Source organism: Nonomuraea pusilla, assembly GCF_900109355.1.
GTDB classification, from domain to species: Bacteria; Actinomycetota; Actinomycetes; order Streptosporangiales; family Streptosporangiaceae; genus Nonomuraea; species Nonomuraea pusilla.
Window position 1 is genome coordinate 226,985 of the sequence record NZ_FOBF01000012.1, and the last position, 45,805, is coordinate 272,789.

43 protein-coding genes and 2 pseudogenes (1 of these 45 only partly in view) are annotated in these 45,805 nt (G+C 73.6%); 21 read left to right on the top strand and 24 right to left on the bottom strand.

Features of this window, described 5'->3' with window-relative positions; genetic code table 11:
• Window positions 1-1,288, top strand: partial view of a spermine/spermidine synthase domain-containing protein gene (locus tag BMX74_RS24980; RefSeq protein ID WP_091103127.1) — the 3' portion only. It extends 749 nt beyond the left edge of the window; 1,288 of the gene's 2,037 nt are visible here — the last part of the coding sequence; the start codon falls outside the window, past its left edge; it ends in the stop codon at window positions 1,286-1,288.
• 55 nt (window positions 1,289-1,343) lie between these two features.
• Here the strand turns inward: BMX74_RS24980 and BMX74_RS24985 are convergent, their stop codons facing one another.
• Together BMX74_RS24985 and BMX74_RS45800 are read right to left on the bottom strand one after the other, a co-directional pair.
• On the bottom strand, window positions 1,344-3,038 hold the full coding sequence (locus tag BMX74_RS24985; RefSeq protein ID WP_256257254.1) for an LCP family protein: 1,695 nt from the start codon (window positions 3,036-3,038) through the stop codon (window positions 1,344-1,346).
• A 131-nt stretch (window positions 3,039-3,169) separates the two neighbouring features.
• Window positions 3,170-4,225, bottom strand: coding sequence for a neutral zinc metallopeptidase (locus BMX74_RS45800; protein ID WP_055502736.1), 1,056 nt, complete (start codon window positions 4,223-4,225; stop codon window positions 3,170-3,172).
• A 606-nt stretch (window positions 4,226-4,831) separates the two neighbouring features.
• Here BMX74_RS45800 and BMX74_RS45810 point away from each other — a divergent pair.
• A complete protein-coding gene (locus tag BMX74_RS45810; protein ID WP_176573322.1) occupies window positions 4,832-4,978 on the top strand; it encodes a hypothetical protein in 147 nt (48 codons plus the stop codon).
• A gap of 268 nt (window positions 4,979-5,246) precedes the next feature.
• Complete coding sequence (locus tag BMX74_RS24995; protein WP_055502735.1) at window positions 5,247-6,116, top strand: LysR family transcriptional regulator; 870 nt, start codon at window positions 5,247-5,249, stop codon at window positions 6,114-6,116.
• A gap of 181 nt (window positions 6,117-6,297) precedes the next feature.
• Here BMX74_RS24995 and BMX74_RS25000 read toward each other — a convergent pair whose 3' ends face one another.
• Both BMX74_RS25000 and BMX74_RS25005 read right to left on the bottom strand, forming a co-directional pair.
• A complete protein-coding gene (locus BMX74_RS25000) occupies window positions 6,298-7,644 on the bottom strand; it encodes a sensor histidine kinase (protein ID WP_091103128.1) in 1,347 nt (448 codons plus the stop codon).
• Window positions 7,637-8,311 (bottom strand): response regulator transcription factor, encoded by a 675-nt coding sequence (locus tag BMX74_RS25005; RefSeq protein WP_055502733.1) that lies wholly within the window; start codon window positions 8,309-8,311, stop codon window positions 7,637-7,639. Before BMX74_RS25005 ends, BMX74_RS25000 begins: the two co-directional genes overlap by 8 nt.
• A gap of 237 nt (window positions 8,312-8,548) precedes the next feature.
• Between BMX74_RS25005 and BMX74_RS25010 the strand changes: the two genes are divergently transcribed.
• The 3 genes from BMX74_RS25010 to BMX74_RS25020 are packed head-to-tail and all read left to right on the top strand — an operon-like array spanning window position 8,549 to window position 11,767.
• The gene (locus BMX74_RS25010) at window positions 8,549-9,718 is read left to right on the top strand and encodes a LolA family protein (protein WP_091103130.1); all 1,170 of its coding nucleotides are present in this window, start codon (window positions 8,549-8,551) and stop codon (window positions 9,716-9,718) included.
• The gene (locus BMX74_RS25015) at window positions 9,715-10,755 is read left to right on the top strand and encodes an ABC transporter ATP-binding protein (protein ID WP_091103131.1); all 1,041 of its coding nucleotides are present in this window, start codon (window positions 9,715-9,717) and stop codon (window positions 10,753-10,755) included. The genes BMX74_RS25010 and BMX74_RS25015 overlap by 4 nt, the downstream gene beginning before the upstream one ends.
• Window positions 10,742-11,767 (top strand): ABC transporter permease, encoded by a 1,026-nt coding sequence (locus BMX74_RS25020; RefSeq protein WP_091103133.1) that lies wholly within the window; start codon window positions 10,742-10,744, stop codon window positions 11,765-11,767. The genes BMX74_RS25015 and BMX74_RS25020 overlap by 14 nt, the downstream gene beginning before the upstream one ends.
• 49 nt (window positions 11,768-11,816) lie before the next feature.
• On the opposite strand, the gene BMX74_RS25025 is transcribed toward BMX74_RS25020, so the two are convergent.
• Both BMX74_RS25025 and BMX74_RS25030 read right to left on the bottom strand, forming a co-directional pair.
• Window positions 11,817-12,578, bottom strand: a complete 762-nt coding sequence (locus BMX74_RS25025) for a YcnI family copper-binding membrane protein (RefSeq protein WP_091103135.1) — start codon at window positions 12,576-12,578, stop codon at window positions 11,817-11,819.
• A gap of 46 nt (window positions 12,579-12,624) precedes the next feature.
• Window positions 12,625-13,293 carry a hypothetical protein gene (locus tag BMX74_RS25030; protein WP_091103136.1) on the bottom strand — a complete coding sequence of 223 codons (669 nt, stop codon included), beginning with the start codon at window positions 13,291-13,293 and terminating at the stop codon, window positions 12,625-12,627.
• Window positions 13,294-13,434: 141 nt separating this feature from the next.
• On the opposite strand from BMX74_RS25030, the gene BMX74_RS25035 reads away from it, so the two are divergent.
• Window positions 13,435-13,908 (top strand): hypothetical protein, encoded by a 474-nt coding sequence (locus tag BMX74_RS25035; protein ID WP_256257255.1) that lies wholly within the window; start codon window positions 13,435-13,437, stop codon window positions 13,906-13,908.
• Here BMX74_RS25035 and BMX74_RS25040 read toward each other — a convergent pair.
• The 3 genes from BMX74_RS25040 to BMX74_RS25050 are packed head-to-tail and all read right to left on the bottom strand — an operon-like array spanning window position 13,902 to window position 16,331.
• Complete coding sequence (locus BMX74_RS25040) at window positions 13,902-14,705, bottom strand: ABC transporter ATP-binding protein (RefSeq protein ID WP_055502728.1); 804 nt, start codon at window positions 14,703-14,705, stop codon at window positions 13,902-13,904. The two genes, BMX74_RS25035 and BMX74_RS25040, sit on opposite strands and share 7 nt — an antisense overlap.
• Window positions 14,702-15,496, bottom strand: a complete 795-nt coding sequence (locus BMX74_RS25045; RefSeq protein ID WP_055502727.1) for an ABC transporter permease — start codon at window positions 15,494-15,496, stop codon at window positions 14,702-14,704. The genes BMX74_RS25040 and BMX74_RS25045 overlap by 4 nt, the downstream gene beginning before the upstream one ends.
• Window positions 15,489-16,331 (bottom strand): ABC transporter permease, encoded by an 843-nt coding sequence (locus BMX74_RS25050; protein WP_091103138.1) that lies wholly within the window; start codon window positions 16,329-16,331, stop codon window positions 15,489-15,491. The genes BMX74_RS25045 and BMX74_RS25050 overlap by 8 nt, the downstream gene beginning before the upstream one ends.
• A 190-nt stretch (window positions 16,332-16,521) precedes the next feature.
• Here BMX74_RS25050 and BMX74_RS25055 point away from each other — a divergent pair, with 190 nt between their 5' ends.
• Both BMX74_RS25055 and BMX74_RS25060 read left to right on the top strand, forming a co-directional pair.
• Window positions 16,522-17,502: an alpha/beta hydrolase gene (locus BMX74_RS25055; protein ID WP_091103139.1), complete on the top strand. Its 981-nt coding sequence runs from the start codon at window positions 16,522-16,524 to the stop codon at window positions 17,500-17,502.
• Between the two features lie 106 nt (window positions 17,503-17,608).
• Window positions 17,609-18,442, top strand: a complete 834-nt coding sequence (locus BMX74_RS25060; RefSeq protein WP_091103141.1) for a siderophore-interacting protein — start codon at window positions 17,609-17,611, stop codon at window positions 18,440-18,442.
• A 183-nt stretch (window positions 18,443-18,625) separates the two neighbouring features.
• Here BMX74_RS25060 and aceA read toward each other — a convergent pair whose 3' ends face one another.
• Window positions 18,626-19,906: an isocitrate lyase gene (gene aceA, locus BMX74_RS25065; RefSeq protein WP_055502723.1), complete on the bottom strand. Its 1,281-nt coding sequence runs from the start codon at window positions 19,904-19,906 to the stop codon at window positions 18,626-18,628.
• Between the two features lie 309 nt (window positions 19,907-20,215).
• On the opposite strand from aceA, the gene BMX74_RS25070 reads away from it, so the two are divergent.
• The gene (locus tag BMX74_RS25070; RefSeq protein ID WP_091103143.1) at window positions 20,216-21,655 is read left to right on the top strand and encodes a helix-turn-helix transcriptional regulator; all 1,440 of its coding nucleotides are present in this window, start codon (window positions 20,216-20,218) and stop codon (window positions 21,653-21,655) included.
• A 65-nt stretch (window positions 21,656-21,720) separates the two neighbouring features.
• Window positions 21,721-22,716 carry a glucosyl-3-phosphoglycerate synthase gene (locus BMX74_RS25075; RefSeq protein WP_055502721.1) on the top strand — a complete coding sequence of 332 codons (996 nt, stop codon included), beginning with the start codon at window positions 21,721-21,723 and terminating at the stop codon, window positions 22,714-22,716.
• 30 nt (window positions 22,717-22,746) lie between these two features.
• Here the strand turns inward: BMX74_RS25075 and BMX74_RS25080 are convergent, their stop codons facing one another.
• A complete protein-coding gene (locus tag BMX74_RS25080; protein ID WP_177227501.1) occupies window positions 22,747-23,319 on the bottom strand; it encodes a TetR/AcrR family transcriptional regulator in 573 nt (190 codons plus the stop codon).
• Window positions 23,320-23,408: 89 nt separating this feature from the next.
• Between BMX74_RS25080 and BMX74_RS25085 the strand changes: the two genes are divergently transcribed.
• The gene (locus tag BMX74_RS25085; protein WP_091103146.1) at window positions 23,409-24,638 is read left to right on the top strand and encodes an MFS transporter; all 1,230 of its coding nucleotides are present in this window, start codon (window positions 23,409-23,411) and stop codon (window positions 24,636-24,638) included.
• Between the two features lie 256 nt (window positions 24,639-24,894).
• Here BMX74_RS25085 and BMX74_RS25090 read toward each other — a convergent pair whose 3' ends face one another.
• Window positions 24,895-25,548: a VC0807 family protein gene (locus BMX74_RS25090; RefSeq protein ID WP_091103148.1), complete on the bottom strand. Its 654-nt coding sequence runs from the start codon at window positions 25,546-25,548 to the stop codon at window positions 24,895-24,897.
• 101 nt (window positions 25,549-25,649) lie between these two features.
• On the opposite strand from BMX74_RS25090, the gene BMX74_RS25095 reads away from it, so the two are divergent.
• From BMX74_RS25095 to BMX74_RS25105, 3 genes are all read left to right on the top strand, one after another.
• Window positions 25,650-26,495, top strand: coding sequence for a hypothetical protein (locus BMX74_RS25095; protein WP_055502718.1), 846 nt, complete (start codon window positions 25,650-25,652; stop codon window positions 26,493-26,495).
• Window positions 26,496-26,560: 65 nt separating this feature from the next.
• Complete coding sequence (locus BMX74_RS25100; RefSeq protein WP_055502717.1) at window positions 26,561-27,034, top strand: SAM-dependent methyltransferase; 474 nt, start codon at window positions 26,561-26,563, stop codon at window positions 27,032-27,034.
• Between the two features lie 47 nt (window positions 27,035-27,081).
• A complete protein-coding gene (locus BMX74_RS25105) occupies window positions 27,082-28,038 on the top strand; it encodes an ADP-ribosylglycohydrolase family protein (RefSeq protein WP_218154032.1) in 957 nt (318 codons plus the stop codon).
• Window positions 28,039-28,056: 18 nt separating this feature from the next.
• On the opposite strand, the gene BMX74_RS25110 is transcribed toward BMX74_RS25105, so the two are convergent.
• Genes BMX74_RS25110 through BMX74_RS25125 form a run of 4 tightly spaced genes read right to left on the bottom strand, consistent with a single transcriptional unit; the run spans window position 28,057 to window position 31,112 of the window.
• Window positions 28,057-28,410, bottom strand: a complete 354-nt coding sequence (locus BMX74_RS25110; protein WP_055502715.1) for a DUF1622 domain-containing protein — start codon at window positions 28,408-28,410, stop codon at window positions 28,057-28,059.
• Window positions 28,411-28,470: 60 nt separating this feature from the next.
• Window positions 28,471-29,553: a glycosyltransferase family 9 protein gene (locus BMX74_RS25115; protein ID WP_091103151.1), complete on the bottom strand. Its 1,083-nt coding sequence runs from the start codon at window positions 29,551-29,553 to the stop codon at window positions 28,471-28,473.
• A gap of 9 nt (window positions 29,554-29,562) precedes the next feature.
• Window positions 29,563-30,327, bottom strand: coding sequence for a glycosyltransferase family 9 protein (locus BMX74_RS45815; protein WP_143078759.1), 765 nt, complete (start codon window positions 30,325-30,327; stop codon window positions 29,563-29,565).
• Window positions 30,222-31,112, bottom strand: a complete 891-nt coding sequence (locus BMX74_RS25125) for a glycosyltransferase family 2 protein (protein WP_091103154.1) — start codon at window positions 31,110-31,112, stop codon at window positions 30,222-30,224. The genes BMX74_RS45815 and BMX74_RS25125 overlap by 106 nt, the downstream gene beginning before the upstream one ends.
• 412 nt (window positions 31,113-31,524) lie before the next feature.
• Between BMX74_RS25125 and BMX74_RS46510 the strand changes: the two are divergent.
• Window positions 31,525-32,648, top strand: a pseudogene (locus tag BMX74_RS46510) (N,N-dimethylformamidase beta subunit family domain-containing protein).
• Here BMX74_RS46510 and BMX74_RS25135 read toward each other — a convergent pair.
• Window positions 32,645-34,357: a carbamoyltransferase family protein gene (locus tag BMX74_RS25135; protein WP_091103155.1), complete on the bottom strand. Its 1,713-nt coding sequence runs from the start codon at window positions 34,355-34,357 to the stop codon at window positions 32,645-32,647. The pseudogene BMX74_RS46510 and the gene BMX74_RS25135 sit on opposite strands and share 4 nt — an antisense overlap.
• A gap of 311 nt (window positions 34,358-34,668) precedes the next feature.
• Here BMX74_RS25135 and BMX74_RS44315 point away from each other — a divergent pair, with 311 nt between their 5' ends.
• Window positions 34,669-35,631 carry a hypothetical protein gene (locus tag BMX74_RS44315; protein ID WP_177227503.1) on the top strand — a complete coding sequence of 321 codons (963 nt, stop codon included), beginning with the start codon at window positions 34,669-34,671 and terminating at the stop codon, window positions 35,629-35,631.
• Between the two features lie 234 nt (window positions 35,632-35,865).
• Here BMX74_RS44315 and BMX74_RS25145 read toward each other — a convergent pair whose 3' ends face one another.
• The 6 genes from BMX74_RS25145 to BMX74_RS25170 all read right to left on the bottom strand — a co-directional run bounded on the left by BMX74_RS25145 (window position 35,866) and on the right by BMX74_RS25170 (window position 41,426).
• Entirely contained in the window at window positions 35,866-36,228 is a 363-nt protein-coding gene (locus tag BMX74_RS25145; RefSeq protein WP_143078757.1) for a hypothetical protein, read from the bottom strand.
• A gap of 111 nt (window positions 36,229-36,339) precedes the next feature.
• On the bottom strand, window positions 36,340-36,909 hold the full coding sequence (locus BMX74_RS25150; protein ID WP_055502708.1) for a hypothetical protein: 570 nt from the start codon (window positions 36,907-36,909) through the stop codon (window positions 36,340-36,342).
• Window positions 36,906-37,487: an RNA polymerase sigma factor gene (locus BMX74_RS25155; RefSeq protein ID WP_091103158.1), complete on the bottom strand. Its 582-nt coding sequence runs from the start codon at window positions 37,485-37,487 to the stop codon at window positions 36,906-36,908. Before BMX74_RS25155 ends, BMX74_RS25150 begins: the two co-directional genes overlap by 4 nt.
• Before the next feature lie 521 nt (window positions 37,488-38,008).
• The gene (locus BMX74_RS25160; RefSeq protein WP_091103160.1) at window positions 38,009-38,695 is read right to left on the bottom strand and encodes a hypothetical protein; all 687 of its coding nucleotides are present in this window, start codon (window positions 38,693-38,695) and stop codon (window positions 38,009-38,011) included.
• Between the two features lie 64 nt (window positions 38,696-38,759).
• The gene (locus BMX74_RS25165) at window positions 38,760-40,064 is read right to left on the bottom strand and encodes an FAD-binding oxidoreductase (RefSeq protein ID WP_091103162.1); all 1,305 of its coding nucleotides are present in this window, start codon (window positions 40,062-40,064) and stop codon (window positions 38,760-38,762) included.
• 405 nt (window positions 40,065-40,469) lie between these two features.
• Window positions 40,470-41,426, bottom strand: a complete 957-nt coding sequence (locus tag BMX74_RS25170) for a cation diffusion facilitator family transporter (protein ID WP_091103163.1) — start codon at window positions 41,424-41,426, stop codon at window positions 40,470-40,472.
• A gap of 51 nt (window positions 41,427-41,477) precedes the next feature.
• On the opposite strand from BMX74_RS25170, the pseudogene BMX74_RS46690 reads away from it, so the two are divergent.
• A pseudogene (locus tag BMX74_RS46690) lies at window positions 41,478-41,540 on the top strand (hypothetical protein); the annotation flags it as partial.
• 300 nt (window positions 41,541-41,840) lie between these two features.
• The gene (locus BMX74_RS44325; protein WP_236714663.1) at window positions 41,841-42,932 is read left to right on the top strand and encodes a PP2C family protein-serine/threonine phosphatase; all 1,092 of its coding nucleotides are present in this window, start codon (window positions 41,841-41,843) and stop codon (window positions 42,930-42,932) included.
• A gap of 32 nt (window positions 42,933-42,964) precedes the next feature.
• On the opposite strand, the gene rraA is transcribed toward BMX74_RS44325, so the two are convergent.
• Window positions 42,965-43,447 (bottom strand): ribonuclease E activity regulator RraA, encoded by a 483-nt coding sequence (gene rraA / locus BMX74_RS25180; RefSeq protein ID WP_091103165.1) that lies wholly within the window; start codon window positions 43,445-43,447, stop codon window positions 42,965-42,967.
• A gap of 506 nt (window positions 43,448-43,953) precedes the next feature.
• On the opposite strand from rraA, the gene BMX74_RS25185 reads away from it, so the two are divergent.
• Together BMX74_RS25185 and BMX74_RS25190 are read left to right on the top strand one after the other, a co-directional pair.
• Complete coding sequence (locus tag BMX74_RS25185; RefSeq protein WP_091103167.1) at window positions 43,954-44,853, top strand: LLM class flavin-dependent oxidoreductase; 900 nt, start codon at window positions 43,954-43,956, stop codon at window positions 44,851-44,853.
• 133 nt (window positions 44,854-44,986) lie between these two features.
• Window positions 44,987-45,805, top strand: an 819-nt coding sequence (locus BMX74_RS25190) for an alpha/beta hydrolase family protein (protein ID WP_420538141.1), incomplete at its 3' end; no start/stop codon positions are given.

Consider the following 45,805-nt stretch of genomic DNA (forward strand, 5'->3'; position numbering starts at 1 on the left):
CAACGGCATCCCGCACCAGCAGGCCGTGCCCGCCCACGTCCGCCTGCAGTGGGAGGGCCAGTACGGCCTGCCGTACGAGCGCACCACCAGGCCGCCGAAGGACGTCCTCATCGTCGGCGCGGGCAGCGGCACCGACGTGGCCATCGCCCTGTCCAAGGGCGCCGCGCACGTCGACGCCGTCGAGATCGACCCGAAACTGCGCGAGCTGGGCGCCTCGCTCCACCCCGACAGGCCCTACGCCGACCCGCGCGTCACCACCCACATCACCGACGGCCGCGCCTTCCTGGAGCGCACGGACAAGACCTACGACCTGATCCTGTTCGCGCTGCCCGACTCGCTCACGCTCGTGTCGGGCGCCAGCTCGCTGCGGCTGGAGAGCTACCTGTTCACCGAGGAGGCCATGCGGGCCGCCCGCGCGCACCTCAACCCCGGCGGCACGTTCTCGATGTACAACTACTACCGCGAGAGCTGGCTGGTGGACCGCCTGGCCGCCACCATGGAGCGGGCCTTTGGCCACCGGCCCTGCGTCGACGTCGTCAGCACCGCCGGGCAGCAGGCGGTCATCACCGCGGGGGTCACCGCCGAGGCGCAGCGCTGCGCCTCCGCCTGGCCGGGCGCCGCGCCCGGCACCCCCGAGCCCACCGGCGACGACCGGCCCTTCCTCTACCTGAAGGACCACACGATCCCGCCGATCTACGTCGTCACGCTCGGCCTGATCCTCGTCGTCAGCCTGCTCGCCGTGCGCGTCGTCGCCGGGCCGTACCGGCGGATGCGCCCGTACGCCGACCTGTTCCTGCTGGGCGTGGCGTTCCTGCTGCTGGAGACCAAGAGCGTCACCGGGTTCGCCCTGCTGTTCGGCACCACCTGGGTGGTCAACGCGGTCGTCTTCGCCGGCGTCCTCGTCGCGGTGCTCGCCGCCGTCGAGGTGACCCGCCGCTTCCGCGTCCCGCCGCTGCCCGTCATGTACGGCGTCCTGCTCGCCGGCCTGGCGCTCGCCTGGCTCGTGCCGAACACGTGGCTGCTGTCGCTGCCACTGCCGCTGCGTGCCGTCGCCGCCGTGACCGTGGCCTTCCTGCCGATCTTCGCGGCGAACGTGGTGTTCGCCAAGCGGTTCGCGGAGACGGCCGACGCCACGACGTCGTTCGGGGCGAACCTGCTCGGCGCCATGGTGGGCGGCTGCCTCGAGTACCTCGCCCTGGTGATCGGCTACAAGGGGCTGCTCGTCGTGGCCGCCGTGCTCTACGTCGGCGCGTTCCTGCTGCTGCCCCGCAGGGCCGTCGCCGCCTGAGCACCGGTCACGGCGTCCAGGCGGCGACCGCCCGGAGTCCGGGCGGTCACAGGCCTCACAGGCCGCACAGCTCCGACAGGGACTTGGCGGCGGCCCGCTGCGTGTTGCGCGTCGGCGTCTGCGTCGGCGTCGCGGCACGGGTCCTGGTCGGCGTGGCCGAGGGGCCGCCGGCGGTGGTGCCGGGGGAGGCCGTCACGCCGGCCGCCTGCGCCCTGCGGGCCGGGCGGCCGGAGTCCTCGATCGCCTTCTTCGTGTAGCGGCGGATCTTCATCCAGTCCGGACGGCCCGAGTAGAACTCCGGCGGCACGAACTGCAGGCTGGTGATCTTGGCGTCCTTGACCTTGACGGCCAGCTCCACCAGCGGCTGCACCAGGTGCTGCGGGATGTTCGTCTGGGCCATGCGCTTGGCCGCACCGGCGATCTTGGTGAAGTTCGTCAGGATCACGGCGGGGGTGGCCTGCTGGGCGAACGCGCCGATGACGCAGCGCTGGCGCGCCATCCGGGAGAAGTCGTCGCTGTCGACGCGGGAGCGGCCGTACCACAGGGCCTCCTCGCCCGACAGCTTGCGGTAGCCCGCCTTGATCGTGCCCGCGGTGCCGAAGTGGCCGCCCCACTTGACGTCCCGTTCCACCCGGATCTTCAGGCCGCCGATGGCGTCCACCAGGTCGGCGAAGCCGTACATGTTCATCAGGGCGTAGTAGTCGATCTTGAGGTCGAGCGTGTAGCCGATGGCGTCCATGAGCGCCCGCGCGCCCTTGTTCCTGCCGCCCATGAGCTGCGGGTTGTCGTTGGCGTACTGCCAGACCTCGTTGAGCAGGCCGCCGTTCGGCAGCTCCGCCATGAAGCCGTTCGGGAACTGCTTGCGCAGCGGCGAGGAGGGCGGGAAGTGCACGTGCTGGAGGTTGCGCGGCAGGCTGAACAGGACGGTGTCGCCGGTCCTGACGTCCACGCTGGCCACGTTCATGCTGTCGGTCCGCACGCCCGTGCGGTTGCCCGCCGCGTCGCCGCCGATGAGCAGGAAGTTCACCCGGGTCTTGCCGTTCCACGGGTCCTCGGGGTTCTTCACCGGCTCGTTCGGGGTGTCCGGGTCGGGGGCGGACGGGAAGATGGTGTGGATGGTGTCGCGCAGCGTGAGGACCGTGTTGGCGGCCACCGCGAACGGCGACATGACGGCCACGCACAGCACGCCGACGGCGACGCCCGACAGGATCTGGCCCATCTGGTTCAGCCGCCGGGGGTTGAGCACCACGTACGACAGCACCACGATCGCGAACCAGGCCAGCCCGAGCGCCGACAGGCCGACGATCGCCGCCACCATCATGTTGTCGGCCGCGAACGTGGGGGCCAGCTGCTGCACGCCGTTGACCAGCACGTACGCCAGCGCGGCGAGCAGCAGCACGGCGTACACGGCGAACAGGACGAGCCCCGTACGGCGGCGCCCGGCCCGCAGGTGTGCGGCGCCGGGCGCGATGACGGACAGCGCGGTCCAGCCGAGGATCCCGGCCGGGGAGAGCGGCTTGGCGAAGCGGGGCCCGGAGGAGCGGGGCCCGGAGGAGCGGGGCCCGGAGGAGCGGGGCCCGGAGGAGCGGGGCCCGGAGGAGCGGGGCCCCGAGGAGCGGGACGCGGAGGAGTCCGGCGCGGTGGGGCCGGAGGCGTCCGACGGCGAGGGGCCGGACGCCGGTCGCGGACGGCGGGGCGAGCGCCGTTTCTGCTCTCCAGGCACGGCGTCAACCCCGTCGCGCTTGCTCACACCGGCTCCTTCACACGCCTACCAGGCAAAACCGTGAGGTCTGCCCCCCGTTGGGCACAAGATTGGCAGGATTCTAGTCCCCATATATGGACATCAGAGACAACTCCCCAACTTGCGATGAACAGAACTTGTCAGGAGGTCGTCGAAGACGGCGCCAGCCAGGTGTTGCACTGGAAGGTCTTGTTCTTGTCCCAGCCCTGGCGGAACCACAGGTTGTTGTTCCTCGGCGTGCCGTGGTCGCGCGGATAGCCCGGGTAGTCGCCCACCTGCCCGTAGAACCAGAACAGCCGCGCCCGGTCCGACGTGCCCACCGGGTACGACCCCGCCACCGACCGCATCCACATGCCGCCGAAACAGGTGGCCTGCAGCTCCAGCTTCCGGCTCAGCGCCAGCTTGGCGTTGCTGCTCGACGTCGCCAGCGTGCCGTTCCACCAGGAGTCCATCAGGCCCGTGATGTTCTGGATGTGGTGACCGTACTCGTGGGCCATCATGCTGATGATGCCGCCGTGCCAGGAGATGATCTCGCCGTAGCCGCGGGCGTTGCCGTTGCCCCGGGCCATCGCCGAGGTGGAGGCGTAGATCGTGTTGTTGCGCGGGCAGTAGTACGGCACCATGCTGCCCGCCGACGGGTAGTCGCCGCACGCGCCGCGGCCCCGCCGCGAGGCGATCGCGTAGCTCGGCGGGCTGAACGCGATGCCCTGCTTGCGCAGGATCGGCCCCCACGCGCGGTCCATGCACTTGCCCGTCTTCAGGATCAGCGCCTTGAGCTGGCTGTGGTTGAAGATGTTCGCGCTGCCGGCCGGGCAGTTCAGCCTGGGCAGGCCGCCCGCGCGGTACATCGTGTTGTTCTTCAGGCTGGTGTTCAGCGTGACCTGGGCCGGCGGGTCCACCGTGGTGTCCTGCGTCGGCTTCTGGGTGGGGGTGTCCGTCTCCTCCTGGGTCGGCTGCTGCGTCGGCCGCCTCGTCGGCTTGCGGGTCGGGACCGGCTCCTGGCTGTGGCTGTCGTACGGCGAGTACGTGGGGACGGCGACCGGCGTCGTCGTGTCCTGGCCCGCCGAGCTCTTGAAGACCGCCGCGCCGATGACGATCAGCACGAAGAGCGCCGCGACGCCGCCGAAGACCGCGCCGAGCACGCCCGCCACCCGCCCGCCCGACCGGCGGCGCGGCGGCTGCGGCCACTGCGGCATGGGGGGAGGCGGCGGCGGGGGCGGTGGGGGCGCCTGCCGGTGCTGGCCGCCGTGGGGCTGCGGGTACTGCGCCCCCTGCTGGTACGCCCCGCCCTGGGGATGCGGCGGCTGCGGGTAGGCCGGCTGCGGCCGGCCCTGGGGGAGGGTGGGGTGAGGCGGATGGGGCCGGCCCTGATGGAGGGAGGGCTGGGGCGGGTACGGCTGGCCCTGGGGCTGCGGCGGGTACGGCTGTCCCGGCTGGGGAGGGTACGGCGGGTGTCCCTGCGGGGGAGCCTGCGGGCCCGGCTGCGCGGGGTGGTGGCCGCCCTGCGACGGCAGGCCAGGATGCGGCCCGCCCTGCGAAGGCCCGCCCGGATGGGGGCCGCCCGGCGAGGGCTGGGGCGGGTAGGGCTGGGGCGGGTAGGGCCCAGGCGAAGGCTGCGGCGGGTACGGCGCGCCCGGGGAGGGCTGGGCGGAGTAGGGGCCGCCTTGGGAGGGCGGAGTGGAGTAGGGGCCGCCTTGGGAGGGCGGAGTGGAGTAGGGGCCGCCCGGGGAGGGCTGGGCGGAGTAGGGGCCGCCCTGGGAGGGCGGAGCGGAGTAGGGGCCGCCCTGGGAGGGTTGCTGCGGATGGGGGACGGCGGCCTGGCCGGGGTGGGGCTGGTACCCGCCCTGGAGGCCCTGCGCCGCGTTCGGGTCGCCGTGGGGAGGCTGGTGCGGCTGCCCGTCCTGAGGGTCGTGCTGCCGGTCGCCGTAGCCGGGCGGCGGCCAGGGTAACGAGGGGGGCCTCTGCGGCTGTCCGGGTCCTTGCGGCGGCGGAGGATAATGCCCGTTCCCTGTCACCGTGTTGCCCCCTCTACCCCGTTGTCCGCGATGCCATGGTTTGCCAGGCGACTTGACGGACCTTTGCCAAATTCGGGGCAAAAGCATACTGACGTATCACCCGTCACGGATGTAGCAGTGCTCGGTCACAGTCCGAAATCATTCGAGGTGATCTCGGTTATGTCCCGGACCGCGCGGGGGCCCGTGTCCTAGCTTCTTTGGCATGAATCTCCAGCAGCTCCGCTACGTGGTCGCGACTGCGGAGCACCGCACCATGACCGACGCGGCCAGGTCGCTCTACATCGCGCAGCCCGCGCTGTCCCGCGCGATCCGCGATCTCGAACGCGAGCTCGGCATGACGCTGTTCGCCCGATCCGGCCGCGGCGTGGTCGTCACCGCGCAGGGCCGCCGGGTGGTCAAACTGGCGCGGGAGGCACTCGAGGCCGTCCACGAGATCGAGGGCCTCGCCACCCACGGCGCCGCCGCGGAGGCCGAACTGCGCATCGCCTCCACGCCCACCCTGGAACCCGGCCTCGCCGCGCGGCTGCTGCCCGCGTACACGGCCGAGCATCCCGGGGTGCGCGTGCACATCGTCCGCTGCGACGGCCGCGACGGCGTCGTCAGCGCCATCAGGGACCAGCGGGCCGATCTCGGGCTCACCGACCTGCCCGTCCCCCCTGACCTCGTCACCCATCCGCTCGAACGCCAGGAGATCGTCCTGATCTCCCCGCCCGGGCTCGACCTGCCCAGCCCCGTGCCCATGGCGCGGCTGCACGGCATGCGCCTGGCGCTGCCCCCGAGGGGCACCGCGCGGCGCAGGGAGCTCGACGCGATGTTGGGCAAGTACGGCGTCACGCCGGCGGTCGCGCTCGAGACCGACGAGCGCCACGGCTGGCTCCAGGCCGCACGCTCCGGGCAGGCGTCGCTGCTGTGGTACCGCGGCATGGCCGAGCAGGCCGTACGCGCGGGCCTCGTCGTCCGGTCGCTGGACCCCGCGGTGCGTCGCGTCATCGCCGTCGTCCACGCCCGCCGCCGGCTCACCGGCATCGCCCAGGACTTCCTGAGCGCCATCGAGAGGGGGAGGGCCGCCTGACCTGACCGACGTACGGAACGCTCCACACCCGAGCCCCGCCCGGGACACCCCGGGCCCGCCTCCTCGAAGAACGCACCCGAGGTCCGCGACCCCAGCGGACGCCCGGCAGGACCCCGTGATCCCCCCACAGGCGACCGGCACGGCCCCCCGCCCAATCGGGCGGGCAGCACGGCCCGCCGCCTCAGCGGGCGACCGGCAGGCGCACCACCGCGCGCAGGCCGGGCACGGCGTCCTCCAGACACACCGTCCCCCCGTGCGCGCGCACGGTCTCGCGCACGATGGCCAGGCCGAGGCCGGCCCCGCCCTCATCCCTGCTGCGGCCCGAGTCGAGCCTGGTGAACCGGTTGAACACCCGCTCGCGGTCCTGCTCCGGGATGCCGGGGCCGTCGTCCGTCACCGTGAGGACGCCGTCGGCGGTCAACGCCACCTCCACCTTCGACGACGTGTGACGCGCCGCGTTGTCCATCAGGTTCGTCAGGACCCGGCTGAGGTCCAGCGCGTCGCCCCGCACCACCACCGGCTCGCACGCGGTGAGCCGCGCCTCGGCGTACCTGTCGGTCACCTGGCGCACCACCTCGTCGAGCTGCACCGGCTCGCGCCTGGCCGGGACCCCTCCGCGCTCGTCCAGCCTGGCGAGCGCGAGCAGGTCCTCGGCCAGGCGCGACAGCCGCATGGTGTCCTCCAGGACGCCCTCCGCGGTCTCGCTCCAGTCCTGGCCCTCGGGATGGCCGAGGGCCACCTCCAGTTGCAGGCGGATGCTGGCCAGCGGGCTGCGCAGCTCGTGCGCGGCGTCGGAGACGAGCGCCCGCTGGCGCTGCTCGGCCTCCTCCAGCCTGGCCAGCATGCCGTTCAGCGTGGTGGCCAGCGCGTGCACCTCGTCGTGCGACTGCGGCACCGGCAGGCGGCGCGACCTGGCCGTGTGCGTGATCTCCGCCGCGCCCGTGCGCAGCGCGGTGATCGGCCGCAGCGTACGCCCGATCATGATCCAGCTCGCCACCGCGAGCAGCACGATGAGCACCGGCGTCCCGGTGAACAGCACCCGCCCGGCGACGGCCAGGCTCGTCTGGATCTCGCCGACCGGGCGGGCCGCCACCACCGTCTGGCCGCGGTCGGCCCGCAGCACCATCACCCGCAGCGGCCCGGGGATCGCGTACGGCCGCCCGTCGAGGAACGTCGCCCGGCCCTGCGCGAGCACCCGCTCCCTCGCCCGGGCGTCCAGCAGCGGCACCAGGCGGTCCGTGCCGTACGTGACGTGCGTGATGCGGCCGGAGGCGTCGATCACCTGCACGATCGTGCCGTCGTGGGTGCTGATCGGGCTGGTCAGCGTCCCGGCGTCGGCCTGCACGCGCACCGTCTGAGCCTGTTGCCTCGTGGTGTCGTCCACCGTGTCGATCAGGGCCCGGTCGAGGACGTTGAGCAGCACCGACGCCGACAGCGCGAGCGCCAGCGCGAGCACCGCCGCCGCGGCCACCGTCAGGCGGAAACGCAGCCCCTGCCGCCGCCACCACCCGAGTGGTGACTCAGCCACCGTCGCCCGCCAGCCGGTAGCCGGCGCCGCGCACGGTCTGCAGCGCGTTCCTCCCGAACGGCCCGTCGATCTTGCGGCGTAGGTAGCCGACGTACACCTCGACCACGTTCGGGTCGGTGTCGAAGGTGTCCCAGACGTGCTCCAGGATCTCCGACTTCGACACCACCTCGTCCCGCCGCCGCATCAGGAACTCCAGCAGCGCGAACTCCCTCGGCGTCAGCTCGACCTGCCGCCCGGCCCGCTCGACCCTGCGCCGCGCCGGGTCCAGCGACAGGTCGCCGGCCACCAGCACCGGCGGCCGCCGCCCGGCGTCGCGCCGCAGCAGCGCCCGCAACCTGGCCACCAGCACCACGTAGGAGAACGGCTTGGTCAGGTAGTCGTCGGCGCCCAGGTCGAGCCCGTCGGCCATGTCGTACTCGCCGTCCTTGGCCGACAGCATGAGGATCGGCACCCAGTTCTCCTCGGCGCGCAACTGCTTGCAGACGTTGTAGCCCGACAGCCTCGGCAGCATGATGTCGAGCACCACGACGTCGTAGTCGCCCTGCCTGGCGGCGTGCAGGCCCTGCTCGCCGTCGTGGGCGAGGTCCACGGCGAACCCCTCGGCCTGCAGCCCCCGCTGGAGCGCGGCCGCCATGCGCCGCTCGTCCTCGACGACAAGCACTCTCATGTGGCGATTCTCCCTTCCCCGGGCTGAGACGACGCTGAGAAGCCTGAGAGCCGTCTCAGCCGTCTCGGCCTTCCGCCGGGCCCGCCCCAGCATGCCGGACCGGCCCTCGACGTGCGAGACCAGCCCTCCCCGCCCGCGCTCGCGCCCGTCTCGCTGAGAGAGGTCTCAGACAGTCTCAGGTCCGCCTAAGGAAGCATCACGCAGGCTCGGGACATCGACATACCGTTAAGGAGTGAGATGCGTAGAGGCACGTTCGTGAGGTGGGGAGTGCCGATCGCGGCGGCGGCCGTGATCGGGGGCGCGATCGGGGCCGGCCCCGTGATCGCCGCCGTGAGCGGCGACCCCGTCCTGCCGGAGCGTTCGGCCCAGCAGTTGCTGGCCGACGCCGTCGCCGCCAGCGGCAAGTCAGGCGGGATCTCCCCCATGTCGGGCACCGTGCAGCAGACCGCGTCGCTGGGGCTGCCCGCGCTGCCCCAGGCCGCCGGGGGCTCCCCGATGAGCCTGCTGTCCGGTTCGCACGAGGTGAAGGTCTGGTACGGGGGCGCCGACAAGGTCCGCGTCGCCATGCCGACCCAGCTCAGCGAGACCAACCTGATCGTGAACGGCGACCAGGCGTGGTACTGGGACAGCTCCGCCAACACCGCCACCAAGATCACGGTGAAGGCGGGCGAGGGCTGGCGGAAGGCCCCGGCCACGCCCCGGCCCACCGACCTGACGCCGCAGCAGATCGCCGCGCACCTGCTGGCCTCGGCCGACAAGGACACCGCGGTCCGCGTCATCAACACCGCCGAGGTGGCGGGCAGGCCCGTCTACCAGCTCGTCCTCGCCCCGAAGGCGGAGGGCTCGCTGGTGCAGGAGATCCGCCTCGCGCTCGACGGCGAGACGTACGTCCCGCTGCAGGTCGAGGTGTACGCCAAGGGCTCGGCCGAGCCGGCGTACCAGATCGGCTTCACCCAGGTCACGTTCACGCCGCCCGCGCCGGAGAACTTCACCTTCACCCCGCCCGCGGGGGCGAAGGTCGAGGAGAAGACGTTCGGCGACACGGGGCTCGGCGCGCAGGCCGAGGAGCGGGCCGAGCACGCCAGGGAGGTCGCCGGTCAGGCGAAGGTCGTCGGTTCGGGCTGGACGTCGGTGGCGGTGCTGCCGCTGTCCGCCGCGGACCTCGCCAAGACCGGCACGGAGACCGGCACCGGGACCGGCGCCGCGAACGGCGACGGGAACGGCGACAAGAACGCGGGCGCCGTGCTGGACACGGTGCTGAAGTCCGCCAAGCCGGTCAGCGGCCCGTGGGGAACGGGCAGGGTCGTCACGACCAAGCTCGTCACCGCCCTGCTGACCGACGACGGCCGCCTGCTGGTCGGCGCGGTCACCCCGGAGGAGATCGTCAAGGCGGCGGGCGTCAAGTGACGACCGCGACGCGGGAAGCGGGGGCGCCCTTCGGGGCGGCCCCGCCGTCGTCCGGGCACGCCGCCACGGACGCCGCCACGGACGCCGCCACGGACGCTGCCATCGTCACCCGGGGGCTGACGAAGCGCTTCCGCGGCGGTCAGGTGGCCGTCGACGCGCTCGACCTCACCGTGCCCCGCGGCTCGGTCTACGGCTTCCTCGGGCCGAACGGCTCGGGCAAGACCACCACGATCCGGATGCTCCTCGGCCTCGTCACGCCCACCGAGGGCGAGCATGCCATGCTCGGGCTGCCCCTGGCCAGGGCCCTGCCCAAGGTGGGGGCGCTGGTGGAGGGGCCGGCCTTCCACCCCTACCTGTCGGGAACGGCCAACCTGATGCGCCTCGACGCCGCCGACCCGACCGCGCCCAGGTCCACCGCGGGGCGGCGCGTGGCGGAGGCGCTGGAGCGGGTGGGCCTGTCGGCCGCCGCGGGCAAGCGCTACCGGGCGTACTCGCTCGGCATGCGCCAGCGTCTGGCCATCGCCGCCGCCCTGCTCGGGCCGCGCGAGCTGCTCATCCTGGACGAGCCCACCAACGGGCTCGACCCGCAGGGCACCAGGGAGGTGCGGACGCTGGTCAGGGAGATCGCGGCCGACGGCACCACGGTGTTCGTCTCCTCGCACCTGCTGGCCGAGATCGAGCAGATGTGCACGCACGCCGCGATCATGCGGGCGGGGCGGCTCGTCGCCGACGGCACGATCGTCTCGCTGCGCGGCGGCCTGGTCTCCAGGATCAGGGTGGAGACCTCCGACCCGGCCGCGGCGGCCCGGGCGCTGGACGCGCTCGGCCTGGCCGACGTGCGCCTGACGGACGGCGCCGCCCTGGCCCCCGGACTGGCCGGCGAGGTGACGGCGGAGCTGGGCGGGCACGCGCCCGAGCGGATCAACGCCGCGCTGGTGGGCGACGGCGTGCCGGTGCGGGGGCTCGCCGTGGTGCGGCCCAGCCTGGAGGACGTGTTCGTGGGACTGACGGGAGAGGGTTTCGATGTCGACGGCTGACACCCGGCACCACGACAGGACGGCCACCGGCCCCCAGGACGGTCCCGAGACGGCGGGGGAGCGGCGGACGCCCGGCCTGGTGCCGGTGACCGAGACGCTGCGCAGCGTCGAGCGCCGGCCGCCCGTCCCCGGCGAGGCGGGGCCGGGGGAGGCCGCGGGCCGGCGGGCAGGGGCGGGGGCGGGCCGGCGGCCGGGGGCGGGGGCGGCGTTCCTGCGGCTGCTCGGCTCCGAGCTGGGCCTGACCTTCCGCCGCCCGCGCAACCAGGCGATGCTCGGCGTGCTCGCCGTCGTCCCCGTGGTGGTGGGCGTCGCGCTGCGGCTCTTCGCCGGCGACGACGGCATGGGCGGCGTCATCGCGGCCGTCGCCGGCAACGGCCTCATGCTGACCTTCGCGTCGCTGTCGTTCCTGACCGTGCTGCTCATGCCGGTCACGGTCAGCGTGGTCGCGGGCGACGCGCTCGCCGGCGAGGCGGCGGCCGGGACGCTGCGCTACCTGCTGGCCGCGCCCGCCGGGCGCACCCGGCTGCTCATGGTCAAGTACCTGAACGCCGTGCTGTTCTCGTTCGCCGTGACGGCCGTCGTGGCGGCGTCGGCGCTGCTCACCGGGCTCGTGCTGTTCCCGACCGGACCCGTGACGCTGCTGTCGGGCACGACGGTCTCCGTGGCCGAGGGGCTGCTGCGTGTCCTCCTCACCGTCGGGTACGTCGGGGCGGGGATGGCGGCGCTGGCCGCCGTGGCCCTCGCCATGTCGGCGTTCACCGAGGTGTCGATCGGCGCGATCGCCGGCACGGTGGTGTTCGTCGTCGTCAGCCAGGTGCTGCGGGCGGTGCCGCAGCTCGACGGGCTCGCGCCGTACCTGCTGCCGACCTGGTGGATGCGGTTCGACGGGGTGCTGCGCGACCCGGTCGCCACGGGCGACATGGCGCAGGGCCTGCTCGTGTTCGGCGCGTACGTCCTGCTGTTCGGCTCGATCGCCTGGGCCCGCTTCACCGGCAAGGACATCACCTCGTGACGCCCTGCCAGGACCGGCGCCCGCGCGGGAGCGGGCGCCGGGGGCCGGGTCAGGACGCGCGCCTGCGCAGCCCCAGCAGGGCGAGCACGACGGCCACGACGCCCGCGGCCAGGCCCGCGCCGCCCAGGAGCCGGGCGGTGCCGTCGGAGGAGGACGCGGCCACCACCGTCGGCGCAGTCGCCGTGGCGGGCTGAGCCGCCGCCTGGGCGCTCGGCGAGGCGGCCGCCCCGTGCCCCGCGCCGCCCGACGCGGGCACCAGCTTCAGCACCGGCGCCGGGCGCTCCGGCTCCGAGCCGTCGGCCTTGGGCGCGTCGGACCAGTCGACGACCTCGCCCCCCGAGTACGTCTGCTTCGTCGGGAACAGCAGCGAGTCGGTGTCCTCGGGCAGCTGCCCCATCGACACCTCGAACTCCTGGAACTGCCCCGGCTTGATCTCGCCGCCGGACCAGACGACCTTGGTCACGGCCTCCTTGAGGTCGCCGTACTCCGTCTTGACCGGCGTGGGCAGCTTGCCCTCGGTGACCTTGACGTCCCAGCCGGGCACGGGCTTGACCGACACGAACGCGAGCGGGTGGTCGGAGGGGAAGGCGACCTCGACCTTGACGGTGGAGGCGTCGTCGCGCTCGTTCGGGACGCGGAAGGCGACCTTGCTGAAACCGCCCTGCTCGGCGGTGCCGGGGTTGACGCTGACATGGGCCAGCGCGGGCACGGCCAGGGCGGCGGTGAGCGCGGTGGCGGAGGCGAGCACGGTCGCCGCGCGGCGGGCGCCGGACAGGGCGCGGGGGCCGGAGACGAGCCCGGAGATACGCATGGTGGAACTCCACTTGAGAAGGAAGAGCCGGAAAGGGTGTCAGAGGTCAGGCGGGAAGTGGAGGACCGCGCCTGGCCAGGCTGTGGCGGAGGGCCGGGGCCGCGGGGACGGCCCTGGTGCGTACGACGGGGACGAGGGACGGCGGCGCGGGCACCGCGACCGCCCTCAGCGGTGTCAGCCTTCGGCCGAGCCGGCGCAGCAGCGCCCAGAGCGCGGCCTCGCCGCGGGCCAGCCACCAGGCGGTGAGCAGCGACGCGGTCAGGTGCGCGAGCAGCATGCCGGCGCCGACCGCGAGCCCGCCGCCGTGGCCGTGCACCGCCACCGGGCCCCCGTCGGCGAGCAGCGAGGCGTCCTGACCGGCCAGGGCCGGGGGCGCGCCCGCGCTCACGTCTTCGAGCGGCGGGCCCGGTGAGGCGGCCGGGCCGGCGGCGCTCCCGAGGAGCCTGTGCAGGGACGTGTAGGCGTTGGTGTCGTCGGCGAAGAGCTCGTGCAGGCCGAACTGCGCCGCCACCAGCACCGCGCTGATGGAGCCGGCCGAGCGCTCCCGGCCGGCGAGCGCCAGCCCTGCCGCGAACGCGGCGGCGAACCCGGCCGTCGCCGTGGCGGGCGCGGGCCCCGAGCCGCCGCCCAGCCGGTGGGCGAGCGCGGCGAGGGTCACGCAGACGGCGGCGAAGGCGGCGGTCCGCGCGAGCCGGAGGGGGAGTCGCGCACGCATGGCAGTGCTCATGCTCTCACGCGGGCACGCCTTCGGGAGGGCCCCATGCGCAAAGGCTCTGGCCGCCCGACGCCGAGCCGCGTGACGCCTGTCGGTGGACGGCCTTTGTCGCTAGTGTCTTGCCGACCGCGTTGACATGAGGTGAGAACGTTGCGGCATTTAGGTGGTCTGTTCATCGGCTTGGTGGTGACCGCGGGCGTGCTGGGCGGCGGCGGGTGGGCGGTGCGGCAGCTGTCCGGCGCGGCGGGCGGCCCTCCTCCTCAGCAGACGCTCTGGGTCGCGCTCGGCGCCATGGCCGCGGTCGGCCTGGTCGTCGGGCTCGTCATGGCGGGGCGGGTCTCGCCGATCGCCGCGTTCGTGCCCTCCCTGGTCCTGCTGGCCTGGACCGTCGTCTACGCGCTCGACACCGCCCGCGCGCTGTCGTTCGTGCCGTCGGACCCGTCGCTGGACCCGCTCGTCAGGGACGTGGGCGCGGGCGCCGCCACGCTGCTCACGACCGGCGTGCTCGCCCTGCTCGGGGTGGCCCTGTTCATCCCCGTGCTGATGCCGTCGCGCTGGTCGCGCGGCGGCGACGCCGACGACGACTACGAGTCCGGCCAGGAGGGTTACTACTGATCCCGCGCCCGTCGGAGCGCCCGCGCCGGCTCCTCCGCGGGTGACGCGGCCGCCCGGCGCCCGGCGGTGTAGAGGTGGGTGACGACGTCCTCGATCGTCGTCCGGCCGGGGACGGTGGCCATGAGGCCGGCGAGCGTGCCGTCGAAGGCCAGCCGTCCGTGGTCGATGAGCACGACTCGGCGGCAGAGCCGCTCGACGTCGCCCAGGTCGTGGGTGGTGAGCAGCACGGTGGTGCCCCGCTCGGCGTTGAGCCTGAGCAGGAAGTCGCGGATGCCGGCCTTGCTCACGACGTCCAGGCCGATGGTGGGTTCGTCGAGCACGAGCACCTCGGGCGCGTGGAGCAGCGCGGCGGCGAGGTCGCCGCGCATGCGCTGGCCCAGGCTGAGCTGCCGCACCGGGGTGCGCAGGAAGGTCCCGAGGTCGAGCGTCTCGCACAGCTCGTCCAGCCGCTCCGCGAACGTTCTACGATCTACTTTGTAAAGGTGCCGGACCAGCTGGAAGCTGTCGGCGAGCGGCAGGTCCCACCAGAGGGTGGTGCGCTGGCCGAAGACGACGCCGATGCGGCGCGCGAGCGCCGTGCGGCGGCGCGACGGGTCGAGCCCCGCCACCCGCACGCTGCCCGACGTGGGCGTGAGGATGCCGCAGAGCATCTTGATCGTCGTGGACTTGCCCGCGCCGTTGGGGCCGAGGCAGCCGACGAACTCGCCCCGCCCGACGGTGAACGACAGGTCGCGCACGGCGTGGACGACGGTCCGCCTGACCTTGAAGGAGCGTCCCGCCCGGTCGAGCTCGATCATCCTTGACTCCCTGTGGAGCGGTAGTGCCTGATGCCCTGCCGCCAGGCGAGCGCGGCGAGCAGGGAGAGGAGGAGCGCGGCGGCCGGGCCGAGGAAGCGCGTGAACTCCGGCGTGCCGCACGGGTCGGGCCTGCCCAGCACGTACAGGCCCGGCTGCCAGTTGACGAAGGCCAGCGGCAGGACGTACGTGACGCCGCGCACCAGGTCGCGGCCGTACACGCTGAGCGGGTACTGGGTGAGCTGCTGGCCGCCGTAGGTGAAGGAGTTGACCACCTCGGGGGCGTCGGTGAGCAGGAACTGCAGCGCCCCGGCGAGCGTCCAGAGCGCCGCGAAGATCACGATGCCGGTGGCGAGCATGACGGGGATCATCCAGGCGCGCCGCCAGTCGGGCCCGATCACGGCCACGGAGTGGCCGAGGACGGCCGCCGCCTGCAGGACGCGCCCGATCCGAGCGGGGACGAACCGGTCGGCGGCGAGCTGGACCCACGCGGCCGCGGGCCTGATGAGGACGACGTCGAGCGTGCCGGCCCTGATGTGGCCGCTGACCCGGTCGATGTTGCCGATGAGGAGGTCGGTGACGCAGAAGGCCAGCGACGCGGCGCCGTACAGGAACAGGACCTCGTCGCGGGAGAACCCGGCCAGCGCGGTGGTGTTGGCGAAGACGACGAGGATGACGCCCAGGTCGACGGCGGCCGTGACCGTGGTGAACACGGCCGCCAGCGCGAACGAGGCGGGGTAGGCGGCGGCGGAGCGGGTCCACGTCCAGATGAGCAGCGCGTACGTCCTAACCACCCTGGATCACCACCCGGTGGCGGATCGCGCGGGTGCCGAGCACGCCGAGCCCGGCCAGGACGACCGTCCAGAACGCCTGGAAGGCGAGGGTCGGCCCGATGGGGGCGGTGCCGAGGTAGAGGTCGGCGGGCGCCTGGACGATGGCGGCCCAGGGCAGCGCGGCCGCCACCTCGCCGAGCGCGCCGGGGAAGAGGCCGAGCGGCAGGAGCATGCCGCTGAAGAACGTGGTGAGCACGAGCGACAGGACGTTCACCCCGCGGTCGTCGGTGAGCCAGCACACCGACAGGGCGACGAGGTAACGCCAGCCGAAGCTGACCGCGAAGGCGGCGAGCAGCCCGGCGGCGAGCGCGGCCCAGCGGGCGGGGCCGTCGGGGGCCGTGATGCCGAACAGCGCCGCGCCGGCCAGCAGGGGCGGCACGCCGCGGACGGCCAGCAGGTACGCCGCCCTGCCGAGGTCCTCGGCGAACGCCCAGAGCTGGAGCGGCGCGGGACGGACGAGGTCGAGGGCGATGTCGCCGCTGCGGATGCGTTCGGGGATGCCGAGGCCGCCGCCGAAGAGCTGCATCGGCCCGATGAACGCCTGCGTGACGAAGCAGAAGGTGACGGCGTCGGCCACGTCGTAGCCGGCCAGGCCGGGGCGGGCCTGCCAGAGGGCGATGAGCGTGTACGCGCGCAGGACGCCGAAGACGGTGTTGGTGAACGCCCCGGCGAGCGCGGCTCCCGGGTAGGCGGCGTGCCTGCGGAAGCCGTGGCGGACGAGGCGGGCGTAGAGGGCGGGCGTGGTGTCCTCCGGAGGGTGACGGCACGGTGACGGAACGTGCGGGGAGTGGGGCATGGGTGCGGGAGGGGCCGTGGGTGCGGGAAGGGGCCGTGGAATTATCCGTCGCTGGTCGGGGCGGGGCAACGGGTTAAACGCGAGGTCGATCCCCATGGAGGTTTGACCCGAAATATCCGTGTAAGGGATGAGATTCTTACCGACCGGTAGAAGGATGTTGTTGAGGGAAGAAATCCTTCGGAGGGCCCATATGCGCATCGACAGGGACGTGACTCCGGAGTACCCGTACAGCTGGCAGGCCCGCGCCGTCACCGGCCTCATGCACGGGACGGTGAAGCCTGCCTCCCACCTCCTGCTGCGCCATCCGATCGCCCTGCTCGGCGCCGCCCGCCTGGGCGGCGAGCTGGCGCGCCTCGTCCCGGTCGCGGCGCCCGCCGACGTCTGCATCGTCCCCCACACCTTCTCCGCCTGCGGCGGCGAGTGGGTGCGGGCCGGAGGGGAGCTGGACGAGGGCAAGGTGCTGCTGTACTTCCACGGCGGCGGCTACTTCTCCTGCTCGCCGCGCACCCACCGGCCCATCACCTGGCGGCTGTCGCTGGCGGCCCGCCGTCCGGTGCTCGCGCTCGACTACCGGCAGGGTCCGGTGCACAAGCTGGCCGACTCCCTGACCGACGCGCTGGACGCGTACGAGTGCGTGCTGAGCCAGGGGTACGCCGGGCGCGACATCGTCGTGGCGGGCGACTCGGCGGGCGGCCACCTGACCCTGGCCACGCTGCTCGCCCTGCGCGACCGGGGCATGCCGCTGCCGTCCGCGGCGATCTGCCTGTCGCCGTGGGCCGACCTGACGGACTTCCCGCGCCGGGCCAACCGCTGGCAGGACCCGATGCTCCCGGCGGGCCGGGTGCGGTGGCTGGCGGCGCGCTGGACGTCGGGGCTCGACCCGAGCGACCCGCTCGTGTCGCCCGTGCACGGCAACTTCACCGGTCTGCCGCCCCTCATGATCGTCACGGGCTCGACCGAGGTGCTGCGGGACGAGGCCAGGCGGGTCGCCGTCCGCGCCAGGCAGACCGGCACGCCCGTCTGGTACGAGGAGTGGCCGCGCATGCCGCACGTCTTCCCGATCCTCGCCGACCTGGTGCCCGAGGCCCGTACGGCGTTCCGTCACATGGCGAGCTTCCTGTCGGCGGTCGGGGTCAGGCCCGTCCTCCTGGACGGTGAGGCCGCCGCCTGAACCCTGGCTGTGATCCGCGTCTCCCCCCGCTCCTGCCGGGACCGGTTCCCGGCGGGCAGCGTGTAAGGTTAGGTATGCCTAACTCGTCAGGGTGGGGAGTGGTTCGATGAGTGAGAAGCCCAGGGATCATCACAAGGGCGTCGTCCTGCGCACCGAGCGCGTCTCGCGGTACATGGTGCGGGTCGTCGTCGGCGGCGACGGGCTGCGGGACTTCGCCTGCGAGGGCTTCACCGACCACTACGTCAAGCTCGTCTTCCCCTGCGAGGGCGTCGACTACCCCGAGCCGTTCAGCGTGAGCGAGGTGCGCCGGACGATGCCGCGCGAGCTGTGGCCGCGGCTGCGCACCTACACCGTGCGCGCCTGGGACCCCGACGCCTGTGAGCTCACCCTCGACTTCGTCCACCACGGCGACAAGGGGCTGGCAGGGCCGTGGGCGGCGCGGGCGGTGCCCGGCGACGCCGTGCTGCTGCTCGGCCCCGGCGGCGGCTACGCCCCCGACCCCGGGGCGGACTGGCACCTGCTGGTGGGCGACGAGAGCGCCCTGCCCGCCATCGCGGCGTCGGTGGAGGCGCTGCCCGAGGCCGCGCTCGCGCACGTCCTCGTGGAGGTGGACGGCCCCGAGGACGAGCAGAAGCTCGACACGCGCGCCCGCGCCCAGGTCAGCTGGGTGTACCGGAACGGCGGGCGGGTCGGCGAGGCGCTGGTGCGGGCCGTGCGGGAGCTGGACTTCCCGGCCGGGGACGTGCACGCGTTCGTCCACGGCGAGGCGGGGTTCGTCAAGGAGCTGCGCCGCCACCTGAGGCTGGAGCGGGGGCTGCCGCTGGAGCGGCTGTCGATCTCCGGTTACTGGCGCGCAGGCGTCGACGACGAGACGTGGCGCGCGGTCAAGAAGGCGTGGAACCACCAGGTGGAGGCCGAGGAGGCCGCCGCCATCGCCTGAGAACGGCCCTGACCACGCCCTACGCCCTTCTCGACGGCCCGGCTGTTCCACGCTGTTCCACGGCCCGGCGGCTCCGGACAGGAGAACGGCCGCGCCGGAGGGGAGCCGGCGCGGCCGCGTCGCCGGGGAACCGTCCCATGCCCTGGACGTGTCCGGCGAGGTCCTCCTGTCGAGGACGTCCTTTTAGTGGAACTGCTCCTCCTCGGTGGAGCCCTTGAGCGCCGTGGTCGAGGAGTCGGGCGCCACGGCGGTGCTGACCAGGTCGAAGTAGCCGGTGCCGACCTCGCGCTGGTGCCTGGTCGCGGTGTAGCCGCGCGACTCGGCCGCGAACTCGGCCTCCTGCAGCTCGACGTACGCCGTCATGCCCTCGGCGGCGTAGCCCTGGGCGAGGTCGAACATCGAGTAGTTCAGCGAGTGGAACCCGGCCAGAGTGATGAACTGGAACTTGTACCCCATGTGGCCGAGCTCGCGCTGGAACTTGGCGATGGTCGAGTCGTCCAGGTGCTTCTTCCAGTTGAACGACGGCGAGCAGTTGTAGGCGAGCATCTGGTCCGGGTACTCGGCCTTGATGGCCTCGGCGAACTCGCGGGCCACGTCCAGGTCGGGCGTGCCGGTCTCCATCCAGAGCAGGTCGGAGTGCGGCGCGTAGGCCAGGCCGCGGGCGATGCAGGCCTGCACGCCGTTGCGGACGCGGTAGAAGCCCTCGGAGGTGCGCTCGCCGGTGGTGAAGGCCTGGTCGCGCGGGTCAACGTCGCTGGTCAGGAGCGTCGCGGCCTGGGCGTCGGTCCGCGCGATGATCAGGGACGGGACTCCGGCCACGTCGGCCGCGAGCCGGGCGGCGTTGAGCGTCTTGATGTGCTGCCCGGTCGGGATGAGCACCTTGCCGCCCAGGTGGCCGCACTTCTTCTCCGAGGCGAGCTGGTCCTCCCAGTGCACGCCCGCGGCGCCGGCGGCGATCATGCCCTTCATCAGCTCGAACGCGTTGAGCACGCCGCCGAAGCCGGCCTCGGCGTCGGCGACGATGGGCGCCAGCCAGTGCGGGGCCTCGACGCCCTCCGCCCAGGTGATCTGGTCGGCGCGCAGCAGCGCGTTGTTGATGCGGCGCACGACGGCCGGCACGGAGTTGGCGGGGTAGAGGCTCTGGTCCGGGTAGGTCTGGCCGCTCAGGTTGGCGTCGGCGGCGACCTGCCAGCCGGACAGGTAGATCGCCTTCAGGCCCGCCTTCACCTGCTGGACGGCCTGGTTGCCGGTGAGCGCGCCGAGGGCGTGGACGTAGTCCTCGGTGTGCAGCAGGTTCCACAGCCGCTCGGCGCCGAGCCGGGCGAGCGTGTGCTCCTCCTGGACGCTGCCGCGCAGCCGGATCACGTCCTCGGCGCTGTAGGTGCGCTCGACACCCGCCCAGCGCGGGTCGTTGTCCCATTCGTCCTGCAGCTGCTCCGCAGCTCCCTTGAGGCGATCGTTCATTATTCACTCCTTTGTCGTCCCCTGGGGCCTACGCCGAGTTTCTGCCCTCGTGACCGGGGTCGACCAGCCTGGTGTCGAGAGAAGAATCGCGAAAGTTTCCGGTTTCGTCACTACCGGCGGGTATTCAGCCAGGAAGAAAACGACAGTTTTCCCTTTGGACTAGACCACTGCCGTCGCGCGGTCGTGATCATCACGGGTGGCGGTCCGGTGGCCGCACTCCCGGTCCCCTGCCCGGCAGGCTGGAAAATAGGCCGATTTTCCGACTAGGATGCGCGCATGGCGTCGTTGCTGGGTGAAGAACCGCTGTCTTTGACGCAGGAGCTCGATCTCATCGCGTTTGGCCAGCGCCTGCGGCACCTGCGCAAACAGCGGGGCCTCACGCTGTCCGACCTGGGCACCCGGGTCAGCAGGGCGCCCAGCCAGCTCTCGCTCCTGGAGAACGGCAAGCGCGAGCCGAAGCTCTCGCTGCTCAAGTCGCTCGCGTCCGCGCTGAACGTGCCCGTCGAGGAGCTGCTGCGCCGCCAGCCGCCCAACCGGCGCGCCCAGCTGGAGATCGCACTGGAGGAGGCCCAGCGCGACCCCCTCTACGCCGGCCTGGGCCTGCCCCGACTGAAGGTCTCGGCGCGCGTCCCCAACGACGTGCTGGAGCACCTCCTCGGCCTGTACGGCGAGCTGCGCGCCCGGCAGGCCAGGGGCACCGCCACGCCCGAGGAGGCCAGGGTCGCCAACGCCGAGCTGCGCCGCAGGCAGCGCGAGCTGGGCAACTACTTCCCCGAGATCGAGCAGGCCGCCGCCGAGGCGCTCGCCGCCGTCGGCTACCGCGCCGGCGCCCTGTCGCAGAGCATGATCCAGAGCCTGGTCACGCACTTCGGCTACACGGTCCACACCGCCCAGGACCTCCCCAGGTCCGTACGCTCCATCACCGACCTTCGCAACCGTCGCGTCTACGTCAAGCACGAGCAGCTCGGCATGCACACGCCGCGCACGATCCTGCTCCAGACGCTCGGCCACCTCGCGCTCGGCCACGACAAGCCCCGCGACTTCGCCGACTTCCTGCGCCAGCGCACCGAGGCCAACTACTTCGCCGCCGCCGTGCTGGTGCCCGAGAAGGCCGCCGCGCCGTACCTGCAGGAGGCCAAGGCCGACCGGGCGCTGTCGGTGGAGGATCTGCGCGACGTCTTCGCGGTGTCGTACGAGATGGCGGCCCACCGCTTCACCAACCTGGCCACCCACCACCTCGGCCTGGTCTGCCACTTCGTGCGCAACGACGCGGGCGGCATCATCTACAAGGCGTACGAGAACGACGGCATCGTCTTCCCGGCCGACGAGCAGGGCGCCATCGAGGGGCAGCGGATGTGCCTGCAGTGGTCGGGCAGGCAGGTGTTCGCCTCGCCGGACCGCTTCTCCGTCTACTACCAGTACTCCGACTCGCCGACGGGCACGTACTTCTGCGTCGCGCACGTCGATCCGTCGCGCGAGCGCGACTTCGCCATCACGCTGGGCGTGCCGTACAAGGAGTCGCGCTGGTTCCGCGGGCGTGAGACCACGCACCGCACGAAGTCCAACTGCCCGACCGGCGACTGCTGCCGCCGCCCGCCGGCGGAGCTGGCCGAGCGGTGGGAGGGCTACGCGTGGCCGTCGGCGCGGGCCAACTCGCACGTCCTGGCCGCGCTGCCGCCCGGCTCGTTCCCCGGCGTGGACGAGGCCGACGTCTACACGTTCCTGGAGCGGCACGCCATCAACGGCTGATCCTCCGACATTTCATTCTTCTATTCGGACATTTCGGGGCATATAGGACTCCGGGAGGTGTTCGGATGCTGTCTGAAGTGCGCGGATGGCTGCGGCGCCGCACGTCGTCGGCCGCCGACTGGCCCATCGAGGCCCTCGTCGAGGCCAAGGGGCGGACCACCGTGAGCGTCGTGCTCCCCGCCCGCGACGAGCGGGAGACCGTGGGCGACATCGTGCGCACCATCAGGCGCGACCTCGACCGGATCGTGGACGAGCTCGTCGTCATCGACTCCCGCTCGCGCGACGACACCGCCGCCGTCGCCGCCCGCGCCGGCGCCGACGTGCACGCCCAGGACGAGATCCTGCCCCACCTGTGCCCCCTGCACGGCAAGGGGGAGGCGCTGTGGAAGTCGCTGGCCGTCACCTCCGGCGACGTCGTCGCCTTCGCCGACGCCGACATCCGCCGCTTCCGCTCATCGCTGGTCGGCGGCGTGCTCGGGCCCCTGCTCGCCGACCCCACCGTCGCGTACGCCAAGGCCTGCTACGACCGGCCGCTGAACGGCACGCGGAACGGCGGCGGGCGCGTCACCGAGCTGGTCGCCCGTCCGCTGATCAACCTGCACTGGCCGCAGCTCGCCGGGTTCGTCCAGCCGCTCGCGGGGGAGTACGCGGGGCGCCGGTCGGCGCTCGAACGCGTCCCCTTCCTCACCGGATACGGCGTCGAACTGGGCCTGCTGGTGGACCTCCTCGACCTGGCGGGGCTCGACGCGTTCGCCCAGGTGGACCTCGGGGCGCGCGAGCACAGGCCGCAGTCGACGGAGGCGCTCGGCGCGATGGCGGCGCAGATCATGCTGGCCGCGTGGAGCAGGCTGGAACGTCAGGGCAAGATCGAGGCGCGGCACGACCCGGCGGCGCTGCTGACGCAGTTCCGGCGCGTCGAGGCCGGGCACGACGTGCTGACCAGCGAGGTCGGCATCGCGGAACGGCCGCCCATGATCACCGTGGCGGGCGCCGCCCGCCCGTCCGCGCACGCGCCCACCCGCGCCGGCCCCGCCGTGGCGGTCGCCCGGCGAGCCGGATGAGCCGGCCCCGGACGAACGCGGCGGCGGCTCTCACTTGAGCGCGGCGGCGACGAAGGCCGAGACCTGCTCACGCATGGCGTCGTGGTCGTCGGCGGCGTCGCCCAGCATGATGCGGGCCAGCTGCGTCATCATCGACGGGAACAGCGCCAGCCCGGTCAGCGTGAACAGCAGCCGCCCGGTCTCGGCCGACGGCGTGCGGCCCATGCCCCCGGCCAGCGAGGCGTTCTTGCGGGCGCACCGCCCGACCCTGTCCTCCTGCCCGGGGAGGAGGTCCTGGCCCCGGTAGTTCAGCGCCTCCCACATCAGCAGGCGTACCAGGTCGGGGTGGGTGCGGTAGTAGTCGGTCAGCCGGGCCACGTAGTCGACGGGGTCGGTGCCCGGCAGCGCGATGCGTGCCGTGAGGTCGTCGAGCGCCTCGGCGATGACCGCGTCGAACAGCTTCTCCTTGCTGCCGAAGTGGCCGTAGATGCGCTCCTTGTTCACTCCGGCGCGCTCCGCGATGCGGTCGACGCGCGCGCCGGCCACGCCGTAGGAGGCGAACTCCTCGCGCGCGGCCTCCAGGAGCGCGGCCCGGGTGGCGGCGGTCGAGACCTTGGGTGCCATGGCGCCCATCTTATCCGGGACCAACTGAACAGTTGCAATCCAACTAGTTAGTTGACATCCAACTAGTTGGTTGGCTACGGTCCCAGGCCATGACGATGACCTCTCCCCGCCCGGCGCCCGGCGTCGCCGCGGCCCCTTCCCCTGGCGCCCCCTCTGACGGCACCTCCGGCGCTCCCGCTCATGCGCCCTTCGGGCGCACCCTGACCGCGTTCGTGCTCACCGCGGTGCTGGTCAGCGGTCAGCTGTACGTCGTGATCCCGCTCCTGCACGCGATGGCCGACGACTGGGGCGCCTCGCCCGGCGCCCTGACCTGGCTGGTGACGGCGTTCGGCATCGGCTACGGCGTCGGTTTCCTGGTGTTCGGCCCCCTGTCGGACCGGTACGGCCGCCGCCGGATCCTGATGGTCGGGCTGCCGCTGGCGGCGTTGACGACGGCGCTGGTCGCGGCCGGCACAGGCCCTGAGGTCGCGCTCGCGCTGCGAGCCGTGCAGGGCGTCGCCGTGGCGATGTTCCCGCCCGCCGGCATGGCGTACCTGGCCGAGCGGCTGGAGCCGCGCCGCCGCGTGGTCGCCATCGCGGCCGTGACCGGCGCCTTCCTCGCCTCCGCCGTGGTGCTCCAGGTGGCCGCCCAGCTCCTGGTGGACGTGATCGGCTGGCGCGGGCTGTTCCTCGCCATGGCGGCGGCGTTCGCCCTGGCGGCGCTGGGGGTGCGCGCGGTCATGCTGCCCGACCTGCCGCGCGCCGGCGCGGGGTCGCTGCTGTCGGCCTACCGGGCGGTGCCCGGCCTGCTGTTCCACCGCGTGCTCGCCCTGCGCTACGTCGCGACCGTGCTGCTCATGGTGACCTTCGTCGCCCTGTACACCGGGCTGCAGATCCACGGCGGGCTCTCCCCGGCCGAACTGCTGACGCTGCGCGCGAGCGGCCTGCCGTCGATCGTGCTGGTGCCGCTGGTCATGCCGTTCCTGGCGCGGGCGTCCAGCGCGGCCAGGGCCGCGTCGTTCATGGCGGCGGGGGCGCTCGCGCTCGCCGCGACCGGCGTCAGCGGCGCCTCCGGTCTCGTCCTGGCCCTGCTGCTCGCCGCGTACGTCGCCGCCATCACCGGCGGGCTGCCCAGCATGAACGAGGCGATCTCGGCCCCCGCGGGCCCGGCGAGGGGCACGGCGCTGGCTCTGTTCTCGGCGGCCCTCGCGGTGGGCGGCAGCGTCGGCCCGCAGGTGGCGGCCGCGTTCGGCGGCTTCTCCACCCTCACGTACGGCCTGGCCGCGAGCCTGCTCCTCGCGGCGCTCGCCGTGCTCGTCTCGGCCCGCCGTCCCGCGTGAACCTCACCCCACAGGAACGTCCGGCCCCGCGGGGGTATCGTGACGGCGACGTGCGTGAGACGCCGACGCTGACGGGCCTGGTCGCCACCGCGCCGTCGGCCCTGCTCGGCGGCGTCTACGTCGCGGCCTCCCACCCCGCTCCTGGTGACGCCATGGAGGCGCCGGCCTTCGCCGCCACGGCGCCCGACGGCGACTCCGTCGCCCTGCTGGGAGCGCACCGTACCGGTGGCGCCGATACCCGGGCTGGTGACGCGCCTCAGGTGGAGGACACGGCCGCCGGGTTCAGGCGGGCGGCCGCGGCGCGGGCGCGGCGGGCGTACGTGATGGTCCAGGTGACCAGCCCGGCGGTGACCGCGATCGGCAGCACCGTGGAGATCAGCACCATGGCGGAGGTGGACAGCGTGTACGCGAGCACGACGCGCACGGCCGCCTCGGCCAGGTAGGCGACGCCCCAGACCACGGTGAGGACGCGCTGCACGCGGCGGAACCCGGCGTACTGCCACAGGTCGTTCCAGCGCGCCAGCCCCTCGTCGGTGCCGTCGGTGCCGAACTTGCGGCCGAAGTAGAACATCAGCGGCCGGGGCGCGAGCAGCGAGCCGAGCAGCACCAGGCCGAACAGGCCGGTGAGCGCGGAGTCCTTGACCAGCGCCATCCGCTCGTCCTGGAAGACCAGTGTGGCGGCGACGCCGAGCCCGACGACGACCAGCGCGAGGACGCCGAAGTCGTCGATCCTGCGCCGGATCAGGAACACGCCGAGCACCTCGAGGGCCGGCCACACCGCCGAGATCGCGAGCGCGGTGACCGCCGGCATGCCGCGGTCGGTCAGCACCTCGTACGTCAGCCACGGAAGGGCGACGTTGAAGACGATCGTCGGGCCCCAGTTCAGGGCCACGGCCTGGAGTCTCGCCACCGGACCTCCCGTATGTGTCGACTATGCTCACGATCGTGAACGAAAATGTACCATCGCGAGGCCCGTCCGTACGACCCTCCCGCGGGCGTTCTCTCGGTCTCGTGCCGTTCCTGTTCGGGGTCGCCGGGGAGTCCGAACTGCCCGGCAGGGCCCTCGTCAGGCTGCTGGGCGACCTCGGGCTGACCGAGGCGGCGGGACGGGCGCTCGTCGCCCGGATGCGCCGCGACGGCCAGCTGACCGGCGAGCGGCGCGGCGGGCGCGCGTACTACCGGCTGGCGGGCGGCACGGCCGCCGGCTTCGCCAGGATCAAGAGCGACGCCTCCGCCGGGGCGCCGGAGTGGACCGGGCGCTTCCACGCGCTGCTCTACCAGGTGCCGGAGAGCGAGCGCGCCTACCGCGACGCGCTGCGCCGCACCGCCCTGCTCACCGGCTACGGCCTGCTCCAGCAGGGCGTGCTCATCGCGCTCACCGACCGCTCCGCCCACCTCGGCCCGCTGCTCGACCCGCCGCAGGGCGTGCGGCTGCGCACGGCCGAGATCGCCATGACGGACGACGAGGCCGCGCGGGCCGCGTACGACGCCTGGGACCTCGGAACGCTCGACGCCGCCTTCGCCGCCCACGCCGCCGCGATGGACGCGGCCCTCGAACCGGCCGGGGGCGGGTCCGGGGCGGGGGCAGGGTCCGGGGCGCTCGCGGCGGACGCGGAGGCGTTGCGTACCTTCAACAGGCTGCTCGGCGCCGCACTGGTCGACACGCTGCGCGCCCCTCGGCTGCCGGAGCGGCTGCAGCCTCCCGGCTGGTCGCTGCCCCGCCTGCACGCCGCCATCGGGAAGGTGCACCGCGTCTACGGCGGCCCCGCCGCCGCCTACGTGCGCGGGGTGCTGGCCGAGGAGGGCACGCCCGCGCCGTCCTCAGTGCAGAGCCGGTGGAGCGTCCCGCCGCCGTGACAGAAGCGGCCGCCGCTCCCCAGCCCTTAAGGTCGGGACATTCACCCCGCCCGGAGAGGACGATCATGACCGATGTCAACGCCGTGACGCTGGAGCCGGTGGCCACAGTCGTCGGCGGCCGCACCGAGGCCTACGACGACGACTGGGACAGCGTCGAGGCGCTGATCCGCCTCGACGCCGCGCGGTTCACGCCCGACAGCCTCGCCGGCCTGGACGCGTTCTCCCACCTGGAGGTCGTCTTCCAGTTCCACCTCGTCGACCCCGCCGCCGTGGAGACCTCCGCCCGTCACCCCCGGGGCAACCCGGACTGGCCGCTGGCGGGCATCTTCGCCCAGCGCGGCAAGAACCGTCCCAACCGGCTCGGCGTCTCCCGCTGCCGCCTGGTCGCCGTGGACGGGCTCGACGTCCACGTCCGCGGCCTCGACGCCGTCGACGGCACCCCCGTGCTCGACATCAAGCCTTACATGGCCGAGTTCGGCCCCCAGGGCCCCACCGCGCAGCCCGCGTGGGCGACCGAGCTGATGCGCCACTACTACTGATCGGCGTGCGCTGGGCGCGGCGCCCGATCGCTGTTAGCGTGCCGTCCGTGGATCAGGTGCATCGTGTGGAGCGGGCCGCGGGCGCGGTCGTGGGGTCGGCGGTCGGCGACGCGCTGGGCGCGCCCTTCGAGTTCGGGCCGGCCGGGGCGTTCTCCTCCCGGTTCCCGTGGCCGGGCACCGGGGGCGAGATGTGCGGGGGCGGAGTCTGGGCGCCCGGCGAGGCCACCGACGACACCCAGATGGCGGTGCACGTCGCCGCGTCCCTGGTGGAGCGCGGCGGCCTCGACCTGCCGGACGTCTTCGACCGCTTCCGCCGCTGGGCCTCCGACCGTCCGAAGGACATCGGCCTGCAGACGCGCGACGTCCTGTCCCGCCGCCTGCCCTGGGACCGGGCCGCCGACGCCCACTTCCGCGCCACCGGGCGCGCCGCCGGCAACGGCGCGCTGATGCGGGCCGCCACCAGCGCCGTGTACTTCGCTCCCGACGGACGTCCTGCCACGATGGAGGCCGCGCGCAGGATCGCCGCGCTCACCCACGGCGACCCCGCCGCCTGGGAGGGCAGCGCCATCTTCCACGACCTGGTACGCGTCGCCCTCGACGGCGGCGACCCGCTGGCGGCCCTGCCGGACGTCCTGGCCGCCGTCCACCCCGTCCACCGGGAGCGTTACGCCGTCGTCCTCGACCCGGGCTGGCACCCCGGCAGGGCCACCGAGCCGAACGGCGCCGTCTGGCCCTGCCTGGGCTCGGCCGTCTGGGCGCTGCGCACGACCGGCGGCTTCGAGGACGCCGTGCGCGCCGCCGTGGACCTCGGCGGCGACACCGACACCGTCGCCGCCGTGACGGGCGGCCTCGCGGGCGCCGTGTACGGGCTGGACGCGATCCCCGGCCGCTGGACCGATCCCCTGCACGTCCCGCTGCCCGGCGGGGGCGGCGCCGTCCTCACCCTGCCGGACCTCCTCGACCTCACCCACCGCCTGCTGAGCCGCCCCACCGGCCCCGCCTGAGCACCGCGCTCCCGCGGGTCAGGACGGGGTGCGCGGCTGCCACGGCAGGCGGTTCTCCAGTTCCACCTCCAGCGAGAAGCTGAGGAAGGTACGCACCAGGACGATGAGCGCGAGGACGCCCACACCGGCGAAGGTCGGGGCGACGGCGACCGTCTTGATGATGTCGCCCGCCACCAGGAACTCCAGCCCGAGGAGGATTGCGCGGCCGAGCCCCTGCCGGTAGGCGCGGTACGACTCCTGGAGCGGCTGCCGCCGCCGCCCCACGAGCTGGACGAACCGGGCGGTCGCCAGCAGCGCCCCCAGCACGATGATCACCACACCCGCCGCGTCCACGCCCTGGCCCACCCGCTCGACCACGCCGGCGAAGCTCACGGCCCGCCTCCCACGGGGCTCACGGCCCGCCCTCCGGGCCGTGGCCGGCCGGTTCCCGGCTCATGGGCGGGCCCCCGGCACGTCCTCACCGTCGAGGAGGGCGCGGGCCTGCTCGACGACCTCGTCCACGGGGATGTCCGCCACCCACGACACGTCGTGCGGGCAGCGCCTGGTGAGGTCCACGCCGCTCGTGCCGCAGGACGGGCAGGTCAGCGTCCACGAGATCAGCGGACGGTGCCCCGAGCAGGTGAGCGGCCCGGCGTTGATGAGGTTGCCGCACCAGTAGAGCCCGACGGTCGGCGTGCCGACGGCCGCCGCGAGGTGGCGGGCCCCCGTGTCGTTCGAGACGACCAGGGAGCAGCGCTCGTACAGGGCGGCCAGGCCCCCGACGCCCAGGTTCAGCACGGGGACGGCGGGCCTGCGCATGGCGGCGACGGTCCGCGCCACCAGCGCCGCCTCGGCCGGCGTGCCGGTGACGACGGCGGGGCGGCCGAGCCGGTCGGCGACGGCGGCGAAGCTCGCGGCGGGCCAGCGGCGGCGCGGGTCGCTCGCGCCCGGATGCAGCGCGACCAGGCCGGGCGGCGGCTCGCCCAGCGTGCGCGCCAGCTCCTCACGGTCGGCCCGGGTCACCGCGATACGCGGCTCCATCCGTTCGGCCGTCGCGCCGACCAGCGCCGCGACCTCCAGCGAGCGCAGCGTCTCCTGCTGGAAGTACAGGTACGGCACCGACCTGTCGAGCGGCGTCGCGTCCGGGGCGCGCAGGCCGGCGGTCACGCGGGCCCCCAGGGAGCGGACGAACGGGTTGGAGTAGCGTCCTCCGCCGTGGATCTGCACGGCCAGGTCGAAGCGGCGCCGCCGCAGCCTCGTCACGAACCCCTCCGGCGCGGCGTGCCCGCTCTCGCCGGTGGACACCCCGGTGATCGGCGGAAGCGCCACCACCTCGTCCACCGGTCCTGGGCGGCCCTTCAGGAAGCCGGCGTGCCACGGCTTGCCCAGCAGCGTCAGGGTGGCGCCGGGGTAGGCCAGCTTGAGCGCCTCCAGCGCCGGTACGGCGAGCACGAAGTGGCCCAGGGCGTCGGCCCTCAGCACCGCGATCCGCTCGACGCCGTCCACCAGTCCGTCCGCGCGCCCCCGTACGCTCATGGCCGCTGGCTACCCCCGGCCGACCTGGGCAAACGGCGCCGCCCCTCCGCTGCCAGGACCCGGCGCGCCGCGTCGGGCACCTCGTCCACGGCGATGGCGAGGAGGGCCGGGTCGGGCGCGTGGGTGAGCACCTCCCGCTCGTCCGTGCCGTGCCACAGGGCGGCGTGCACCGGCTTGCGCGGCGGCCCCCAGATGCGCGGCGACGCCGGGCCGAGCAGCCACCACCGAGGGCCGCTCGTACGCGCCGGCCAGGTGGGCGACGCCGCTGACGACCAGCGCGGCCCGGCGAACCAGCGCGGCGAGCCCCGCGAGGTCCGTGCGCCCGGCCAGGTTCGCCGCGCATCTCTCAGCCGGCCGCCGCTTGCCGCCGAACGCCGCACCGGGATGCACGATCGCGACCCCGCCCGTGACGTCCGGGTCCGTGTGTGTCCCGGTGGTGCGAGGAGGAGGTCGTCCTCGCGGGGGTCGGCTCCCGCGTGGCGTACCAGGCGGCGCCACTTGGCCACCCCGTGCTCGACGTCGCGCAGCGGCGGCCCGTCGTGCCCCGCCTCCGGGCAGGCGAACGCCACCAGCCGTCCCGTCCGGGTGGCGAGCAGGGCGCGCACGCTGGCGGGCAGGACGCCGTGCAGGTCGACGGCCACGTCCGGCGCGGGCACCGGCGGCGCGGATCAGCGGGGGAGCCGGTCGGCACGTCGGTCGGCATGGTGGTCGGCACGGTGGTCGGCACGGTGGTCGGCACGGTGGCGGCCGTCGCCGAGGACGTAGTCGTAGCACTCGGCGGTCCGGTCGCGCACGGTCGTCGGCAGCTCCATGTGGTACGCGCGGCTCGGCAGCAGCCCCGCCCCGCCGTACCGCTCCATGACGCGCAGCTCCGCCACCACGTCCTCCCCGGCGTGCGCGGGCGGCACCGACCGCCAGAACCCGAAGCCGCCGCACTCCTCCAGCCGCCGCCGGTCGTACAGGACGCAGCCGCCGATCCACGCCACCTTGTACGCCCACCACCGCCGCCCCTTCGCCACCCGCTGCGCCAGGTGGAGCGGGTTGGAGGCGTTGTGCAGCGTGAAGCGCCGCCAGGCGGAGCCGCCGCGCCGCACCCGTTCCGGCCGCACCCGTGACGTCCACTCCTCGTACGGCGCCAGCTCGTGCGGCCGCACGTCGTGCCGGTAGGACAGCCCGTGCAGGGCGTAGCCGACGAACCCGCACCGCAGCGCGTCCATGGCGGACAGCAGCACCTCGACGGCCGCGGGTTCCAGCCACACGTCGTCGTCCAGGTAGAGGACGAGGCGGCGGCGGGACTGCTCCAGCAGGAACTGGCGCTGCTCGGCCAGCCCGCGCGGCGGGACGTGCCGCAGCACCTCGGCCGGCCGTCCGAGGTGGTCGAGGATCCTGACCGTGGACGCCACGAGCGGGTCCTCGGACGCGGGCTCGGCCGACTGGTCGGAGACGACCACGCGGAAGCCGCTCACGGTCTGGGCGGCCAGTCCGGACAGCGTCACGGCCAGCGCGGCGGGACGGTCCTTGCTCGGGATCAGCACGTCGAGGTCGGCTGGTCGGCTCATGGCGGCCCGGCTACCCGGCCCCGACCTGGGCAAACGAGCACGGGCGTCCGGCGCGGCACCGGTGCGGCGGGCCCGCCGGGCGGGTACGCCCCGGTCAGCGGGGAGCCTGCTGGGACCGGAGGGGAAGGGCGAGATGATCCGAGGCTACGTCGAGCAGCCGAGCCCGCGCGCCGGGGACGGCATGACGCTCCGGGTCGCCACGGACGCCCCCTGGTTCCGGGTGGAGTTCCACCGGTGCGGGGCGCTGCTGGAGCGGTGCGGCGTGTCGGAGTGGCTGCCGGGCCGGGACGCGCCGCCGCACCTGCCGTTCCAGGACTGGGGCCGCCCGGGGACGGGGCTGCGCGGCGAGCTGCTGGAGCCGTGGACCGGTTACCGGCTGACGGCCCCGTCCCGGCCAGGCGTGTACGTGGCGATGCTGGTGGAGGGGGACGCCGCCGGGCGGGAGACGGCCGTGCCGGACCGGGCGACGCCGGACGGGCGCGACGCGAAGGCGCTGTTCGTGGTGCGCCCGCGCGAGCCGTCGGCGCCGGTCCTCTACAAGCTTCCGCTGCTGACGTACCACGCCTACAACCTGGCGGACGGCGAGCCCTACGACCGGGGGGCGGGGCGCGGGCAGTGGTGCCTGTACACGGCGCCGGAGGACCTGCCAAAGGACCCGGCCCCGGGGGTGGGGCTGCACCGGCCGGGCGGCGGCACGGGCGGCACCCCGTTCGACGTCTTCAACTTCGACCCGTTCGACCCGACGCCGCGCCAGACGTTCGCGCACTGGGACGCCCGCTTCGTCCGCTGGATGGAGCGGCGCGGGTACGCCGTGGACCACTGCACGGACGTGGACCTGCACAGGGAGGGGCCGGAGCTGCTGCGGCCGTACCGGCTGCTGGTGAGCGCGGGCCACGACGAGTACTGGAGCGACGCCATGCGCGAGGCGGTGGCCGGGCACGTGGCGGGGGCGGCAACGCGGCCTTCTTCGGCGGCAACACCTGCTGGTGGCGGGTCGTCTTCCACGACGAGGTGACGTTCTCGCGGGTGGCGTTCTGGCACGAGACCGGGCGTCCGGAGAACGAGCTCATCGGCGTCAGCTTCCGCAACGGCGGCGAGCGCGACGGGGACGACCATCCGGTGCCGGTCGGCTACCGCGTCCAGCACGCCGGCCACTGGGTGTACGAGGGCACGGGCGTGCGCGACGGCGACGTGTTCGGCGAGGAGGGGTACCTGGTCGGCTACGAGTGCGACGGCGCCGAGTTCGACCGGGGGCTGCTGGAGGCGGGCAAGCCGGTGCACCCGACGGGCGCGGACGGCACGCCGCAGGAGTTCGTCGTCCTGGCCGTCGGCGACGCGAGGGCGAGCGGCTGGGGGCTGGGCAACGGCGCCGCCACCATGGGCCTCTACACCCGGGGCGGCACCGTGTTCAACGCGGCCACCACCGACTGGGCGCGGGGCCTGGACGGCGACGCGGTCGTGGCCCGCGTCACCGCGAACGTCCTGGACCGGCTCGGCGGCCCCGCCCCGGCGGGCCCGTCCGGCGAGCCCCGCTAGACGGGCTCGGCCGGGCGCTCCCAGTCCTCGCCCGGCACGGGCGGCTCCTCCCGCTTCCTGATCAGGTACGGAGGCATGACGAGCGCGTGCATGTTCGTCCCGCGCAGCGTCTCGACCGAGTGGGCCGGGCTCTCCGTCAGCGGGTCGCCGGGGCCGTTGAGCGAGGTGTTGACGAGCACCGGGCAGCCGGTCCTGTCGTGCCAGCGGGTCAGCAGCGCGTGCAGGAACGGCGTCGTCTCCGGCGTGACGGTCTGCAGCCTGGCGGTGCCGTCGACGTGCGTGATCCCGGGGAGCCCCTCGCGGTGCTCGGCGCGGACGCGGGCGGCGTACTGCATGAACGGCGCGGGACGGTCCACCTCGAAGATCCGCTCGGCGTGGTCGGCGAGCACGAGCGGCGCGAGCGGGCGGAACCACTCGCGGCCCTTCACCTCGAAGTTGACGTAGTCCTGCATCTCGGGCCTGCGCGGGTCGGCGATGATGCTGCGGTTGCCGAGGGCGCGCGGGCCCGACTCGCTGCGTCCCTGGTGGAGCCCGACGACGCGGCCGCGCTCCAGCAGCTCCGTCATCGCGCCGACGAGGTCGGCCGGACGCTCGGCGACGAGGTCGTCCGGCAGGTCGCGGACGGCCGCCTCGATCTCCGCCGGGTCCGGCTCGGGGCCGAGGAAGTCGTCGGTCCAGCGGAACCGGCTCTCCACGCCCAGGCAGGTGACGAGGCCGTAGAGGGCGCAGCCGACGGCGGTGCCGCCGTCGTGCGGGCTGGGCGGGATGAACACCTCGCTGAACGGCGACTCGCGGAGGAGGATGCCGTTGGCCGAGCAGTTCAGCGCCGTGCCGCCGGCGAAGACCAGGTCGTCGAGCCCGGTCTGCGCGTGCAGCCAGTCCACCAGGCGGGTCAGCGCGTTCTCGAACGCGCGCTGCCCGGCGGCGGCCAGGTCGGCGCAGCGCTTGAACCGCTCGGGCGCGTCGCCGGCGTAGCGGTAGGTCTCGCTCCGCTGCCCGAACGTCTCCATCCAGGCGTCGGGGATGAACACCTCGTGGCCCTTGACGTCCAGGTCGGGCAGGCCGAGCGCGTCCGGGTCGCCGAACGGGGCGAGGCCCATGACCTTGCCCTCGTTGCTCTCGCCGGTCGGCCAGATCATCTTGGTGAGCAGCGCGTAGAAGCAGCCGAGCCCGGCCGGGTGCGCCCAGTCGCCGTCCCAGAGCTGCTTGGCCAGGCACTCCACCAGCCCCCTGCGGCAGCGGTAGAACGAGCTGATCTCCAGCATCCCGTCAGGGGTGCCCGGCGGCAGGTCCACCTGCTCGGTGAAGTCGCGCACGCGGCTGCCCTGGGCGTCGACGACCAGGCCCGCGGCCTCCTCGAACGGCGACGGGTAGAAGGCGCTGTAGAGGTGCGACAGGTGGTGCGAGAGGAGGACGACCGCCGCGTCCGGCTTCAGGCGCAGCGTCCTGCGCAGCTCCTCGTGGTAGGCGCCGAGGTTCTCGATCTCGTCGTCGGACGAGTAGCCCTCGACCACCAGGTCCACCGGCTCGTTCAGCAGCGGCATGCGCGGCAGGTAGCGGTCGGGCAGGTCGCCGAGCCGTCCCCAGTGGTGCTTGCGGCGGCTGACGCGCTCCTTCTGCAGGCTGTAGATGTCCGAGTCGCCCCTGGCGACCGCGATGGAGCCGTCCTGGGTCCTGTTGATGCCCACCACGATGGGGACGTCCGTCATCTCGGTCCCTCCTGACTGGAAATACGGCTACCCGTACCCGTCACTCCGGTAAATCCATCTCTAGGGGACGTAAGGGAACAGAGGGAACCTCCGGGTCAGAAGGTGCAGCGGTGGAGGGCGCAGCCCCGGCACACGTCCGGCGGAGAGCCGTCCAGCAGCCGTCGTCACGTACGCCGCCTCCCACGGCCACGGGCAGCCCGGCTCCCCGGGGGAGCGCGCCTGCGGGCGCCCGTCGAGCAGGGGCAGCCGCAGCCGCGCCCGCCCACGGGCGCCTGCCGTTTCTGTCGGAGGTGTGCGGCAGGGTGTGACGCGTGATCTCCTTCGTCTACCGCACCCACTACGAGGGCCCCCTCGGCAAGCGCGTCCGCCGCCTGCCCGACGACAGCGTCCTCCACTGGTTCCGCCGCGCCTGGGCCGCCGTCGTCGACGAGCCCGGCCGCGACATCCAGCACTGGCTCGACGCCGAGCTCGGCGGCCCCGTCTACGGCCTGCACACCGTCTTCCGCGAGGCGCGCGAGCAGCGGCTGCCCGCCCCCCGCGACTGGCGCGAGCTCGCCACCGTGCTGCGCGATCACCTGTACTACGAGGGCGAGCTGCGGGCCGACGAGCACGGCGTGCGGGTGTGCACCGACGACGACGAGGTCGAGCTCTGCTACTTCTTCTTCGACGACGCGCTGGCCGGGCTGCGGCCGGAGCGGGCGGCGTACCTGCTGCACGAATCCTGGCCCCTGCCGGGCGACGCGGCCGGCGACCCGCTCCCCGCCGGTCCCGGCGAGACCCACGCCGCCTTCCTCACCTTCTACGACAGCGACAGCATCTGCTGGCAGCCGCCGATCACCTTCCCCGGGGTCCGGCTGCCCGACCTCGCCGCCCACCTGCGCGCCGCGACGGCCGGGCTGGAGGGGTGGCCGCTCGAACTCGTCGTGCTGCGGGCGCTGCTCGCCCCGCACGACACCGGGCTGGGCGAGGCGCTCGCCCGCTGCAACCACTGGCCGTCGTTCGGGGAGCGGACCCCGTCCGAGCTGTACGGCCCGCACGAGACCGCCCACGCGTACGCCATGCGCGTCCTGGAGGGCGGCAAGCCCGACCGGGGGCGCGACCCCGCGCGCACCCTGCTGGCCGCCGACCCGCACCTGGCGCAGATGTCGATGCACGCCGACGACTACTTCGGCCACCAGCAGTGGTTCCTCTTCGACGACGTCTGGGCCGCCCGGCACGAGCACCTGTCCGGCTCCCTCCTCCACTACGCCGCCGAGTGGGACCCGTTCTGCTGAGCCGCCCGGCCTGACGGCGACGACGCGCGGGCGGCGCGCTTCCCCCGCCGCCCGGCGAAGACAGGGGAGACCTCGCCCAGCGTCACCGGCGTGACCTCTGCGCGGGTGCCGTCGCGGAGCTCCACGAACCGCTGCTGGAGCTGCGCCGGCGCGGCCTGGACGTCGAGGGCGTCCCTGGCTGCCCCTGTCCACCCCCGACCCGGCCCCGGCAGACCAGATCGGGTTCCCAAGAGGCTAGAAGCAGTATTTCTGCGGGGTGCGTCCCGATGCCTCGATCTGGACGACCTTGCTCTCGGAGCTGCCGGGGGCCGTGAGGATCATCGCGATGTGCAGCTTCTCGCCAGTGCGGCTGCCGCTGCCGCCGCCGCAGACCGCGCGCGCCCGCTTGGTGAGGTGGTGGAAGCGGTGGATGACCTTCTTCCAGTTCTTCTTCGGCGTCATGACCATCCACGCCTCGCCGTCGGTCTTCTCGTCCGTGCAGTGGCTGACGCCCTGGCAGGGGTGGCTGTACTGCTTGACGGACGCCTCGGCGGGGTGGGTCAGCAGCGCTCCCGTGACTGCCGCGGCCACCAGGCCCAGGGCAAAGGTCTTCATCATGTCCATTGAGATGTCTCCGGCAACCTCAAGGTTCAGGCTTTCCAGGATTGCTCGCCATGCCTCAGGGCAGCCTGTCGGGACGGCTTCCAGCGGTCCGCCGGGGCGGGCAGGTCAGTGCGAGAGCGGGGCGTCCGTGGTGTCCACCAGCCGGCAGTCGGCCACCGGCCCTTCGGCGACCCGGGCCCAGATGCCGGCGACCTGCTCGTCGTCGCTGACGCTGAACTCCAGCACGCCGGTCTGCCCTTCCTTGATCACCTTGGGGTCGATCACGAAGGCGGCGTCGTGGCTCTCGGGCGGGGGGAACACCGACAGAGGCGCCTCCTCGTTGCTCAGGAAACGGGTGGCACGTGGTTCGGGGCCGCACTTCTTGCCGGAGGGCACGTAGCTGACCACGACCTTCGCGCCCAGCGCCTGCAGGTCGGCCTGGAGCTTGAAGGGGTCCTTGGCCTCGTTGATGGTGATGTCGATCAGCCCGTCGGAGGCCCTGTCCACCGCGTACGCGGGGTTGCCGAGCAGCAGCGGGGCGGCCACGACTGCCGCGGCGGCGAGCGCGCCGGCGGGGACGAGCAGCGTGAAGCGGGACATCCGGGTGCGAGGTCTCTTGGCGATCTCGGTCATCACGAACTCCTTGAGCAGTCGGTGACGGCCCTCGGGAAGATCACGCTCAGCCGGGATGTTCATCGGATCTCCTCCTTGGCGGGGCCTCGGTCACCTGTTACCTGTCGAGTCGTGGCGGGGAGTTCCCCCGATCCCGCGAGTTTCTTGCGGGCTCTCGACAGGCGGGACCTGACCGTGCCCACTGGGACGCCCAGCGCCTCGGCGGCCTCGGCGTAGTCGAGCCCGGCCCAGACGCACAGGGCGAAGACATCCTGTTCCTGCTTGCGCAGCCTGCCGTACGCCTGCTTGATCGCGGACAGCCGCTCGGCGTCGTCGACGCGCCCGACCACCTCGTCGGCGAAGTCCGGCACGGATCCACCTCTGGGCATCCTGGCCAGCGCGTCGTCGTGCCGGCGGGCGGCTCGCCTGGTGTTGCGTGCCACGTTGGTCGCGATGCCGAGCAGCCACGGCCGCAATGAGCCGCCCTCGGCATCGATCCTGCCGCGTAACCGCCAGGCCTCGAGGAACGTCAGCGCCACGACGTCCTCGGCCTCGGGCCAGTTGGCGGTCAGCCGGAAGGCATGGTTGTAGACGGCCTTGGCGTACTCGTCGAAGAGCTGCGAGAAGGCCGCCTGGTCCCCAAGGCGAATCCGGGCACGCATCGATGTATCCACATATCACTACTGTCCGCTCGCGCCCCCGAGTTCCCGGTGCGGCGCCGCTGAAGGCGGCTTGCGACAATCGGCGGCGCGCGCCGGCGCCTCCACCGGCAACCGCGCCCGCCCTGGCGCGCGGACGGCCGACCGGCAGGCGGATGACCGCCGGCCGACGGATGCACCTTGCTGGGCACCCCGCCCGCGAGCGGCCCGGCTCGGCCGCCTTCAGCCGGAACCGGTGCAGGCGTCGTAGTAGCTGCCTTCGCCCGTCCCTCAGCTCACCGTCCAAGACCATTCCGGTGGCATGACGGCGGGCGCGGGCGGTGGTGGAGTCGCGCTGACCAGGTCGAGGTCGGCCTGCCCACAGGCTGCGGCCTCGGCGCCACGGGCTGCCGGTACGAAACCGCCACATCACACCGTTGTGGGGTCTGCGCCCGCCATGCCCCATGGCCTGCACCGGGACCGCAGGCAATCCCTCCGACTCAACTCCATACAGGCCGTGGCGGAGACGTTCGGGAAGCGGGGCGTCACCAGAAGACGATCGCCGTGCCCGTGCCGACGGAGTGGCGGGCGGCGGCGATGAGCTGGAGGCAGGTGAACGCCGCCACCCCGTGCCGCCGCCAGGCCGCGCCGCCCGGCAGCGGGTCCTCGACCGCCTCCTCCATCTCGTCGGACCACGGGTCGAGGTCCTCCGGCAGCTCCATCAGCGCGGCGAGCCCGCGGCACTCCTCCAGCAGCCGCTGCGACGACCCGACGTACGCGCCGGTGATCCGCTCGTCCACCAGCACCGGCGCGAAGTCCACCGGGACGTAGTAGCCGTCGCAGTCGCTGTGGTGCACCAGATGGTCGAACCCGCCGGCGGCGTCCCCCGGCGACCCGATCACCCGCGGGCCGCCCGGCCCGGCCGACACCGCGACGGCGTGACGCGGGCCGTGCACGTACTCGGCGGCCAGCAGCGGGTCGGCGGTGGCCCGCGTGGAGTCGCCGAGCGGCTTGGGCAGCGCCCCGGTCGCGGCCCTGTGGGCGGCCAGGCGGCGCAGCTCGTGCAGGCCGCCGTACCCCCACATCTCGTAGTCGCGGCGGGCGGACCCGGCGGGCTCCGGCTCGTGCCAGGCGGGCAGGCCCGCGGCCGCCAGGGCGTCCTGGACGAGGGAGAGCTCCTTGCGCGGACCGTCGCCGTCGATGCGCGTGCCCACCATGATGTCGAGACCCATGCCCGCATCATGCCGCCCCCGCCCGACATTCCGGACGGCGGCGTGAGCCGGCCGGCCCTCCGGGTCAGACGGTGTGGCCGACGCGGAAGAAGGCGTCCGGGTCGTAGGCGTGCTTGATCTCGCGAAGCCGCCGCAGGTCATCCGGTGCGAAGGCGGACGCCGTCCTCGACGGGTCGGTCAGGAAGTTGAGGAAGGTCCCGCCGTTCGCGTGCGGGCGCAGCGCCTCGGCCAGGCCGGGCGGCGGCGTGTCCACGATGACCGACAGGCGCGTGCTGCGGCGGCTCACCGGTCCGGCGTCCGGCCCGGGTCGGCCCATCGCGCCGCCCCAGTGCCGCACCTCCACCGTCCGGGCGTGCTCGGACGCCTCCACCAGCGTGCCGATCACCTCGTCGGGCAGCGCGTCGAACAGGTCCAGGTGCCTGGCGGCCGTGCCGCCCATCGCGGTGCGCGCGTACGGCATCGAGGCGGTCTCGTCCAGCAGCGCGGGCCCGGCGGCCCGCCACAGCGGGGCGAGCAGCCGCCTGGCGTCGTCCGCCTCCCCGGCGTGCACGGCCTTGACCATGAGGACGTGGCGGCCGCGCAGCGGCTCCGGCGTCGCCGCGTCGTCCGGCATCCACCGCAGCACGATCGCGGTGCTGAGCGCGTCGGGGATCCGCTCGATCCAGTCGCGGTACGCGGCCAGCGTCTCGGCCGCCCCCTCGATCGGGAAGTACGCGAAGCCCGCGTACACCTCCGAGACCGGGTGGAGGCGGAACTCCAGCGACGTGACGACGCCGAAGCCGCCGCCGCCCCCGCGCAGCGCCCAGAACAGGTCGGGGTGGCGGCCCGCGTCGGCGGTGACGTGCCTGCCGTCGGCCGTCAGGACGCGGGCGCGCACCACGCTGTCGGCGGCGAAGCCGTGCCTGCGCGCCAGCCAGCCGAGACCGCCGCCGAGGGTGTAGCCGGTGACGCCGACCGACGGCGACGAGCCCGACAGCGGCGCCAGCCCGAACGGCGCGCACGCCGCGATCACCTCGCCCCACCGGGCGCCGGGGCCGACGCGCGCGATCCGGCGACCCGGGTCCACCAGCACCGACGCCATCGCGGAGGTGTTCACCACGATCCCGCCGTCGCACCCGGCGTGGGTGCCGTGGCCGGTGGCCTGGACGGCGAACGGCAGCCCGTGCCGCCGGGCCGCCAGCAGCGCCGTACGCACGTCGTCCTCGTGCGCCGCCTCGGCGACCAGCAGCGGGCGGGGGTCCACGGACGGGTTCAGCGACCGCCGCCGCTCGTCGTAACCGGCTTCGCCCGGCAGGTGGACGGGGCCGGAGAAACCGTGGAGCAGGCGTGCGGGGTGAACGTCGCCCTGGATGGCGTACGGCTGGGTCATCTCGGGTCCTTCTCACAGGCGGGGCGGGGAGCGGCCGCCCGGGGCCGGACGGCTGACTCCACAGTGGTAGAAGCCCCTTACGACCCGGTTCCGACAGCCTTACCACCACTGAGTAAGCCCCCATAAGCCACATGACTCCCGATCAACCTGCAGCCCGATCAACCTGCAGTCCGATCAACCTGCAGCCCGGTCAACCTGCAGTCCGATCAACCTGCAGCCCGGTCAACCTGCAGCCCGGTCAACCTGCAGCCCGGTCAACCCGCAGCCCGGTCAACCCGGAAGCGCGGATGCCAGCCAACCCGCAGCGCTGTAGCTCGGTAAGGCCGGACCCGGTCGAAGGTTCTTCTGGTGGGGTGGGTCGTCCGTCTGGGGGTGTCTGGTGGTGGGGGCTGTTCGTTCGGGGGGTCAGGTCGTTCGCCTGGTGGCATCGGGGGGCTGACGGTCGGGCGGGGGCTCCTCGCCGGGGGTCGGGTAGAGGTAGACCGTGGTGGCCAGCGGGACGCGGCTCCTGATGCGGCGTTCCGTCTCGGCCAGGGCGCGGGCCGCCTCCTCCGTGTCGCGGGCGGACGGCAGGGTGACGCGCGCCGCCACGAGCAGGTCCTCCGGTCCGAGGTGCAGGGTGCGGAGCTGCGCGAACGACTCGATCGACGGGTCGTCGCGCAGGACGTCCATGATGGCGTCCTCGACGGCGGGCGACGCCGCCTCACCGATGATCATGCTCTTGGTCTCCCTGGCCAGCGTCACCGCCACGGCGACCAGCAGCAGCCCGATGGCGACCGACCCCAGCCCGTCGAACGCCCCGTTGCCCGTCACCAGCGTCAGCGTGACCCCGGCCAGCGCGAACGCCAGGCCCGTCAGCGCCGCCGCGTCCTCCAGCAGCACGACGGGCAGCTCCGGCGCCTTGGCCTCGCGGATGAAGCGGGCCCACGACCGTCCGGCGCGCACCGGGTTCGAGCTGCGTACCGCCGTCCGCAGCGACAGCCCTTCCAGGACGATGGCCGCCACCAGCACCCCGACGGCCCACGGCCAGCTCTCCAGCGGATGCGGGTGGACGATCTTCTCGTACCCCTCGTATAAGGCGAAGAGCCCTCCGCCGAAGAACAGCACCACCGACACCAGGAAGCCGTAGAAGTACCGCTCGGCGCCGTAGCCGAAGGGATGGGCGCGGCTGGGGCGGCGCGTCGCCCGGCGGCGGCCCAGCATCAGCAGCCCCTGGTTGCCCGAGTCGGCCACGGAGTGGATGCCCTCGGCGAGCATCGCCGAGGACCCGGTGAAGAAGAACGCCGCGAACTTCGACGCGGCGATGCCGAGGTTCGCGGCCAGCGCGGCGAGTGTCGCCTCCCGCGATCCGTCCTCGCTCACGGACGCCGCCTCCCGCGATCCGCCCTCCCGCGATCCGTCTTCACCCGATCCGTCTTCACGCAGGCTGTCTTCACGCAGGCTGTCTTCACGCAGGCTGTCTTCACGCAGGCTGTCTTCACGCAGGCCGTCCTCCCGCAGACCGGCCCCACGCAGCCCGTCTCCGCGTGTGGAGTCCCGACCCAGCCCGTTTCCTCGCGTGACGTCCTCACGCGGGCCGCCTCCGTCTGCGCCGTTCTCGCTCACGCCCGGCCGCCTACCCAGGCGAGATCGCTTCTATCGCCCGTCCTGGAAGCCCCTGGTGGCGGGCGGTCCGGATCCGGCGAGATGCCGCGGGGCGCGCCGTGTTGTTACAGTGGCGGCGGCGCGCCGGGAACTGTGGGCGGGCGGCGTGCCGATCTGTCGTGGAGGGCGCGCGTGGCGAGGGGGAGGCGGGCGAGTGCGGCCCGGCTGGCGCAGGTGCTGATGGCCGCGTGGCCGTTCGTCATGATGGGCGGCGTCGTCGCGGTCGACCTGCTGGCCGGCCCTCAGTACGGCTACCTGACCCTGCTCGCGCTCGGTCCCGCGTTCGCCAGCCTGGTGGGCCGCGTCCGGCGCACCGTCGTCATCGGCCTGCTCGCCGCCGTGCTCTCCCTGGTGCTCGCCGTGTACGACGACCTGCTCGGCGCCCGGCAGAGCGACCTCAGCCTCCTGTCGATCGCCGGGGTCACCGTGGCGGGCGTCCTCGCCGCGATGGGCCGGCAGCGGCGCGAGCAGGAGCTCGCCGACGTGCGGTCGGTCGCCGAGGTGGCGCAGCGGGTGCTGCTGCGCCCGGTGCCGCGCCGGGCCGGGCACCTGCGCGCGGCCGTCTCCTACACCTCGGCCAACGCCGAGGCCCGCATCGGCGGCGACCTGTACGAGATCGTCACCGGCCCCGGCGGCGTCCGCGTGATCGTCGGCGACGTGCAGGGCAAGGGCCTGGAGGCGGTCGAGACGGCCGCCACGGTCCTGGGCGCGTTCCGCGAGGCGGCGCACGACGAGGCCGACCTGCTCGGCGTCACCAGGCGGGTGGAGCGGGCGCTCAACCGGCGGCTGTCGGGTGAGGAGTTCGTCACCGCCGTGCTGGCGGAGGCCGCCACCGACGGCACGCTGACCCTGCTCAACTACGGCCACCCGGCGCCGCTGCTGCTGCGCGCCGACGGCGAGACCCTGCTCGCGGAGCCGGGCGCCACCGCGCCGCCGCTCGGCCTGTCGGAGCTGAACGCCCCGGGGCCGGCCCCGTACCAGGTGCCGTTCGCGCCCGGAGACCAGATCCTGCTGTACACCGACGGCGTGGTCGAGGCGCGCGACCGCACCGGCTCCTTCTACCCGCTGGTGGAGCGTTCCTTCCTGCTCGGCGACGACGACCCGGAGCAGGCGCTGGAGAAGCTGCGCCTCGACCTGGTCGCCCACGTCGACGGCCCGCTGCACGACGACGCCGCGATGCTCCTGCTCCGCTGCAAGGACCCCGCCCTGCCCGACGCCGCCTGACCGGGCGGCCGGGCCGTCCGGCCGGCGGGGTGTCAGGGGCGGGTGACGAGGATGCCGTCGTCGTCGCTCCACAGGTGGGCGCCGGGGTGGAAGGTGACGCCGCCGAACGTCACCGGCACGTCGCGCTCGCCGGTGCCGAGCTTGCCGCCTTTGCGGGGGTTCGAGCCGAGCGCCTTGACGCCGAGGTCGAGGCCGCGCAGGGCCGCCACGTCGCGTACGGCGCCGTTGATCACCACGCCGGACCAGCCGTTGCCCGCGGCGATGCCCGCGATGACGTCGCCCACCAGCGCCGCGTGCACGGAGCCGCCGCCGTCGACCACCAGCACCCTGCCCTCGCCCGGCTCCGACAGCACCCACTTGAGCAGCGCGTTGTCCTCGTGGCAGCGGACCGTCACGACGGGGCCGCCGAAGGCGTGGCGGCCGCCGTACTGGCGGAACTGCAGGTCGCAGGAGTCGAGCTCGTCGCCGTGCTCGTCGTACAGGTCGGCCGTCACGATATCCCTGGATGGGTCCATGAATGGCCTTTGTAGCACGTCGCCGTCACCCGCAGAAGCCCGCGACGATCTTCCTGACCGATGCCGCCGTCAGGGGTGTTCCTCTTCACGTCTTGACGGATCCGGGATGAGACGCACGGTTTTCCCCAAGAGTCATGAGGAGACGCTACAGCAAGTAGCTATACGTGACTTTCTGGAGCGAAAGGAGGTGCGCCATGGTTAGGGGCATCGTGATTCTCATGGGCATGGCCGCGGCGGCGACTCTGATGACGCTGGGCGTCATGAACATGCGCAACGGCTCCCGCCGTCCTGGCAGGCGCGCCTGACGCGCGTACCCCGGGGCGTCCCCCCGCCGACCGGCGCGGACGCCCCGGGATGACACCCCCCGCCGATCACCCTCAGGCCGCCCCGGGGGCCTTCCGCCTGGTCCGCCGAGGGGAATGAGCCACGGCGACGTGCGGTTGCAGGGCACGTCTGATCCGCGAACCGGCTGCGGGACGGAACGTCTCGCGGGATGGGGGCCCGCCATGCCTGACTATGGACACGACCTGCTGTTCGGCTCGTTCATCACCCCGGCCGGCGCCGACCCCCAGCAGGTCGTCGGCCTGGCTCAGGCGGCCGAGGAGGCGGGGCTCGACCTGGTGACCTTCCAGGACCACCCGTACCAGCCGGCCTTCCTCGACACCTGGACGCTGCTGTCGTACGTGGCCGCCCGCACGGAGCGGGTCCGGCTGTCGGGCAACGTCGTCAACCTGCCGCTCCGCCCGCCCGCGGTGCTCGCCCGCGCCGCGGCCAGCCTGGACCTGCTGAGCGGCGGACGCTTCGAGCTGGGCCTGGGCGCGGGCAGCTTCTGGGACGCCATCGAGGCCATGGGCGGCCGCCGGCTCGCCCCCGCGGAGGCGGTGCGGGCGCTCGACGAGGCGATCGACGTCATCCGCGGCGTGTGGGACGCGGGGGAGAAGGCCCGCCTCCGCGTGGACGGCGAGTTCTACCGGGTGGACGGCGCCAAGCGCGGCCCCGCCCCTGCCCACGACATCGGGATCTGGCTGGGGGCGTACAAGCCGCGCATGCTGCGGCTCACCGGCGCGAAGGCCGACGGGTGGCTGCCCTCGCTGCCGTACCTGTCGGGGCTGGGGCAGATCGAGGAGTCCAACGCGGCCATCGACGCGGCGGCGGAGGAGGCGGGCAGGGATCCGCGCGCGGTGCGGCGGCTGCTGAACGTCAGCGGGCGGTTCGGCGGTTCCGGCGACCGGCTGCTGCAGGGGACGCCGCGCGACTGGGCGGAGCAGCTCGCCGCGATCGCCCTCACGTACGGGGTCAGTGGCTTCATCCTCATGGGGGACGACCCGGACGCGATGCGGGTGCTCGGCCAGGAGGTGGCGCCGGCGGCCCGCGAGCTGGTGGCGGCGGAGCGCGCCCGCAGCTGACCGCGTCCGCCGCGTCGTCTTTCGTACCGGCGTACTGCGCCCTTCGATGTACGCCGGCCGCCGCCAAAGTCGCAGATGACGCTGGCCGTTCGACCGAAGCCCGGCCCCGGGCGCGGTCGGGAGCATGGGCGCCATGGAAATCACGATCAAACGCGGCGCCGGCCTGGCCGGGGCCGTCACCGCGAGCCTGCTCGCCCTTCTCACGGCCGTGCCGGCGCAGGCGGCCGAGACCACGGCCGCGAGCCAGGCCAGGGCCGGTGCCACCACGGTCGCGAGCCAGGCCGGGAGCGGGGCCACGGCGGCCGCGAGCCGGGCGCGCACCGATGACGCGAGCCTGGAGCTGCCCGTCCCGACCGGGTCCCAGCCGGTGGGGACCGTCAGCCTGCACCTGGTCGACCGCGGCCGTCCCGACCCCTGGGTGCCCACGGAGAAGGCCAGGGAGCTGATGGTCTCGCTGTGGTACCCGGCCGCGAAGGGCGGCGGCGCCACCGCCCCGTACATGACGGACGCGGAGGCCAAGGCCCTGCTGGAGGGTCAGAAGATCACGGGGGTGCCGAGCGAGGCGGTCAGCGGCACCAGGACGCACGCCGTCAGCGGGGCCCGTCCGGCAGGCCGCAGGGGGACGCTGCCGCTGGTGGTGCTCTCGCCCGGTTTCACGATGTCGCGCACGTCGCTGACCGCCCTCGCGGAGGAGCTGGCCAGCCGGGGGTACGTGGTGGCCGGGATCGACCACGTCCACGAGTCGTACGGCACGACCCTGCCCGGTGGGCGGTTCGCCCGCTGCGTCGCCTGCAAGGAGCTGGAGGCCGACCCCATGACGGGCGGAGCCAAGGTGGTCAGGGGGCGGCAGGCGGACGTGTCGTTCGTGCTCGACCGGCTGCTCGGACGGCATCCCGTCTGGAAGGGCGCCCGGCTGATCGACCCTTCGCGCGTGGGCATGGCCGGGCACTCG

Coding starts and splice junctions, on each gene's coding strand:
- BMX74_RS45800 (WP_055502736.1), bottom strand. CDS start 4,225: ATGCCGCAGTGGCCGCAGCCGCCGCGCCGCCGGTCGGGCGGGCGGGTG.
- BMX74_RS45810 (WP_176573322.1), top strand. CDS start 4,832: ATGGGGGACGGCGGCCTGGCCGGGGTGGGGCTGGTACCCGCCCTGGAG.
- BMX74_RS24995 (WP_055502735.1), top strand. CDS start 5,247: ATGAATCTCCAGCAGCTCCGCTACGTGGTCGCGACTGCGGAGCACCGC.
- BMX74_RS25005 (WP_055502733.1), bottom strand. CDS start 8,311: ATGAGAGTGCTTGTCGTCGAGGACGAGCGGCGCATGGCGGCCGCGCTC.
- BMX74_RS25010 (WP_091103130.1), top strand. CDS start 8,549: ATGCGTAGAGGCACGTTCGTGAGGTGGGGAGTGCCGATCGCGGCGGCG.
- BMX74_RS25020 (WP_091103133.1), top strand. CDS start 10,742: ATGTCGACGGCTGACACCCGGCACCACGACAGGACGGCCACCGGCCCC.
- BMX74_RS25025 (WP_091103135.1), bottom strand. CDS start 12,578: ATGCGTATCTCCGGGCTCGTCTCCGGCCCCCGCGCCCTGTCCGGCGCC.
- BMX74_RS25030 (WP_091103136.1), bottom strand. CDS start 13,293: ATGCGTGCGCGACTCCCCCTCCGGCTCGCGCGGACCGCCGCCTTCGCC.
- BMX74_RS25040 (WP_055502728.1), bottom strand. CDS start 14,705: ATGATCGAGCTCGACCGGGCGGGACGCTCCTTCAAGGTCAGGCGGACC.
- BMX74_RS25050 (WP_091103138.1), bottom strand. CDS start 16,331: ATGCCCCACTCCCCGCACGTTCCGTCACCGTGCCGTCACCCTCCGGAG.
- BMX74_RS25055 (WP_091103139.1), top strand. CDS start 16,522: ATGCGCATCGACAGGGACGTGACTCCGGAGTACCCGTACAGCTGGCAG.
- BMX74_RS25060 (WP_091103141.1), top strand. CDS start 17,609: ATGAGTGAGAAGCCCAGGGATCATCACAAGGGCGTCGTCCTGCGCACC.
- aceA (WP_055502723.1), bottom strand. CDS start 19,906: ATGAACGATCGCCTCAAGGGAGCTGCGGAGCAGCTGCAGGACGAATGG.
- BMX74_RS25075 (WP_055502721.1), top strand. CDS start 21,721: ATGCTGTCTGAAGTGCGCGGATGGCTGCGGCGCCGCACGTCGTCGGCC.
- BMX74_RS25080 (WP_177227501.1), bottom strand. CDS start 23,319: ATGGCACCCAAGGTCTCGACCGCCGCCACCCGGGCCGCGCTCCTGGAG.
- BMX74_RS25085 (WP_091103146.1), top strand. CDS start 23,409: ATGACGATGACCTCTCCCCGCCCGGCGCCCGGCGTCGCCGCGGCCCCT.
- BMX74_RS25100 (WP_055502717.1), top strand. CDS start 26,561: ATGACCGATGTCAACGCCGTGACGCTGGAGCCGGTGGCCACAGTCGTC.
- BMX74_RS25115 (WP_091103151.1), bottom strand. CDS start 29,553: ATGAGCGTACGGGGGCGCGCGGACGGACTGGTGGACGGCGTCGAGCGG.
- BMX74_RS25125 (WP_091103154.1), bottom strand. CDS start 31,112: ATGAGCCGACCAGCCGACCTCGACGTGCTGATCCCGAGCAAGGACCGT.
- BMX74_RS25135 (WP_091103155.1), bottom strand. CDS start 34,357: ATGACGGACGTCCCCATCGTGGTGGGCATCAACAGGACCCAGGACGGC.
- BMX74_RS25145 (WP_143078757.1), bottom strand. CDS start 36,228: ATGATGAAGACCTTTGCCCTGGGCCTGGTGGCCGCGGCAGTCACGGGA.
- BMX74_RS25150 (WP_055502708.1), bottom strand. CDS start 36,909: ATGAACATCCCGGCTGAGCGTGATCTTCCCGAGGGCCGTCACCGACTG.
- BMX74_RS25155 (WP_091103158.1), bottom strand. CDS start 37,487: ATGCGTGCCCGGATTCGCCTTGGGGACCAGGCGGCCTTCTCGCAGCTC.
- BMX74_RS25160 (WP_091103160.1), bottom strand. CDS start 38,695: ATGGGTCTCGACATCATGGTGGGCACGCGCATCGACGGCGACGGTCCG.
- BMX74_RS25165 (WP_091103162.1), bottom strand. CDS start 40,064: ATGACCCAGCCGTACGCCATCCAGGGCGACGTTCACCCCGCACGCCTG.
- rraA (WP_091103165.1), bottom strand. CDS start 43,447: ATGGACCCATCCAGGGATATCGTGACGGCCGACCTGTACGACGAGCAC.
- BMX74_RS25185 (WP_091103167.1), top strand. CDS start 43,954: ATGCCTGACTATGGACACGACCTGCTGTTCGGCTCGTTCATCACCCCG.